This window comes from Thermomonas sp. S9, assembly GCF_024704365.1.
Taxonomy (GTDB): Bacteria; Pseudomonadota; Gammaproteobacteria; order Xanthomonadales; family Xanthomonadaceae; genus Thermomonas.
In genome coordinates, this window is the sequence record NZ_JAJDFY010000001.1 from 2,196,467 (window position 1) to 2,252,089 (window position 55,623).

Below are 55,623 nucleotides of genomic sequence, written 5' to 3' on the forward strand. Positions count from 1 at the left end.
GTGTTTCGCAGCCCCGAAGTGTCCCAAGCCATGCAGGCGCCGCCGCCGGGAGCTCCGCCCTTTGCAGCTTTTATGGCCACCCACTTTCAATGGTTCTTCCTAGCGTTCTTGCTGATCTCTGCCTTCATGCTGGCCAGCTCCATCGGCATGCTTAGGCGCCGCAATTGGGCCCGCCTGAGCTTCATCGGCCTCCTCTCGCTCGCGATTCTTTGGCAGGTTGGAGGCCTCGCCCTTCAGTTCTCCATGTTCTCGTCCATGCGGGAGCAGTTTTCGGCGGCGGGCCAAGGCGGGCCGGATATGGGGCCCTTCTTTATTGCCATGGCAGTGGTTAGCGTTCTTTTCGCAGTCGGCTTCTCGGTGCTGTTCGGGTGGATCATCAAGCGACTCCTGTCGCCGGCAGTGGTCGCGGAGTTCATCCGGTGAGCCCTAACAATTCGTCCAAGCCGACGCCGCTTCGCGGCGCGGCTTAACTCAGGTGTTAGGGCGCACATGAAACATCCCTGGATACTGAGCCTTTTCTTCCTCGCAACGTCGCAAGTTTCTGCGCGGTCCGTTGAGGTCTGCCCGGCGCTCCCTCCGGAATCCGGTCTGGAGTGGACCTACAGCGAGGGCCCTGATTTTGATGTCTGCCGCGCCTCCGCCCTCGGCTCCGAGGACCTGGCCTTTGGCATCTATCTCGGCAACCACCCAAGTTTTCACCCTGAGCGCACCAGTCGCATTGGCAAAGGCACGGTCGCGGGCCGTCGTGTGGCTTGGTATCGCCAAGATCCGGGCGACTCCGGCTCCGCCTTTTCGCGCCAAACCCTTCTGACGCTTGATCGCAAATGGGGTTACGTGGCACACATCTGGGTTGCGGCTGATACCGAGCAAGAGTTGCATGATCGGTTGTCCGTTTTAGAGCGCATCGTGTTCAAGGTTCCATGACTGTGCGCCCTAACAATTCATTCAAGCCGACACCGCTTCGTGGCTAGTCTGGGCCTTTGGCGCTACGCTAAGGCCCATCCTGCGCCACTCCGCGGCGCGGCTTAATTCAGGCGTTAGGGCGCCAGAAAGATGCTTTCGCAGCTGCGCCACGCAGGTTGCAGGGGCAACTCGCCAACCGGCTCATCCGCTCGGCGCCTGGCGTTCGACGCCCATCTCGTTCACCGACTCATGCCGGCCCCAGTCTCGGTGCGCGCCCGCAGTTCCTCGCGGCAGCAGGCACGCAAGCACTCTCGCCGGTTGCAGCGTTTCCTCGCGGCAGCATCGCAAGGCGCGCCAGCGGCTCGGCTTCCGGACCGCACCGGCACTTGCGGGCGGCGGTGTGCAGTGCGCTCGCGCGCCCAACCGCCCTCGCTTTCTGCTACCTTGCGCCCTAACTGTTCGTCAAGCCGACGCCACTTCGTGGCGCGGCTTAACTCAGGTGTTAGGGGGAATTATGAGTACGCGCATCCTTGCAATATTTCTGCTGGCCATAGCTCAGCTATTTCCGGCATCCGCTTCTGCTGGCGAAGAGGTTTGTTCTGTGGTTTCTGGCGCGGCCATCATTGCTCAAGATGACGAGAACACATTTCTCGGTAAGATCACGAACGCATATGACAGCAATTCCATATTTAACGATTACGGAACCCATGGAAGCAAATACAGCAGTAGTTCCATCTGGAATTCTTATGGGGCGTTTGGAAGTGAATACAGCTCATATTCGCCTTTCAACAAATATACCTCCACGCCACCGATGATTATCAAAAACAGGAAAATCATAGGATATCTATCGGCGAATAAGAGCTTAGGTTCTGCAATCTCGCCAAATTTGCTGAAGGCGCTCTGCAAGGATGAGCTTTGAACGCATTCCCCCTAACACGGCATTCGAGAGGGACGCGCCAAAAGCGGCGCGCCCCTCAATTTGAACGTTAGCTGGCAATGAGTAGAACATCGCTCCTGATGGGAGTTGCCGCTTACGCAGTTCTTTGCGTCCCGAGCCTTCTACTTGCGGGCAAGTCTGGCGACTTCGCACTCATGTGGATCTCTTTCATGTTCTGCGCAGTGATCGTGAGCGTAGGATTTTCAGCGGTCGCATTCTCGCTCGCCCGCGAGGATATGAGCACGGGACAGAAGAACTCGCTAAAAGGTCGAGTCCAGCTTGCCGTTCTAGGCTTTCCCGCATTTTCGGTCGGCATAGCCATCATCGCAGCAGTTGTCATCATCGGTGTACGGCTTGCCAGCTAACAATTCATTCAAGCCGACGCCGCTTCGCGGCGCGGCTTAACTCAGGTGTTAGCGCCAAGAAGGTTCGTCGCAAAATGGATTTAGCGCTCTTCGACTTCGATGGCACGATCACAGATCGCGAGACGATGCCCGACTTTATGGTCGCAGCAGTTCGCCCCATGCGTTTGGTCGCAGGGAAAGTCCTTCTTCTTCCATTGATCGTTGGCTATAAGCTCCGCATCGTGCCAGGCACGATGATTAGAGCGGCCATTTGTTGGTTCGGTTTCAAGGGCGTTCCTGTTGCGGAGCTTGAGAGCCACGCTGCAGAGTTTGCCCGCTCGGTGCTTCCTTCTACCGTCAGACCGGAAGCTCTAGAGCGCATCGCTTGGCATAAGGCGAGAGGCGATCGCGTTGTTGTGGTCTCGGGTGGCCTTGACCTGTATCTCAAGCATTGGACAAAGGCGCACGGTTTAGAGCTCATTTGCTCGTCACTTCAGGAGCGCTCGGGCGTCTTTACAGGGTTCTATCTGGGTCGCCAGTGTGTGAGGGCAGAGAAGGTGCGCCGCGTAAAGGCGCTTCATTCCATGCAGCAGTTCGGCAAGGTCTTTGCCTACGGAGACACTCCCGAGGACTATGAGCTCTTGGCGTTTGCCGACGAGGCATACTATCGCGGGGCGCCTTGGGCTCGCGTGTAATGGAGTCGGCGCTAACAACTCACTCAAGCGGACCAATCAATCGCTTCGCGATTGATATGGCCGCTTTCCCGGTGTCTATCGATCGGTATTTTTGAGCCGTCCCTGTTTCTCAGACAGCCGCCACGCCGGAGCTGATGCGCTCCGCCAGGCGGCCGTGGCGCCGCAGCGCGGTGGACAGGGCCTTCGCTACGACATCCGGCATCGCCCACAGTTCGAGTGAGACGCGCGCGCGCGACAGGCCGGTGTAGAGCATCTGGCGCACCAGCAGGGGCGAGCCGGGATCGGGCGGGAGCAGCACGGCCACGCGTCCGTACTCGGAGCCCTGGCTTTTGTGCACGGTCAGCGCGAATGCGTCCTCGTGCGGCGGCAGGGTATTGGGATCGAACAGGCGCACGCCCGCGCCGGTGGTGCCGCCGGCGACAGAGGACACCTCCGGCATACGCTCGAACGCAACCTGCAGCAGCGGCCTGCCGTCGCCGGTTTCCACCAGCACGCACACGCCGACATCGCCGTTGTAGAGCCGCGCGGCGTGGTCGTTGCGGGTCACCATCACGCAGCGACCCGGATACCACGCACCGCCCGGCCATGCGGACAGCGCGTCCCACGCGCGTAGGCGCGCCGCGATCGCGGCGGCGGCCTGGGTCGCGCCGAACGGGCCTTCGCGCAGTGCGCACAGCAGCTGCTGCCGGCGCGGCACTGCGAGCCGTGCCGCCAATGCGATCTGGTCGTGCGCAGCCACCGGCATGGTGATGGCGACCGATTCCAGCGCGGCCTGCAGATCGCGCGTCCAGGCGGACAGGCGGCGGCGCAGGCTGGCCGCGTCGGGGATCGCGTGCACGGTCGCGGCGCCAGTGGCGGCAGCGAGGGCGGCATCGAACGCGGCGGCATCGCCGGCGCGTACGGCTTCGTTGATCGGCACCAGCGCGCCATCGGCGCGGAAGCAATGCGACAGCCGCACCAGGTCGCCGCGCGGATCGGCTTCGAGGGCCTGCACTATGTCCATCATCACCGAGCCGGTACCGACCGAGGTGAGCTGGTCGGCATCGCCCACCAGCACCAGCACCGCGTCCTCGCGCAAAGCGGACAGCAAGGCGCGCAGCAGGCCAAGGTCGAGCATGGAAGCCTCGTCGATCACGACGATGTCGGCCGGCAGTGGTTCATCGGCGTGGAAGGCATAGCCGCCATGACGCCCGCGGCTTCCCAGCAGGCGATGCACGGTGGCGGCATCGGCGGCCAGCACCGCCTCCAGGTGCGGCGACCACTCCGCCCCAATCGGCTGTGCGCCAGCGTGCAGGTGCTCGGTCCCTTGCCGTAGCGATTCGGCCAGCCGCTGCGCGGCCTTGCCGGTGGGCGCGGCGATCCGCAACCGGGGCAGGCCGCCGGTGGTGGCGGCGTGCTCGCGCGACAGCCCCAGCAGCATGCGCAGCACGGTCGTCGTCTTGCCGGTGCCGGGGCCGCCGGTCAGCACCATCAGGCGGCGGCCGATGGCCTGGCGCACGGCGGCGCGCTGGCGCTCCTCGGCGTCCTGCCAGCTGCCGTTGAACAGCGCGCGCAGGTCGTCGTCGTCGATCGGGCAGCGCGGCGCCCGGGCGCCGTCGCGGCGGGTGCGCAGTGCCCGCGCCACCTCCACTTCTGCGCGATGGTTGCGCAGCAGGTAGAAGTGCTCGCCATCCAGCACGAACGGCCGCCCCTCCGCCGCATCACCCGCCCGCACCGCGGCCACCAACGGGCTGCGCGCGAGCGCATCGCACTGCCGGTCATCCAGCACCCGTCGCCCGCTGCCGTCGCAATATGCCAGCGGCAGTGCGCTATGGCCCTGCCCTTCGGCGTGGCTGGCCCAGGCCGCCGCGCAGGCGGTCACTTCGTCGCCACCATGCGCCATCACCCAGCGCCAGACCGCGCGGTCGAGGTCGCGCCACTCGTCGGGACCGTGCGCCATCTTTTGCCTTCGGGCGAAACCGAATGCCTCGCCGGCGGTGTACGCGCTCATGCAGCCTCCTCCAGATCCAGCCCCAGCACACCCTGCACGGCATCCAGCAGATCGTCGGTAAACCGGTGATGCCAGACGCCGCAGGGAGTCCCGTCCGGTAGCCGCAGGCCGACCGCGCGGATGAACAGGTACCAGCAGTCGCCGAGATGCTGGTGGCGTCGGTACACGGCGCCCAGGCGCTCGCGCAGATAGCGCTCGACCGCAACCGTATAAAGCAGCGCCTGCAGGCGGTAGCCGGTGGCCAGCATCGTCGCCTCGAGTGCCGCAGGGGCGTAGTCCTGCAGGCCTCCTTGCGGTCCCGCGGCGAGCTGGTTGCCCTTGTAGTCCAGCACATGGAAGCGGCCGCCGTGGGCGAACACGAGGTCGATCTTGCCGTTCATCAGGCCGGCCAGCGTCTGGTCGCGGAGCGGCACCAGGCCCGGCTCGCCATGGGCCTCGCAGGCCTTGCGCAAGGCGCGCAGCGAGGCGCCATCGAGCAGGTAGTTGAACTCGAGCTCCGCCCGCATGTCGGCAGCCGCAAGGTCGCACAGGCGCGGGCCGCCCTCCCCTGCCAGTGGCGTCTCCAGCACCGCCTGCAGGCGCCGCGCCAACGGCGCCACCAACGCCTCCAGCGTGCCTTCGCGCGGGCGCACGCCATGCGCGCGCAGGGCGGCCAGCACGGCTTCCTGGGAGATCGGCTGGCCGGGGATGCGATGCTCGAACAGCGCGTGCACGGCATTGCCGAAGTCGGCGCCGGCGACGCCCGCCAGTGCATCGAGTTCGGCATGGCGGGTTGCTTCGACGGCAGCCACTCCGACACTTGGCACAGCCTCCACGCTGTTGCCCGCGCTATCGGGGCCACCTCCCACGGCGGCGGCTTCATCCGCCTGCACTTCGTCCTCCGCCGCGCCGTCCTCCAGCCCCAGGCGATGCCCACCGCCGCCACTGAGCGTGGTGAAGCTGTGCCGCATCGGCAACGGCCCAGGCGCCGCCGCGGGCAAGGGGCGGGCGCTGCGCGCACCCGCCGCCTCCCCGCCGCCCCGCCAGGCAAGGCCGCGATGCGGGTTCCAGCCGTCGATGACGCAGATGCAGTCCGCCCCGTCGGCCGGGAACACGGACAGTTCAAGGTCGTTCAATGGCACATCCTTTGCGCTCGCGCGGCGAATGGCATCGGCGGCTCCATCGCCCGTTGGCAGTACGAACACGTGGCAGGCATGGATGGCGCGGGTCAGCGCCACGTACAGGATGCGATGGCGCTCCTCGAGCTCCTGCTGTTTGACGATGTCCTTGGCCGGACCTTCGACGAGGTACTTGCCGCTGCCATCCGGGCCCGCGAGGAAGTGCGGGCTGCGTTCGGCGAGCTTCGATCGCGCGTGCTTCCACATCAGCGGCAGGAACACCACGCCGAACTCCAGCCCCTTGCTGGCGTGCAGGGTCATCAGCTTGACGCGCGCGGCATCCGACTCCAGCCGCAACGCGCGCGTATCGGCGGCATCGCTGCCTTCGCCACCATCAGCCATCTGGTCGGCGAACCATGCCAGCAGCTGCTCGCCACCGCCGCCTTCGTCCCAGGCTTCCTGCAACAGCTCGCCGAGATGGCGCAGGTCGGTGAGGATGCGCTCGCCTTCCACCGCGTCCAGCAGGCGTGCGGCATGCTGCTCCAACAAAGCCACCACCAGCGCCAGCGGACCGCCGCGCTCCAGGATGGCGCGCAGGGCATGTAAGCGGTTGGCGTGACTGTCCCAGTCCGCCCCGTCGTGGCGCAACGCCTGCAAGGCGCCCAGACTTGCGCCGCACAGGCGCGTGGCCAGCGCAGCTCGCAGCGTGCGCGGATCTTCAGGATGCAGCACCGCATGCAGGATCAGCCGCAACTCGCGGGCGGTGGCAGTCTCGAACACGCTCTTCTGCGAACCGGTCACGCAGGGCACGCCGCGCGCCTTGAGCATCACCGCCAGTTTCGCAAGCTGCGCATTGCTGGGCAGCAGCACGGCGATGTCGCCGGGCCGGAGCCGGTCTTCGCCGATGCGGTAGCCGTCTTCCGACAGCGCCCACGCGATCTGCCCCGCGCATACCTGCAGCGCGTGCGCTTCGAGATCGTGGCTGTCGTCGTCTGCCGCAAGCCGGTGCAGCACCAGCGGGCGGCTGACGGGTTTGCTGTCGCGCCCGGCGCACAGCGGCTGGGCGTCGCGGCGGCTGCTCGGCTCAACGCGCTGATAGCGGATGGTGGTCGTCGCCTGCTTCGGCGCCAGCTCGGCGCGCGTGTTCGCGTAGAACTGGTTGACCGCCTCGACATAGCGCCGGCTGGAGCGATGGTTGGTCTCCAGCGTGAGCCGGTCTTCGACGGGGACGGCCTGCTTGGCCCGCTGATAGGTCGCAACGTCGCCGCCGCGGAAGCGGTAGATCGCCTGCTTGGGATCGCCGATCATCACCAGCCGCCCGCGCGGCGCGCCATCGGCAGCGCTATAGATCGCATCGAGGATGCCGAACTGCACCGGGTCGGTGTCCTGGAACTCGTCCACCAGCGCCACCGGCCAGGCGGCAAACAGCGCATCCGCCAGCGTCCGCTGCCCATCGCGGGGGGCCAGCGCGTCGCGCACCGTGACCAGCAGCTGGTCGAAGCTGGACTGGTTGGCGGCGTCCAGGCGTGCCTGCAGGGCGGCGCGGCACCAGCGCTGGGCGGCGGCGAGGAAGCGGCGCAGGGGAACATGGCTGGCGCGATCGAGCTGGATCGGCGAGAGCACGCCGGCGAGCGCGACCGAACTGGCGACCAGCCGCTGCACGCGCGGATCGTCCATCCCCGCCTTGTTCACGCCCTTGGATTCACCGGCCTCCGTCAGCGCCTTCTGATGCGCTAGCAGCACATCCCCCAGATCACCGCCATCGCCGGCAAGTGCGCCCGCCAGCGCCCGCCAGGCTTTCTCCAACCCGCCGCCGGCGCGCAGCAACTTGGGCGTAGCCAGCACCGCCTGCACCTCTGCCCGCCAAGCAGGCACATCGCCGAGGACGCGCGCCACTGCCTTGCGCACCTCCTCGGCCGGCAGCGGCTCCAGTTCGACATCCGCCTGCAGCAACACCGGCGCGTATTTCTTCAACGTGCTGATGGTGATGTCGGCCGCGCGTGCCAGCGCCACCAGCTCGTCCGACTCCCCGCCTTGGGCGATCACCCGCCACAGATCGGCAACCAGCGCGGCTTCCAGCGTCTTGCCATCGACCATCTCGCGGCCGCGGAACAGCGCGCCAGCAGCGAACGGATGGTTGGCCAGGATGCGCGTGCACAGCGCGTGCAGGGTGGAAATCGGCGCGGCATCGAACTCGGCCAATGCGGCCTGCAGGCGCTGCACGTCCTTCCCGAGCGCGGCCGGCTGGGCGCGCCAGCGCCGGCGGATCCAGCCGCAGTCCGACTGCCTGCCCTCGTCGCTGGCGATGCCGTCGCGGTGCTTGGCGGCCTCGGCCAGCGCCCACAGCAGCTTGCCGCGCAGGCGCTCGCGCAGTTCGGCGGCGGCGGCGTTGGTGAAGGTGCTGACGACGATCTGGCGCGGCGAAAGCTGCCGCTCCAGCAGCAGGCGCAGGTAGAGCGCGGCGATGGTCCAGGTCTTGCCGGTGCCGGCGCTGGCCTCCACCAGGCTGCGGCCGCCGTCCTGCAAGGGCAAGGCGGTCCAGTCCATGGGCTGGCTCATGCGGCTTCCTCGCTGGCGGCGGCAGGAGGGGTGTCGCTGTCGCCCAGCATGATCAGGGTGTGGATGGCCTGCGCGTCCTGCAGCAGCGCGCGCAGGGCGCGGCCATCCGGGTCGGTATCGGGATCGCCGAAGACCAGGTCGCCTTCCAGTAGCTGCGCATAGCCGGGGGCGTAATCGCGCTCGCCGACGCTTTGGCCTGGCTCGCTCACCCACTCGCCGCGCACCGCCTTGGCGATCGCGGCCTCACGCGACCGCTGCGCCGCCACGTCCGCCCCCGCGAAAGCTTCGGCGGCGCCACCGGCTTCTTTCCCCATCCCGGCCTCACCCTGTTCGCCCTTGGCTTTTTTCGGCGCGGCTTGCAGCGCCTGCAAGGCGGCCCATCCGGACTTCGGATGGAACCAGGAAAGCCCTCGGTGGCCGTTGCGCAGCAATTCGACCAGGGCGCGCAGACGGCGCCGCAGGTCGGCATCCAGGGCGGCACGCTCTGCCGTGCCGGCAGTGCAGTAGCGCAAGTCCCAGGCATTCACCTGCGCGGCCAGATCCGGTTCCCCGTCTGCCAGCATGGTCAGCCGAACCGGTATCGGCGTGTCGCCGGCCGCGGCGTGCAGGCGCAGCAATGCCCAGTGCAGGAAGGCGGGAACGCGCTCCTTGAAGTTCAGGTTCTTCGGGGCCTTGAGGTGTTTTTTTCATTCTTCGGATCGGGGTACGCAAACACCACCTGCAGCCCGCCCGCCGATCCCGCAAGCGGGAACACATTGCGCAGCAACCCGGCCATGCGCTGCGGCCCATCGTCGCCGGCACCATCGTCGCCGGGCAGTCGCAAAGGCACGTCCACCCGCACCGCTTGTCCACCGCGCTGACCGCGCGCATCGAAACGGCCGCAGGCATCGGCCTGGCTCCACAGGGCGTCCACCGCGGCAGCCTCCTTCGCCCAGGCCGCATCGCCGGCCGCGCCCAGCGGCAGCAGCCCGCCCAGGCCCACCCACGCCGGCGGCTGGCGGTCCCATCCCCACGCAGGATCGCCGCATTTGCGCGGCAGCACCTGCTGCAGGAACACCGTGCGCGCCACCGAGTGGATCCGCGGAATCGCGTCCATCGGCTCGTCTTCCGCCAGCCGCACGTCGTCGTCCAGCGCATCCAGCGACAGCTGCAGATGCTCCTTCAACAGCGCCTTGGCAGGGTCCTTGAAGAAACCCTCCAGCATGGCCAACGGCAGCGGCTCTGGCAGTGATTCCGGCGCGGGGAGATCGCCGTCGCGCAGGCGCGGCAGCATCCCCCTGCCCGCGCCGCGCATGCCCGCGAATGCCGAGGAATAGGAAAACAGCGCCGGATGAGCTGCCATCGAAATAACGCGCGTCGAACGGTTGCAGCGGGTGGCGCACCAGCCACGGCCGTGGCGCCTTTTCGTCGTCGGGCGCGTTGCCGCAGGCGCGGTCGAGCTCGGCCAGCAGCTCCGCCAGCGGTGCGGCAGGATTGCGGTGCTTGCCGTCGCGCACGCCCTGGCCGATGTACGACAGGTGCAGGCGCTGGCGCGCGGACATCACGGTTTCCAGAAACAGATAGCGGTCGTCGCCCGGCACGTCGCGGTCACCGAGGCGGCGCAGGCGCGCCATCAGGTCGATGCCGCCATCGGATGGCTGGCGCGGAAACGCGCCTTCGTCCAGCCCCAGCACGCAGACCATGGCGAACGGGATCGCACGCTGCGGGACCATGCCGCAGAAAGTGATGCCGCCCAGCAGAAAGCGCTGGCGCTCCGGCGCGGCGGCCAGTGCGTCCTGCAGCAGTTCGCGCACCACCGTCAGCCGCAGCATCGGGTCCTCGCCGTTGCGCGCCGGTTCCGCCGCGAGCTGGGCGATCGCGCGATGCACCACCGACAGCGCGGCGCGGGCGTCGGCATCGCTGCGGTCGATGCGCAGCAGCGCATCCACGCGCTCACGCAGCACCGTCGCCCACTGGCTTGCAGGCTGCTCGATCTGGGCCAGGTCGCGCCATGCCTGCAGCTCGCACAGCAGGCGGTCCAGGCTGCCCAGCGCCGCGGCGGACGGGCCTTCGATGCCGGCCAACGGCAGCAATGCGGTGCCATCGGGCAGCGTGACCGGCGGCGGATCGATCCCGCCCGGCACGTCGGCCATCAGGTACCCGGCCAGCAGCCGGTCCATCGCCCAGGCGAAGCTGTGCTCGGCGCGCGCCGGCAGCGCCAGCGCCTGCTTGTGCGCAGCGTCCAGCGCCCAGGCCACGCGGCTGTTGCGCAACCATTCCACCAGGATTTCGGCATCCCCCGCATCCAGCCCCAGGGCCGCCCGCACTTCCGCCACGCCCAGCAGGTCCACCACCTCGGGCGCGGTGATGCGCGATGCGCCCAGCCCGAGCAGGGTGGCGAACACGGCGAACAGCCGATGGCTGCGGGCGACGGGCACGTCGGCGAGGTGGTAGGGCAACAGGCGCTCGCGCGCAGAGCCGGGCTCGCCGAACACCGCCGGGATCAGTGGCAAATAGGCCTGGATGTCGGGCGCCATCACCGCGATGTCGCCGGGACGCACGCCCTCCTTGCCAACGGCATCCAGCAGCGCATCGCGCAGCACCTCCAGCTCGCGCAGGCGGGTGTGGCAGGCGTGGAGGCGCAGGCTGGCATCGGCGGCAGCCACCGGATCGGCCGCGTCCTCCCGCATCAGCTCGGGCTGCAGCCGGCGGATGCTTTCCTGCAGCCGCTCGAGACGGTTGCCCGGCGCGGCATCACCGGCATCACGCCAGTGGCGGATATCCTCGCGCAGCCCATCGTCCACCAGTGCGGCAAAGAAGTGCTGGCCCAGGCGCCCCCAGCGCGCCAGCAGCGGGTGGCCCTGCTCGCGCCAGTCGAGCGCATCGGGATCGTCGAAGCGCGCCTGTTCGTCATCGCGGAAGGCTTCCCAACCGGATACATCGGGCTTGCGCCAGTCGCCCTGCCCAGTGGCCCGCTGCAGGCCGCCCCAGTATTCGCGGCAGGGATCGGGCACGTACAGGAACACCGGCGCGCGGCGCGCATACGCCCGCAGCACCGACAATTCCGCCGGCGGCAGGTGCGACAGCCCGAACACATGCAGCGGCGCGCGCTGGCCGGCCTCTGCCTGCAGCCCGGCGACGAGCGCCTGCACCAGGCGCGCGCGGTGCTCGCCCAGCGCGCCGGCCACGGCCTGCCACAGCGGCGCCAGGCATTCGGCTTCCAGCGCACGCAGCGCAGGATCGGGGCGCTGCGCGGTGGCGAAGACATGCTTGCCCGCTTCCCAGGCCAGCAGCCAGTCGCCGCGGTACACCAGGTATTGCGAGTACACCCGCGCCAGCCGGTCGGCCAGCTGGAAGCGGCGCAATGCGCGCTCATCCTCGCTGGCCGCGCCCGCGAGGTAGTCGCGCACGCGCGGATCGCAGACGCCGTGCCGCGCGGGCGCGCCCAGCAGCGCGTGCAGAGTCCAGCGCAGGTGCCCGCGGCGGTAGTGCGGCAGCGCCACCGCGCGCTCACCGAGCAGCTGCGTCGACAGCCCGTCCAGCCAGCTGCTGGGCAGCTGCACGTCGAGATTGGCGACGATCCGCCCTGCGCCGCGCCTGCGCGCCAGCGCGCCGGACAGCCACTGCTGCATGCCCGGATGCGCGGCGATCACCACCTGCGGGGCCAGCGGGTGCGCCGGGCGCGTCTGTGCCAGCAAGGCTTCCAGCGGCTCCAGCAGCGCCTCCAGGCGGCTCGCACGCAGCAGGATCAGGCCCGTTGACGTTTCGACGTTGTGCACTCGCATCCTCCCTGCGACCGGGGTCCCATTCCAGCGCACCCGCGTCGCATCCGCTGCGACGTCACCCGGTGCGGGCCGCCGGGACGCGGATCAGTCGCCTCCGCGCACCAGCCACAGGGCGATCAGGCCCAGCATCAGCACCATCCCGCCGACCCGGCGCACCTGCTCGTCGGACAGTTCCAGCATGCGCGCGGCGGTACGCTTCCAGGCACCCGGAGCGGCAAACAGGAACAAGCCCTCGATCACCGCCACCAGGCACAGTGCGGCCCACAGGTCGGCCATCGGTCAGCGGTCGCTGCGCAGGTACTGCAGGAAGGGGTCGTTGCGGTCCAGCACGATCACGCTGTCGCCGCCGGAGAAGGCCTTGCGGTAGGCCTCCAGGCTGCGCTGGAAGGCGTAGAAGCCCGGGTCGCGGCTGGCCGCCTCGGCGTAGATGCGCGCCGCCTCGGCATCGCCCTCGCCGCGCAGCTTCTGCGCGTCGCGCTCCGCCTCGGCCAGGATCACCTGCTGGTCGCGGTCGGCGCCGGCGCGGATCTCGTTGGCCTGCTCCTCGCCTTCGGCGCGCAGGCGGCTGGCCACCTGCTGGCGCTGCGCGCGCATACGGTTGTACACGTCCTCGATCACCCGGCTGTCGGTGGGCAGGTCGAGCTGCTTGATGCGCAGGTCGAGGATGCGGATGCCGAGAGTGGCGGCGCCCTTGTTGATCACCGCCAGCTGGCTCTTGACGATCTCGCTGCGATCGCCGGACACCACCTGCTGCAGGGTGCGCGCATTGATTTCGTTGCGCAGCGCATCCTTGATGATCGGCGCCATGCGGTCCACCGCAGCCGATTCGTCACCGCCAGTGGCGCGGTAGAACGCGCGCGGATCCTCGATCTTGCCGATCGCGAAGAAGTCCACGCTGACATCCTTGCGCTCGGAGGTCAGATAGCGCTCGGGCTCGGCTGGCAGCACCTGCAGGCGCTGGTCGAACACCCGCACGCTCTCCACCAGCGGCCACTTGAAGTGCAGGCCGGGACCGATGCCCACGCGCGACACCCGGCCCAGGTTGAGCACGATCGCGGAGTGGCCTTCGTTGACCACGAACACCGACCCCATCAGCAACAGCAGCGCGGCGACCACCGCCGCCATCCATGCCGGGAATTTCATCGCACCACCTCCTCACGGCCGGCCGGGCGGCCAGTGCGCGCCGGGCGCGCCGGGTCGCCGGGACTGGCCTGCACGGTCGGCGACAGCAGCTCCGGCGCCAGCACCGGCGCGGAAGACGCCGCGGGCGCGGGCTTGCCGGCGTCCTGCATCGGCACGTAGATCAGCTGGCGGCTGTCGCCGCCGACCACCTTGCGGTTCTTCGCCAGCACGTCCTGCACGGTTTCCAGCCACAGGCGCTTGCGGGTCACCTCGGGGGCGCCCTTGTACTGCGCCACCAGCAGGCTGAAGCGTTCGGCGTCGCCGGTGGCGCGCGCGATCTCGGCGGTCTTGTAGCCTTCCGCCACGGTGCGCACGCGCGCCGCCTGGCCGCGCGCCTCGGGCACGATCTTGGCCGCGTAGGCGCGCGCTTCGGAGATCAGGCGCTCCTTGTCCTGCTGCGCGCTGTTGACGTCGTCGAAGGCCGGCTTGACCTGCTGCGGCGGGCGCGCATCGGGCAGGTTGAGCTCGGTCACCACCAGCCCGGTGCGGTAGGCGTCCAGCGACTTCTGCAGGCGCTCGCGCGCCGCCACCGCCAGCTGCTCGCGCGCGCCCAGCACGGTGTCGAGGTCGGAGCGGCCGACCTGCTCGCGCACGGTGCTCAGCGCGGCCTGCTTCAGCACCTCGTCGGCGTTGCGGGTGCCGAACAGGTACAGCGTGGGATCGGCCACCCGGTACTGCACGTTGACCGAGACCTCGACGATGTTCTCGTCGCGGGTCAGAACCGGCACCCGGTCTTCGTAGTTCTTGATCTGGGTGGCGTTGACCTTGATCACGCGCTCGACCGGCCACGGCAGCTTGAGGTTGGGGCCGGGCTGCATGATGCGGTCGAAGCGGCCGAAGCGCAGCACCACGCCACGCTGCTGCTCGGCAATCAGGACGAAGCAGTTGAACACCAGCCACAGCGCCAGCAGCAGGGCGACCCAGCGCAGCGGATTGCCGCCGCCCAGGTTGGGCAGGCCGTCGAGGATGCGGCCGATACCGCCTCCGGGCCTGCCGCCACCACCGCCACCGGGCCGGTTCCAGGCCATCCAGAGTGCCTTGGGCCCGCGCGGGCCATCGCGTCGTGTCGTCATGCCGGGGATTCTACGGGATGCTTCGGCGCCGTGGCCGGCAGGAGGGGTTGCAGCGGGGCGCCGTCGGGCTGCGCGGCCAGGCGCGCGGCCTCGACGAGCGGCAGGTCGATCCGCAGCAGCCAGCCGTCGTCTGCGTGCTGCTCACCGCGCACCGCGCCCAGTGCGTGCAGGCGCGCGCGCAGGCGGCCGGCGCTGGTCGGCAGCCGCGCCAGCCCGGCCACCCGGCGCAGCCCCAGGCGCTCGCCCAGCGCCTCGCGCAGCAGGTCCAGGCCGAGTCCGTCACGGGCCGACAGCCACACCGCACCGCACGCCCCGCCGTCGGTATCGCAGCGCGGCTGTGCGCCTTCGATGCGGTCGATCTTGTTGAACACCCGCAGCTGCGGCAGGCCGCCGGCGCCGATCTCGTGCAGTACCGCGTCCACCTGTGCGCTGCGCTCATCGCGCAGCGGATCACTGGCATCGATGACGTGCAGCAGCAGATCGGCCTCGCGCGCCTCACTCAGGGTGGAACGGAACGCGGCCACCAGCGCGTGCGGCAGGTCGCGCACGAAGCCGACGGTGTCGGCCAGCATCACGCCGCCACCCGGCGGCGTCGCATCCGCCTTGGCTGATGCGGCAGGGGAAACGCTGATCCGGCGCACGGTGGGGTCGAGGGTGGCGAACAACTGGTCGGCGGCGTAGGCCTCTGCCCCGGTCAGCGCGTTGAACAGGGTGGACTTGCCGGCGTTGGTATAGCCCACCAGCGCCACCCGCGGCAGCTCGCTGCGCACGCGCGCGCGGCGCATCTGGGTGTGCTGCACCTCCACCTTCTGCAGCCGCTTCTGCAGCATCTCCACGCGCTTCTGCAGCAGGCGGCGGTCGGTTTCCAGCTGGGTTTCGCCGGGGCCGCGCAGGCCGATGGCACCGCCGCGCTGGCGCTCCAGGTGGGTCCAGCCGCGCACCAGCCGGGTGGCCAGGTGGCGCAGCTGGGCCAGTTCCACCTGCAGCTTGCCCTCGTGGCTGCGCGCGCGCTGGGCGAAGATGTCCAGGATCAACCCGGTGCGGTCCACCACCCGACGCTGCAGCGCCTTTTCGAGGTTGCGCTCCTGCACCGGGGTGAGCGCGTGGTTGACCAGCACCAGGTCGGCACCGGTGGCCTCGCAGGCCGCCTTCACCTCGTCCAGCTTGCCGCTGCCGATCAGGATCGAGGGATTGGGCTTGTCGATCCGCGCGGTCAACATGGCGACCACGTCCGCGCCGGCCGAGCGCGCCAGCTCGGCGAATTCCTCCAGCACGCCCTCGGCGGGCGGGCCGCCGGCATGGGGCTGGATCAGCAGGGCGTTCTCGCCGCCGCGCGAACGTTCGAACAATTGGGTGGGCATCGCGCCTTAGGTGGGGCGCCGGGGCCGGGATTGCAAGCCCGCGCCGGGCTCATTCCGCCTCGGCATGCGCCGCCGGGGCCGCGCCCTCGTCCGCCTCCTGCGCGCCGGCCGCCCCCAGGCGCACATTGCGCGCCGGCACCACGGTCGAAATGGCGTGCTTGTAAACCATCTGGCTGACGGTGTTGCGCAGCAGGACCACGAACTGGTCGAACGATTCGATCGTCCCCTGCAACTTGATGCCGTTGACCAGGTAGATCGAGACCGGCACGCGCTCGCGGCGCAACGCGTTCAGGAACGGGTCCTGCAAGGACTGCGACTTCGACATGGATTCCCCGTGGCTGTCGTGTGTTGTTGTTGGTATGCCGTGAGCCGATGCCCGCGATGCCCGTGGGCATTCCCCGACCCCGCGCTCGTCCGCCAGCGGCGGGCCGGCCGATGGTAGCGCAGTCCGCCGCCGCCGCCCACCCGCGGCGCGCTCATCCTGCGCGCGGGCCGAGGAAGGCGTCCACCGCCGTATCCAGCGCTGCGGCCTGGCCCGCGGGATCGAACCAGCGCGCGTCCAGCTCCCCGCGCAGCCAGGTGGTCTGGCGCTTGGCCAGCTGGCGGGTGGCGGCGATGGCGCGCGCGCGGAACTCGGCAGGCGAAGAGGCGCCGTCCAGGTGCTCCCACGCCTGGCGGTAGCCCACCGCGCGCAGCGCCGGCAGCGCCAGCGGATCGGGATGCGCAGCCAGCGCCGGCAGCGCCCGCAGCCGGTGCACTTCGTCGAGGAAGCCGGCAGCCAGCATCGTGTCGAAGCGGGCCTCGATGCGCGCATGCAGGAGTGCCCGCTGCGGCGGCGCCAGCACCAGCTTCAGCACCCGCAGCGGCAGCCGCGCCGTGCGCGCGTTGTGCTGCCAGTCGCTGATCGGGCGGCCGCTCAGCCGATAGACCTCCAGCGCGCGCTGGATGCGCTGCGCGTCGGTGGCGTGGATGCGCGCGGCGGCCTCCGGATCGACCCGCGCCAGCTCCGCATGCAGCACCGCCCAGCCGCGTTCGGCGGCCTCCGCGGCCAATGCGGCACGCACGTCGGGATCGGCCTGCGGCATCTCCGACAGCCCGTCCAGCAGGGCGCGGAAATACAGCCCGGTGCCACCGGCCAGCACTGGCAGCCGCCCGCGCGCGAGGATGCCGTCGATCGCCGCGCGCGCCTGCTGCGCGAATTCCGCCGCCGAGAACGGCTGCCAGGGATCGCATACGTCGATCAAGTGGTGCGGCACCCGGGCGCGTTCCTCAGGCGTGGGTTTCGCCGCCCCGATCTCCAGCCCGCGATAGACCAGCGCGGAATCGACGCTGACGATTTCGCCGCCCAGCCGCTGCGCCAGCGCGATGGCATACGCGCTCTTGCCCGACGCGGTCGGGCCCATCAGCGCGACCGCAGGCGGGCGGCGATCCGCCGGCATGCGCATCTCACTCACGCATCGCGGCCCTGGCGCAGCAGGCTGTGGCGGCGCGCATACAGCAGGTACACCAGCAGGCCGACGCCGTTCCAGGCCAGGCACCACAGCTGGGTGCGCAGCGGCAGGCTGAGGAACAGGTAGCTGCAGCCGAGGATCGCCAGCGGCCCGACCAGCCATGCCCACGGGGTGCGGAACACGCGCGGGCGCGCCGGATCGCGCAGGCGCAGCACCAGCAGGCACACCGCGACCGCAGTGAAGGCGATCAGGGTGCCGGCATTGGCCAGCGCGGCGATCTCGTCCAGCCGCGCCACCCCGGCCAGGGCGGCGGTCAGCAGCGCGGTGAACACGGTGATCGCCACCGGAGTGCCGCGCGGCCCGACCTTCGACAGCCCGCGCGGCAGCAGCCCGTCGCGCGACATCACGAAGAAGATCCGGCTCTGGCCGTAGAAGAACGCCAACAGCACGGTCGGCAGCGCCACGATCGCGACGATCCCGATCGCCAGCGCCGCATTCGGATGGCCCAGCTCGCGCAGGATCAACGCCAGTGGCTCGGCGCTCTTGCCGAACACGGTGAACGACATCGCGCCCACCGCCGCCAGTGCCACCAGCAGGTAGATCAGGGTGCAGCCGACCATCGAGCCGACGATCCCGATCGACAGGTTGCGGCCCGGGTCCTTGGTCTCCTCGGCGGCGGTGGAGATGGCGTCGAAGCCGTAGAAGGCGAAGAAGATGATCGCCGCCGCCGCCATCACCCCGCGCTCGACGCCGTCCGCATCCACCGACTTGGAAAAGCCGTAGGGCATGAACGGATGCAGGTTGGCCGGATCGAACGCCGGCAGCGCCGCCGCCACGAACACCGCCAGCGCCAGCAGCTTGAGCACCACCAGCAGCGCGTTCACGGTGGCGCTCTCGCGGGTGCCAATGATCAGCGCTCCGGCCACGACAAAAACGATTCCGATCGCCGGCAGGTTGATCAGCCCGCCCGCCACGTGCGGGCCTGCGGCCAGTGCCGGTGGCAGCATCACCGCCCAGCCGGTGTGCTGCTGCACCCAGCCGAGGAACCCGACGAAATAGCCGGACCAGCCCACCGCCACCGTGCTCACCACCAGGGTGTATTCCAGCACCAGGCTCCAGCCCACCACCCAGGCGATCAGCTCGCCCAGCACCACGTAGCTGTAGGTGTAGGCGCTGCCCGCAGCCGGCATCAGGGTGGCCAGCTCGGCATAGGCCAGCGCCGCGCAGGCGCACACCAGACCGGCGATGACGAACGACAGCAGCACCGCGGGGCCGGCCTTGTCGGCGCCGACCCCGATCAGGGTGTAGATGCCGGTGCCCACGATCGCGCCGATCCCCAGCGCCACCAGATGCGGCCAGCCCAGGGTCGGCACCAGCCGCCGCCCGGCCTCGTGCACCGTCACCTGGTCGATGTCCTTGCGTCGCAGCCATGCCGCCATGGCGCTCCTCCCGTTCGTGGCAAACGCCGCGCAGTGTGCCGCATCGGCACGGGCTTGGCGATCCGCGTCGGCCGGCATGGCGCTGCGCACGGCGCTAAGATGCGGATGGGCACCGCGCCGTGGAGGCGGCCATGCCGCGCTGGAAACGCTACGGCTTTCTGCTCGTGTTCGGGGTGCCGGCCCTGCTGCCGCTGGCCGCATGAGCGGGCGCGCGCAGCGGGCATCCGGAGCTCATGGCCTGGCTGCCGCTGCTGGTGCTGTTCGTGCTACTGCCGCTGGCCGACTACGCCGTCGGGCACGACCCGCACAACCCGGCGCCGGACGAGGTGCCGACGCTGGCACGCGACCCCTGGTTCCGCGCCCTCACCCTGCTGGCGGTGCCGGTGCAGTACGTCACCCTGGGCGGGTCGCTGCGGCACTGGACCGGTGCCGGCTTCGGGATCGGCGGCCAGCTGGGCTGGCTGCTGTCGCTGGGCATCGTCGGCGGCATCATGGCCATCAACGTCGCCCACGAGCTGATCCACAAGGACACCCGGCTGGAGCGCCTCGCCGGCGGGCTGCTGCTGGCCAGCGTGGGCTATCACGGCTTCAAGGTCGAGCACATCCGCGGCCACCACGTGCATGTCTCCACGCCGCGAGACGCCTCCAGCGCGCGCTTCGGGCAATCGCTATGGCAGTTCCTGCCGCGGGCGCTGGCACGCAACACCGCCAATGCCTGGCGGCTGGAAGCCCAGCGCCTGCGCCGGCAGGGCCTGCCGTGGTGGCACTGGCGCAACGAACTGCTCGGCTGGAGCGCGCTGTGGCTGGTGCTTGGCGCTGCGTGCGGGATGTGGCTGGGCTGGCCCGGGCTGATCGGTTTCCTGCTGCAGGGGCTGATCGCCGCCTCGGCGCTGGAAATCATCAACTACATCGAACACTACGGCCTGGAACGCCGCCGCCTGCCCGATGGCCGCTACGAGCGCACCACCCATCTGCACAGCTGGAACGCGGATTTCGCGCTGACCAATCTGCTGCTGTTCCAGCTGCAGCGGCATTCCGACCACCACGCCCACGCCAGCCGCCGCTATCCGGTGCTGCTGCACCACCCCGACAGCCCGCAGCTGCCGGCCGGCTACGCCACCATGTTCGTGCTCGCGCTGGTGCCGCCGCTGTGGTTCCGGGTGATGCACCCGCGCCTGCAGCGCTGGCAGGCCGGCGAAGGGGCCGCATCGTGAGCCGCGCACCCGCTTGCGTGGCGCCTCTGGCATCCGCAGGATGGCGACCCCACTCGCGCCGACCGACGCCCTTCCGATGACCCTGTTGCGCCGCTGCTGGTGGATCGCCGCGCTGCTGCTGGCCGGCTGTGCGCAGTTGCCGACCCGTCCGGACGTGCCGGAACAGCGCGCGATCGCTGTCGCGGACGGCACCCGTCTCGATGCCGAGGTCGCGCCGGCGGCCGCACGCCACCCCGGCGAATCCGGGTTCCGGCTGGTGGCCGACGGGCTGGAAGCCTTCGCGCTGCGCGGCTACACCAGCCGCGCCGCCGGCCGCAGCCTCGACATCCAGAGTTACATCTGGCACGACGACCTCACCGGCCGCCTGCTCGCCGCCGAGGTGCTGGACGCCGCCGACCGTGGCGTGCGCGTGCGCGTGCTGCTCGACGACCTCGACGCCCGCGCCAAGAGCCAGGTGCTGCTGGCGCTGGACCACCACCCCAACATCAGCATCCGCGTGTACAACCCGTTCGCGACCCGCGACGGCATGCTCGGCACCGCGCTGGAATTCGCCGGCTCGTTCAAGCGGGTCAACCGACGCGCGCACAACAAGTCTTGGATCGTCGATGGCAGGGTCGCGATCACCGGCGGCCGCAACGTCGGCAACGAATACTTCATGGCCAGCCCCGAGGCGAACTTCCAGGACCTTGACCTGCTGGTCGCCGGCCCTGCGGTGGATGCGCTGGAGGCTGCGTTCGACGGCTACTGGAACTCGACCATGGCCTAGCCGATCCGCACGGTCGATCCGGACATGCCCGCCACCCTGACGCTGGATACAGTCCGCGCCAACCTGCGCAAGCCCGCCCGCGACGCCGGCGAGTCCGAGTGGATCGCCGTGCTGGGTGATTCCGATGCGCTCGCCCGCATCCGCAAGGTTACCTCGGCATGCGCTGGACGCGGGAGTGGCGCCTGCTGCATGACGCCCCCGACAAGCTGGCGACGCCGATCCCGGAAGCACGCCCGTCGCCGGTACTCGCCGGCTTGCGCGACGCGATGGAAGCCGGCGCGGGCGACATCGCCATCATCTCGCCCTACTTCGTGCCCGGGGACGGCGGGACCGAGGCGCTGCTCGCCGGCGCGCGCAACGACCGCCCGATCCGCATCCTCACCAACTCGCTGGCCTCCAACGACGTGGCCGCGGTGCACGGCGGCTACGTGCGCGCCCGCGAGCCGCTGGTCCGCGGCGGCGTCCGGCTCTGGGAACTCAAGCCGCGCCAGGACCAGGCTTCCGGCAGCCTGTTCGGCTCCTCCGGCGCGCGCCTGCACGGCAAGGCCGCGATGATCGACCGCCGCACCCTCTTCGTCGGCTCGCTCAACCTCGACCCGCGCTCGATCCAGCTCAACTCCGAACAGGGGCTGCTGGTCACCGACGAGGCACTCGCCGGCCAGCTGCTCGGCCTGTTCGAGACCATGACCAGCCCGGCGCATGCCTGGGCGATCGAATGGGACGCCGCGCGCCAGCGCTTGCTGTGGCGCGATGCCGGCGGCACCCGCGACCGCGAACCCGACGCCAGTTTCGGCCGCCGCGCGGTGGCCCGCCTCGCCTACTGGCTACCGGTCGACCCTCTGCTCTGAGCCCGGCTCAGCGCGCATCGAGGTAGGCCTTCAGCGCCGCGACCTCGGCATCGGTCATGACCGAGAAGCGGTATGCGGCGACCTTGCTCATGCGCCCGGTCTTCGACTTGCCCCCGGCGGCGACTTCGCCGGTGCGCATCAGCCGGCGGAAGGCCTCCGGCGTGTAGGCCTTGGCCACGACCAGCGAGGGCGCGTCGTCTCCCCCGAATCCGTTGAGGTCCCAGCCATGGCACTCGCTGCAGCTGGTGTAGGCGAGGTGCTTGCCCAGCGCCAGCGGTTCGGTGGGCGGCGTCGCCGGCGGCACCACGCCCGCGTCCGGCAGCATGTCGATGGAGTACGGATGGGTGCCGGCGGCGAACTGCTTCGCCGCGTCGGGGGTCAGCGTGGTCTCCGCCAGCCCCGGATGGTCCACCGCCGGGATCGCACGCAGCCAGGCGGTGATGTCGCGCACTTCGCGATCGCTCAGGTGCTGCAGCATCTTGATCGGCATGCCGACCGGCACGTGGCCGTCGTGAGTCTTGCCTTGCCGCAGCAGCAGGGCCAGCGCGCGGTCGTCGTAGTGCGCGCGGCGTTCGGTGAGGTTCGGCGCGACGATGCGGTCGCCCTGGGGCGTCCGGATGTCCATCCCGCCGCCCTTGCCGCCTTCGGCATGGCACCCGTCGCAGCCCACGCGCCTGGCCACGCGCGCGCCCTCGACCGGGTCGCCCGGCGGCACCGAGGCCGCGGCGACGGCCGGGACCGCAGTGTCCTGCGGCGGCGCCTTGGCGCATGCCGCGACCGACAGCAGCACGAACAGGTACAGGTGGCGCATCGCAGCTCCTCCCTCGTCATGGGGAAGAACGCAGCGAGGCGGCCAGGGCGGCCGGCCGGCCTCAGTCCTCCGGCCAGCGGATCTCCGGCTTCGGCGCAGGCGCCCGTGGCGCGGGCACCGCCGCGACCGCCCGCCACACCTTCAGCGCGTCCACGGTGGGCGCCACGTCATGCGTGCGCACCAGCATGGCGCCGTGCTGGGCCGCGATCAGGTGCGCGGCGAGCGAGCCGGCCGTCCGCGCGCGCGGGTCCTCGCGCCCGGTCAGCTCGCCGATGCTGCGCTTGCGCGACAGCCCGGCCAGCACCGGCACGCCGAGCTCGGTGAAGCGCCGCAGCTGCGCCAGCAATTGCAGGTTGTGGGCGGTGGTCTTGCCGAAGCCGAAGCCGGGATCGACCACCAGGTTCCGGCGCGCGATCCCGGCCATCTCGCAGGCGAAGATGCGCTCGGCCAGGAAACGGTGCACCTCGCCCACCACGTCGTCGTAATGCGGGGCGTCCTGCATGTCGCGCGGCTGCCCCTGCATGTGCATCAGCACCACCGGCACGCCCAGTTCCGCGGCCGCCTCCAGCGCGCCCTCGCCGCGCAGGGCCTGCACGTCGTTGATCATCCCGGCCCCGGCCGCCACCGCCGCGCGCATCACCTCGGCATGCCGGGTATCGATGCTGATCGGCACGTCCACCCGCGCCGCGAGCCCCGCGATCACCGGCAGCACCCGCCGCAGCTCCTCCTCCACCGGAACTGGCGCGGCGCCGGGCCGGGTGGATTCGCCGCCGACATCCAGAATGTCCGCGCCCTCCTCCACCAGGCGCAGGCCGTGCGCGATCGCTGCCTCCGGGTCGGCATGCGCGCCGCCGTCGGAGAACGAATCCGGGGTGACGTTGACGATGCCCATCACCCGCGGGCGATCGAGCGTGAGCAGGCGTCCGTGGCAATCGAGCTGCGGGCTGGTATCGAACATGGGAGGCGGAAAACGCGAAAGGCCAGAGTGGACTCTGGCCTTTCCGCGGCGCGCCGGCAAGCGGTGTCTTCAGACCTGCGGCGCAGGCTCCACGGCCACCGGGCGACCGGTGGCGGAATCGTCGTTGCCACCACCATGGCCGGGACGCGGCCCGGTCCAGCCGGCAGGCGGGTTCGGCTTGCGCCCTTCCATGATCGCCTTGACCTGCTCGGCGTCGATCGTCTCCCATTCCAGCAGGGCGGCGGTCATCGCCTCCACGATGTCGCGCTTGCTCTCCAGGATCGCGCGCGCGACCGCGTACTGCTCGTCGAGGATGCGCCGGATCTCGGCGTCCACCTTCTGCTGGGTGGCCTCGGAGATGGTCTTGTTGTGCAGGCCGTAGCCGCCCTCGTCGTCGGCGTACACCATGATGCCGAGCGCGTCCGACATGCCGTAGCGGGTCACCATGTCGCGCACCATCCTGGTCGCGCGCTCGAAGTCGTTGGAGGCGCCGGTGGACACCTGGCCCACGAACAGCTCCTCCGCGACGCGGCCGCCGAACAGGATGGCGATTTCCTCCAGCATGCGGTCCTTGTACTTGCTCAGCGCGTCGTGCTCGGGCAGCTGCCAGGTGACGCCCAGCGCCCAGCCGCGCGGCATGATCGTGACCTTGTGCACCGGATCGGCCTTGGGCAGCGACATCGCCACCACCGCGTGGCCGGACTCGTGGTACGCGGTGGCGCGGCGCTCCTCCTCGCGCATCACCATGCTGCGGCGCTCGGGCCCCATGTAGATCTTGTCCTTGGCGTCCTCGAAGTCGCGCATGTCCACCTGCTGCTTGCTGCGGCGGGCGGCGAACAGCGCGGCCTCGTTGACCAGGTTGGCGAGGTCGGCGCCGGAGAAGCCCGGGGTGCCGCGCGCCAGCACGTCGGCGCGCACGTCGTCGGCCAGCGGCACGCGGCGCATGTGCACCTTGAGGATCTGCTCGCGGCCCTTGATGTCGGGCAGGCCCACCATCACCTGGCGGTCGAAGCGGCCGGGGCGCAGCAGGGCCTTGTCGAGCACGTCGGGGCGGTTGGTGGCGGCAATGACAATGACGCCCTCCCCGCCCTCGAAGCCGTCCATCTCCACCAGCATCTGGTTGAGGGTCTGCTCGCGCTCGTCGTGGCCGCCGCCCATGCCGGAGCCGCGATGGCGGCCGACCGCGTCGATCTCATCGATGAAGATGATGCACGGGGCGTGCTTCTTGGCCTGCTCGAACATATCGCGCACGCGGCTGGCGCCGACACCGACGAACATCTCGACAAAGTCGGAACCGGAGATGCTGAAGAACGGCACCTTGGCCTCGCCGGCGATCGCCTTGGCCAGCAGGGTCTTGCCGGTGCCGGGCGGGCCGACCATCAGTACGCCGCGCGGGATCTTGCCGCCCAGCTTGGTGAAGCGCGAGGGATCGCGCAGGAACTCGACCAGCTCGCCCACCTCCTCCTTGGCCTCGTCGCAGCCAGCGACGTCGGCGAAGGTCACCTTCACCTGGTCATCGGACAGCAGCTTGGCGCGCGAACGGCCGAATGACATCGCGCCCTTGCCGCCACCGCCGCCCTGCATCTGCCGCATCATGAACAGCCAGAAGCCGATGATCAGCAGCACCGGCAGGAAGTTCAGCACCAGCGACCAGAACGAGACGCCGGACTCCGGCGGCGCCTGGTTGATCTCGACCTTGTGCTGGATGAGATCGTTGATGAGGTCCTTGTCGCGCACCGGGGCGGTGGTGGTGCCCTTCTCGCCATTGCTGCGGGTGAAGGTGATGGTGCGCTCGTTGCTGGCGATATCGACCTTGGTGATGCGGTCGTTCTCGACATCCTGCACGAACTGCGAATACATCACCTCATGCGTGCCGGCGAGCTTGGGCGAAAAGCTCTGGAACACCACCATCAGCACGGCGGCCACCACTACCCAGAGCAGCAGGTTCTTCGCGAGATCGTTCATGGTGTTTCTGGCCTTCCTTCCGTTTTCCCATCACTTCATCTGCGCAAGCTTGCCGGTGGCCAGCGCGTACACCTCGGGCGAGCGCCTGCGCGACGCCGCCGGTTTGCGGATGGCCACCCTGGCATAGCGCCGCCGCAGCTCCCGCAGGTAATCGTCCGAGCCCGCTCCCTGGAACAGCTTGATCAGAAACGTACCACCGGTGCGGAGCTGGCCGTCGGCGAACTCCATGGCCAACTCGGCCAGGTGCATCGCGCGCGGCTGGTCCACCGCCTCTACCCCGCTTTTATTGGGGGCCATGTCGGATAACACAAGGTCCACCGCATCGCCACCCAGCAGGGCCAGCAACTGCGATAGGACGGCATCGTCCCTGAAGTCACCGTGAAGGAACTCGACCCCGGCCAGCGCCGGCATCTCCAGGATGTCGCTGGCGATCACCCGGCCGCGGCGGGCGCCGGGCGGCAGCGCCTGCTCCATGCGGTCCAGTTCCTGGCGCACCCACTGCGACCAGCCGCCGGGCGCGGCGCCCAGATCCACCACCACCATCCCGGGCCTGAGCAGGCGGTCGCGCTCGGCCAGTTCCTCCAGCTTGTAGGCCGCCCGCGAGCGCATGCCCTCGGCCTGCGCCTTCTTCACGAAGGGATCGGAGAAATGCTCCTTGAGCCAGCGCTGGCTGGATTTGCTGCGGGTCGCCATGGCCGCCGACGGCGCGGGGGGAAGATGCCGCATGATACCCTGCACGCCCCTGATTATCCGCCCGCGTGCCGCATGCCGATCGCCCTGACCAATGCCCAGATCCGTTTCCTGCGCGGGCAGGCGCACGACCTGAAGGCGATGCTGCAGGTCGGCGGCAAGGGCATCAGCGAGGCGCTGGTGGCGGAGGTGTCGCAGGCACTGGAGCATCACGAGCTGATCAAGGTGAAGGTGGCGGGCGAGGACCGCGAGGCGCGCGACGCCATGATCGCCGACCTGGCCGCGTGCACCGACGCGGTGCTGGTGCAGCGGATCGGACACACCGCGGTGCTGTACCGGCCAAGCAAGGACAAGCGGCAGATCGTGCTGCCGCGCGCCTGAGCCATGCAGCTGAACCTGGAACGCCCGGACTACCAGTATTTCCTGCGCGGTGCCGACGGCACCGGCGCGCTGGTCGACCAGCGGCGGCTGAGCGCAAGTTTCATCATTGCGCCGGAGGCGTTGATTGAGGACTGGCCGGTGCGCGACGCCCGCGCGCTGGCGCCGGCCGACCTCGACCCGATCCTCGCCCTGGCCCCGGAGCTGGTGGTGCTGGGCACCGGCGCCACCCAAGTGTTCCCGCCCCCGGCGGTGCTGGCCGCCTGCCTGCAGCGCGGGGTCGGCCTCGAAGTCATGTCCAACGCCGCCGCCGCGCGCACCTATTCGGTGCTGGCCGGGGAAGGCCGGCGGGTGGTGGCTGGCTTTCTGTTCCCCTGAAAGTTGCCAGGCCGTTGGAGCGCGGCTAATGTTCACTCGATTACGGGATATCCGCGGGCGACGCGCCAGCCGCGCCGCCCGCATTGCTTTGCTGGAGCCACTCACGCCATGAGCACCACCGACCAACGCCCTGCCCTGCTGCTGTCTCGCATCGACGTGGAGCGCATCGAGGAACTGCTGGATCAACCACGGTACCGCAGCCTGGACACCGCGCCACTGCGCGAGGAGCTGGAGCGCGCCGAACTGGTCGAACCCGGCGACATGCCCAACGACGTCATTACGATGAATTCCACCGCGCTGGTGCAGGTGATCGACGACCAGCAGCATGTGCGCGAATACGAGCTGACCCTGGTTTATCCACGCGATGCCGACGGCAACGGCGAGAAGGTCTCGATCCTTGCTCCGGTGGGCAGCGCGCTGCTGGGCCTGCGGGTGGGCGACAGCATCGACTGGCCGCTGCCGGGCGGCCGCAGCGCGCGCCTGCACGTGCTTTCGATCCGCTACCAGCCGGAAGCGGCCGGCGAACTGCACCGCTGAGCCGGTGCGCTCAGGTGACCCCCACCTTCGACGCGCCCAGCCGCCCCAGCTCGCCGAGCATGTCCCACGACTTCAGCCCGCGTCCGCCGAGGTGGTGCAGCAGCACCGCGCGCAGCGGCAGGCGCAGGCTGGCCAGGTCCTCCGCTTCGGGCAAGGCATCGGCGGCCAGCGCCAGCAGCGCCCGCCCAGTGGCGGTGTCGCGGCGCTCGCCGGCGCGCTCGCTACGCAATCGGCGCGGCCCCTCCTCGGGATCGAGGCGGTAGCGCGCGGCAGGATCGACCCGGGCACCCTCGGCCTCCAGCGCGAACGCCAGGCCCACGCCCAGCGCCTCCAGCAGGTCGCGCTCGAACCGGCGCAGGGTCCACGCCAGCCCCTCGCCCGCACGCAGGCGTTCCCGCACCTGCGCATAGGCCGCATGCAGCTCCGGCTGCGGCACGTGGCGCGGGGCCAGGCGCAGGCACAGCTCGTTGACGTAGAACGCCGCCAGTGCCGCATCCCCGTGCAGCAGCGGCGCCGCATCCATCGCCTCCGCCGCAGAGAGCTGCGCCAGTTCGCCCTTTTGCACGGCATCGAAGCGGATCGCCTGTAGCGGCTGCAGCGCCGCCCGTAGCACGTGCCGCTTCGGCCCCTGCACCCCGCGCGCGACCAGCCCGATCCGGCCGTGGTCGGCGCTCAGCACCTCGACCAGCAGGCTGGTCTCGCGCCACGGGCGGGCGTGCAGGACGAAGGCGGGTTCGGCGGCGTAGCGCATCGCGCAATTGTAGGAGCGCCAGACGCCTCCCCGGCGGAGGGCGTGGCGCGGCGCCCTGCAGCCCCGCCTGGATCAGTCGTGGTAGCCCAGCGCGCGCAGCGCCGCTTCGTCGTCGCTCCAGCCCTCGCGCACGCGCACCCAGGTCTGCAGGAAGACCTTGGCGCCGAACAGGCGCTCCATCTGCTCGCGCGCGCGGGTGCCGATGGCCCGCAGGCGCTCGCCGCCCTTGCCGATCACGATCGCCTTCTGGCCTTCGCGCTCGACCCAGATCACCGCATCGATACGGTACATCACCCCGGCCTGCGGCGAGGGTTCCTCCTCGAACTTCTCGACTTCCACGGTGGTGGCATAAGGCAGTTCGGCGCCGAGCTGGCGCATCAGCTGCTCGCGCACCAGCTCGCCGGCGAGGAAGCGCTGGCTCTTGTCGGTGATCGCGTCCTCACCGAAGGCGGGCTCACCCTCGGGCATCAGCGCCAGCAGGCTGGCGACCAGCGGCTCCAGCCCGCTGCGCTTGAGCGCGGACAGCGGGTGCACGGCGGCGAACGCGCGCCCATCCGCCACCTTGGCGATGAACGGCAGCAGCGCAGTCTTGTCCTTGAACTTGTCCACCTGGTTGACCACCAGCACCACCGGCAGGCCGGCATCGCGCAGGGCCTCGAAGGCAAGGCTGTCCTCGTGCTCCCAGCGCCCGGCCTCGACCACCAGCAGCGCGGCATCCACGCCCTCCAGCGCGCCGCGTGCGGCGCGGTTCAGCATCCGGTGCATGGCCTTGCCGGAGCGCTTGCCCTGCTCGGCGTGGATGCCGGGGGTGTCCACCAGCTGCAGCTGGCCACCGGGGAAGGTGGCGATGCCCAGCAGGCGGTGGCGGGTGGTCTGCGGACGGTTGGAGGTGATGCTGACCTTGGCCCCGACCAGGGCGTTGACCAGGGTGGATTTGCCGACGTTGGGGCGGCCGATCACGGCGACGGCACCGCTGCGGGAGGGGGGTCTTCATGCCTGTTCGATGCCCTTGAGCGCGGCCTCGGCCGCCTGCTGTTCCGCCGCGCGCCGCGAGCTGCCCTCGCCCTCGGTGCGCAGCGCGGGCACGGCCAGGGTGCAGCTGACCCGGAACACCCGCGCGTGGTCCTCGCCACCCTCGTGCAGCAGCGCATAGGCCGGCAGCGGGTGCTGACGCGCCTGCAGCCATTCCTGCAGGCGGGTTTTGGCGTCCTTGCCGACTTTGTTCGGCGGCGGCAGGGCGGCGATCAGCGGCGCGAACCACGGCAGTACCACCGCGCGGCAGGCCTCGAAGCCGGCGTCCAGGTAGATCGCCGCCACCAGCGCCTCCAGCGCATCCGCGAGGATGGAATCGCGGCGATGGCCGCCGGTCTTCATCTCGCCTGGCCCGAGCCGCAGCCGCGAACCAATCTCCAGGCCGCGGGCGATGCCGGCCAGCGCGGATTCGCGCACCAGCTCGGCGCGGGCGCGGGTCAGCGCGCCCTCATCGGCCTTCGGCCAGTGCCGGTACAGCGCCTCGGCGATGATCTGGTTGACCAGCGCATCGCCCAGAAATTCGAGCCGCTCGTTGTTGGGGTTGCCCACGCTGCGGTGGGTCAACGCCTGCGCCAGCAGCTCCGGAGCCGCGAAGGCATGCCCCGCGAACACCCGCGCTGGTTCAGTTGGCACCTGCGCCACGCGGCAGCACCTGCTCGGCGTGGAACTTGGCGACCACGTCGAGGTTGGCCATCAGCGGCTCGCGCCGCTCGTAGTCCACGACCATTTTCAACCCGCCGTCGGTCGAGTCGAACTTCAGCGCGTCCATTTTCTTGACGTGGTCGGCGTAGCTCATCTCCAGCCGGCGCTGGTACATCTGCCGGATCTTGTCCTTGGGCGCGTCGGCCAGCGTGCTGTCGTTGGCCAGCCCTTTGAGCGCCTGCTTCACCGAGTAGAACTCGATGTACATGGGCACGATGGTCATTGCGATGTAGGCGAAGAAGATCACCACACACAGGGTGATCAGGAAGCCCAACATGGTCATACCGCGCTGCGACTGCTTCATCCCACTCTCCCCTTTCGGTTGAACTGCCTGGTCGGTTGCCTGGTGAACGTCTGCCATTTTCAGGGAATACGGCGCCCGATGCGGGAAACGTCCACCCAGTGTTCGGCGCTGGTATCGAAGTTCATCCACACCAGCATGGCCTTGCCGCGCAGGTTGGACTCCGGCAGGAACCCCCAGAACCGGCTGTCCTCGCTGTTGCCGCGGTTGTCGCCCATGACGAAATAATGCCCCGCCGGCACCGTCCAGTCACCTTCCGCGACGCTGAACTCGCGCTCCAGCACCTGGTGCGGGCGCCCGGGCAGCTCTTCGGTCAGCAGGGTGTCGCCGGTCTCGCCGATGCCCTGGCCGACGCCGGTATAGATCCCGTCCACCCGGTACGGCAGCACCCGGCCGTTGATGCTCACCTTGTGGTCGTGGTAGCCGATGGTGTCGCCGGGCAGGCCGATCACCCGCTTGATCCAGTCCTCGCGCGGGTGGTGCGGCGGGCGGAACACCACCACGTCGCCGCGCTGCGGCTCGCCGATGGCGAGGAACTTGTGATTGGTGATCGGCCAGCGCAGGCCGTAAGAGAACTTGTTGACCAGGATGAAATCACCGATCAGCAGGGTCGGCATCATCGAGCTGGACGGGATCCGGAACGGCTCGGCCACGAAGCTGCGCAGGCCCAGCACCAGCGCCAGGATCGGGAAGAACGACTTGGCGTAATCGACCAGCAGCGGGTCCTTGGGCTCGTCCAGCGCACCAGACGCGGCGGCCGCGCGGCGCCTGGCGAAGAACAGCCGGTCGAGCAGCCAGATCAGGCCGCTGAGCAGGGTCAGGACCACCAGGATCGTCTCGAACCACACCATCATGCGATGTTCTCCATCGGTTTCAGCCCCGCCCCCGGAAGAGGGATTGGAAGCGAGGGTTCGGCGCAGGAGTGGGGCCGCGCAGCGGCCCGCACCCTCATCCGCCCTTCGGGCACCTTCTCCCCCGAGGGAGAAGAAAAACGATTACTTGTTGTCCACCTGCAACACGGCGAGGAAGGCCTCCTGCGGGATCTCCACCCGCCCGACCTGCTTCATCCGCTTCTTGCCTTCCTTCTGCTTCTCCAGCAGCTTCTTCTTGCGGGTGGCGTCGCCGCCGTAGCACTTGGCCAGCACGTTCTTGCGCAGCGCCTTGACCGTGGTGCGGGCGATGATCTGGCCGCCGATCGCGGCCTGGATGGCCACGTCGAACATCTGCCGCGGGATCAGGTCCTTCATCTTCTCGCACAGCTCGCGCCCGCGGCGGTCGGCATGGCTGCGGTGCACGATGATGGACAGCGCGTCCACCCGGTCGCCGTTGATCAGGGTGTCCACCCGCACGAACGGGCCGGCCTGGAAGCGCAGGAAGTGATAGTCCAGCGAGGCATAGCCGCGGCTCACCGACTTCAGCTTGTCGAAGAAATCCAGCACCACCTCGGCCATCGGCAGCTCGTAGCTCACCTGCACCTGGCTGGCCATGTAGGTGATGCCCAGCTGCACGCCGCGCTTGTCCTCGCACAGCTTGATGATGTTGCCGATGTAGTCCGGCGGGGTGAGGATGTTGGCGCGGATGATCGGTTCGCGGATCTCCTCGATCTGGTTCACCGGCGGCAGCTTGGCCGGGTTGTCGATCGGGATCACGGCGCCGTCGGTCTTGAGCACCTCGTACACCACCGTCGGCGCAGTGGTGATGAGATTGAGGTCGTACTCGCGCTCCAGGCGCTCCTGCACGATCTCCATGTGCAGCATGCCGAGGAAGCCGCAGCGGAAGCCGAAGCCCATCGCCTCCGAGCTTTCCGGCTCGAAGCGCAGCGCGGCGTCGTTCAGGCGCAGCTTCTCCAGCGCCTCGCGCAGCGCCGGGTAGTCCTCGGCATCCACCGGGAACAGGCCGGCGAACACCCGCGGCTGCATCTCCTGGAAGCCTGGCAGCGGCGCCGGCGCCGGGTCGCCCGCCAGGGTGAGCGTGTCGCCCACCGGCGCGCCGTGCACGTCCTTGATCGAGGCGGTGATCCAGCCCACCTCGCCGGCCTTCAGGCTCGGCAGCACCTTGCGCTTGGGGGTGAACACGCCGACCGCGTCGACCTGGTGGGTGCGGCCGGTGCTCATCACCAGCATCTTGTCGCCGGGCTTCAGTTCGCCCTGCATCACCCGCACCAGCGAGACCACGCCGAGGTAGTTGTCGAACCAGGAATCGATGATCAGCGCCTGCAGCTTGTCGGTGTCGCGCGGCTTCGGCGGCGGGATGCGCTGGACGATGGCTTCCAGCACGTCGCCGACGTTGAGGCCGGTCTTGGCGCTGATGGCCACCGCATCGGCGGCGTCGATGCCGATCACGGCCTCGATCTCCTCCTTCACCTTGTCGATGTCGGCGGTGGGCAGGTCGATCTTGTTCAGCACCGGCACCACTTCCAGCCCCTGCTCCACCGCGGTGTAGCAGTTGGCCACCGACTGCGCCTCCACGCCCTGCGCCGCGTCCACCACCAGCAGCGCGCCCTCGCAGGCGGCCAGCGAGCGGCTGACCTCGTAGCTGAAGTCCACGTGGCCGGGGGTGTCGATGAAGTTCAGGAAGTAGGTGTTGCCGTCCTTCGCGGTGTACGGCAGCGACACCGACTGCGCCTTGATGGTGATCCCGCGCTCGCGTTCGATCGGATTGTTGTCGAGCACCTGTGCCTCCATCTCGCGCTCGCTCAGCCCACCGCACAGCTGGATGATGCGGTCGGCCAGGGTCGACTTGCCGTGATCGACATGGGCGATGATGGAGAAGTTGCGGATGAACCGCATCGGGTCGTGCTGCATGGAAGCTCTGCGGTGGCGGCGACGGACGCGGGGTGCGGCCGCTCGTGTGACAAGCCGCGCATTATCGCACAGGCCATCCCGCCTCCCGGCGGGAGGCGGGGGTGCCAGCCGGCCCAAGCAGGCGCGTCACTCCGGCTTCGGGTTGACCGCCACGTAGCGGGTGCCGCCGCCGCGACGCACCAGCAGCATCACCGGCTTGTCGGTGCCGGCCGCGCGCAGCTGGGCATCCAGCGCGGCCGCGCTGCCAACGTCATTACGGCCGACCGCCAGCACCACGTCGCCCGGCTGCAGGCCGGCATCGCGCGCAGCATCGCTGGTGATCCGCGCGATCAGCACGCCTTCCTTGCTTTGCAGGCCCAGCCGCTGGCGCTGCTCGGCGGTCAGATCCTGGCCGACGATGCCCAGCGCATTGCCTTCCGCGCGCGCCGGGGCCTGGCCCGCACCGCCCGGCATTCCGCCGACCGCGGCGGTGGCCTCGTCCAGCGCGTTCAAGGTCGCCACCAGCGTGCGCGGCTTGCCGTCGCGCACCACCTCCAGCGTCACCCGGGTGCCGGGCGCCATCGCGCCGATGATCGGCGGCAGGTCGCTGGAGTCGTAGATCGGCTGGCCATTTACGCTGCGGATCACGTCCTGCCGCAGCAGCCCGGCGCGCGCGGCCGGGCTGCCGGGCTCCACCGCGGCCACCAACGCGCCGCTGGGCTCGCCCAGACCCAGCGCTTTGGCGGTATCGCGATCCAACCCCTGCACCTGCACGCCGAGCTGGCCGCGCACCACCTTGCCGGTGGCCTTGAGCTGCTGCACCGCATTCATCGCCACGTCGATCGGGATGGCGAAGCTCACGCCCATGTAGCCGCCGGAGTTGCTGAAGATCTGCGAGTTGATCCCCACCACCTGGCCGCGGGTGTCCAGCAGCGGGCCGCCGGAATTGCCGCGGTTGATCGCCACGTCGGTCTGGATGAAGGGGACGTAGCGCTGGTCGGCGCCGGGATTGGCGCGGCCCACGGCGCTGACGATGCCCGCCGTGACCGAATGATCCAGCCCGAACGGCGAGCCGATCGCCACCACCCACTGCCCGGGCTTGAGCGTGCGCGAATCGCCGATCCGCATCACCGGCAGGTTCCTGGCGTCGATCTTGAGCAGGGCCACGTCCGACTGCGGGTCGCTGCCTACGACCTTCGCGGTGAACTCGCGGCGGTCGGACAGCTTCACCGTCACCTTGTCGGCGCCGTCGATCACGTGGTGGTTGGTCAGCACGTAGCCATCGCTGGAGATGATGAAGCCGGTGCCCAGCGACACCCCGCGCGGGCGCATGCCGGGCATGCCGGGCATCCCTGGCATGCCCGGCATCGGGGTCAGGCCGGGCCCGAAGAAGCGGCGGAAGAACTCCGGGATCTGGTCGTCGCCGCCGTCGTCCTCGCCATCCTGTGGCATCTGCTGCAGGCGCCGCGCCTGCGGCTTGCTGCCGATCTCGGCCTGCACGCTCACCACCGCCGGGCCGGTTTGCTCCACCAGGCGGGTGAAATCCGGCAGGTTGCCGACCAGGTCCGGAGCCGGCGCGGACGGCGCAGTGGCGGTCGGCGTTTGCGCGCTGGCGGTGTTCTGGCCGCTGCAGGCGCCGACACCGGCCACGGCGAGGGCGGCCACCAGCAGCACGGGGCGCAGGCGGATCAATCGATTTGCAGACATGGACGGGGAACTCCTCGTTCGCGTGGATCGGGACAGTGGGAAAGAAAGGGCCACGGGCCTGCGCGGCGGCGCACCGGCCAGCCGGGGCGCGGCTCAAGGCTGCGCCGGTTCGGCCTGCGGTGGCGTCTGCGCCGGCTGCAGGAAGCTCGGGGCGGCAGCGCCGGGAACGGGTTGAACGGTGCCGGGGCGGCCTGCATGTGCTCGCCGAAGCCCACCGTCAGGCCGCTGTCACCGCCGTACTGCGGCAGGATCCGGCGCGGCCAGGGGCGGCTGCCGGCGGCATCGGCCGGGGCGGCCGGCAGCGCCTGCGCCAGTTCGATCACCGGTGGCGCGCTGGCCGGCGCGGCGACCTGCAGCGGATGCGCGCGCTCGCGGCGCGCGGCCTGGGTGCCGGCCGCCGCCGCGAGGGCCAGGCCGGCGGCAGCCACGGCTGGCGCCCGGGGAGTGGCCTGCTCGACGGCGGGCGTGACGGACGCCATCGTGGGCGCGACCGCAGCCGGTGCGCGCGGCACCGGCGCGCTTGGTACCGGCGCGGCCGCCGCCAGCGACGGCGCCGCTGCAGGCGCGGAACTCTCCGGGGTATCCACCGGCTGCGGCCAGCGCACCACCGCCAGCAGTGCGAGCGCCGCGGCCAGCGCCGCACCGCCGCCCCAGTACCAGCGCCGGGCGCGTGCGGGCGCCGCATCCAGGGCCAGCCCCGGGCCCTGCAGCGCCGCCGCTACCCGCAGCGCGAAATCCGCCGGCAGGTGGCGGGCCGGGGCAAGGCCGCGCATCACGTCGCTGGCGATGCGCCAGCGCTCCCAGCTGCCGGCCAGCTCGGCATCGTGCTGCAGGCGGCGCAGCAGGAAGCGGGTCTGGTCCTCCGGCAGCATGCCGTCCATCAGCGCGGACAGCTGCTCGCGGCTGGACAGCTGGGTCAGGCCGATGCAGTGGCGGTCGGTGTCGGGGGTGGTCTCCATGGGTGTATCCGGGGATGTCATGACGCTTTGGAGCGCTTCGAGGTTTGGTCGTGGTCCAGCAGCGGGCGCATGCGCGCGTCAATCGCCTCGCGCGCCCGGAAGATGCGCGAGCGCACCGTGCCGATCGGGCAGCCCATGCGGTCGGCGATCTCGTCGTAGCTCATGCCCTCCACTTCGCGCAGGGTGATCGCCTCGCGCAGGTCGGATGGCAGCGCTTCGACCGCATCCAGCACGGTTTGTTCCAGCTGCTGGCGCATCAGCTCGCGTTCGGGGGTGTCGTTATCACGCAAGCGCAGGCCGGATTCGAACTGCTCGGCATCCCCGGCATCGATGTCCTCGCCGGGCGGCCGCCGGCCATGCGCGGCCAGGTGGTTCATCGCGGTGTTCACCGCGATCCGGTGCAGCCAGGTGGAGAACTGGGCATCGCCGCGGAACCGGCCGATGGCACGGTAGGCGCGGATGAAGGTGTCCTGGGCCACGTCCTGCACCTCGGCCCAGTCGCGCACGTAGCGCGCAATCACCGCTGCGACGCGGTGCTGGTACTTGCGCACCAGCAGGTCGAAGGCGGCCGTATCGCCGCGCTGCACGCGCGCCACCAGGTCCTGATCCAGCGCTTGCGACACCCGATCCTCCGTCATTTGCGCCGCGGCCTCGCTGTTGGCCCGGTGCTTCCGGGCGGTGTGACAGGGGATGGCCGGAAAAGTTCCGCGGCCCCGCCCGGGGATGAAGGCGATTAGACACGTATTCAAGTTCGCACCGGCTACGATACCGCCTTCCCTCCCGATACGGATGGCATGCGCATGGCCGACTCCTCCGCACACGGTTTCGACGGGCTGCACCTGTCGCACTGGCGCCCGCAGCGCCGCGACGACGGCGTGCTGGTACTGTATTTCGACCGCACCGATGCCGCGGTCAACGCGTTCTCGCAGGATGCGCTGATCGAGCTGGGCAGCGCGCTGGAACGGATCGCGCTGGACCCGCCGAAGGCACTGGTGATCGCCTCCGGCAAGGCCAGTGGCTTCATCGCCGGGGCCGACCTCAAGGAGTTCCAGGAATACGACCGCCGCGGCACCGTCAACGACGCCATCCGCCGCGGCCAGGACACCTTCCAGCAGCTGGCCGGCCTGCCCTGCCCCAGCGCCGCCGCGATCCACGGCTTCTGCATGGGCGGCGGCACCGAGCTGGCGCTGGCCTGCCGCTACCGCGTCGCCAGCAGCGACGCCTCCACCCGCATCGGCCTGCCGGAAGTGCAGCTGGGCATCTTCCCCGGCTGGGGCGGCAGCGCCCGCCTGCCGCGTCTGGCCGGCGCCCCGGCGGCGATGGACATGATGCTCACCGGCCGCGCGCTCTCGGCCCAGGCCGCGCGCGTGATCGGACTGGTGGACGCCATCGCCGAGCCGGCGGTGCTGGTGGATGCCGCCGCTGCGCTGGCGCTGAAAGGCACGACGCGCCCGCTCAAGCAGCGCGCGCTGGGCTGGCTGACCAATACCTGGCCTGCGCGCAAGCTGCTGGCGCCGCAGATGCGCAAGCAGGTCGCGCGCAAGGCACCCAAGGCGTTCTACCCGGCCCCTTATGCGCTGATTTCCACCTGGGAACGCAGCGGCGGCAAGCCGATCCAGGCGCGCCTGGACGCCGAACGCCGTGCGGTGGTGAAGCTGGCCGGCACCCCGACCGCGCGCAACCTGATCCGCATCTTCTTCCTCACCGAACGGCTGAAGGCGCTGGGCAAGGGCGAATCCGGCATCACGCGCGTGCACGTGGTGGGCGCCGGCGTGATGGGTGGCGATATCGCCGCGTTCGCCGCCTACAAGGGCTTTACGGTGACGCTGCAGGACCGCGAGCAGCGCTTCATCGACGGCGCGCTGCAACGCGCGCAGGCGCTCTTTGAAAAGAAAGTGAAGGACGCAAGCCAGCGCCCGCAGGTGGCGGCGCGGCTCAAATCCGATCTCGACGGCGCGGGCGTGCCCGAGGCCGACCTCGTCATCGAAGCCATCATCGAAAACCCCGAGGCCAAGCGCGACCTGTACCAGTCGGTCGAACCGCGCATGAAGGGCGACGCGCTGCTGGCCACCAACACCTCGTCGATCCCGCTGGACGCACTGCGCCCGCATATCGCGCGCCCGGCGCAGTTCGCCGGCCTGCACTACTTCAACCCGGTGGCGCAGATGCCGCTGGTGGAGATCATCCGCCACGCCGGCATGGCGGCCGAGACCGAGCGCCGGCTGGCCGCGTTCTGCAAGGCGCTGGGCAAGTTCCCGGTGCCGGTGGCCGGCACGCCGGGCTTCCTGGTCAACCGCGTGCTGTTCCCGTACATGCTGGAAGCCGCCACCGCCTACGCCGAAGGCATCCCCGGCCCGGCCATCGACAGAGCGGCGACGCGCTTCGGCATGCCGATGGGGCCGATCGAACTGCTCGACACCGTGGGGTTGGACGTGGCCGCGAGCGTCGGCAAGGAACTGGCGCCCTTCCTCGGCTATCGAGGTGCCGGCGGCGCTGACGACGGTGGAGGCCGGCAAGCGCGGCAAGAAGGACGGCCAGGGCATCTACAAATGGGAGAACGGCAAGGCCATCAAACCCGAACTGCCGGCCGGCTTCGTTGCGCCGGACGACCTGGAAGACCGCCTCATCCTGCCGCTGCTCAATGAAGCCGTGGCCTGCCTGCACGATGGCGTGGTGGAAGATGCCGACCTGCTGGACGCCGGCGTGATCTTCGGCACCGGCTTCGCGCCGTTCCGCGGCGGCCCGATCCAACACATCCGCGCCACCGGCGCCGACGCCCTGCTGGCGCGGCTGGAAGCGCTGCGCGCGAAGTACGGTGAGCGCTTCGCGCCGCGCCCAGGCTGGGACGACCCGGTGCTGCGCGCGCCGGTGGCATGAGCGTCACACTGGCACCTGCAGGCGTATCGATGGAACCACCATGCACCCCGACACCCGCACCTACAACGCTGTGCAATCGCCGGGCGACAAGGCGATCTGCGACCGGCTGGCCGACGCGATCGAGCGCGCGTTGCCGGATGCCGAAAACAAGGTCTGGCATGGACATCCGGTCTGGTTCCTCGCCGGCAATCCGGTGGTCGGCTACAGCAAGCTGAAATCCTGCATCCGCCTACTGTTCTGGAGCGGGCAATCCTTCGAGGAGGCCGGACTTCGCCCCGAGGGCAAGTTCAAGGCGGCAGAAGTCCGCTATGCCACGGCGGACGACCTCGATGCCGCTACCTTGCACCGCTGGCTGGGCAAGGCTCGCGCCATCCAGTGGGACTACAAGAACCTGGTCACACGCAAAGGACGTCTGGAGCGACTGAAGTAGCCCGCTAGCGTGCAGGCTGCTTCGCCAGTGCCCCGAACTCCGGCCCGGCCAGCCTCAGGTTCCCGCGCAGATAAGCGCGCAGGCGCGGCTCCGGCGGTGCAGGCACCGGACCGCCCAGGTGTTTCTGCAAGATCGTTTCCATCGCGAACAGGTAGGCCTCACGCGGAATGGAATCGCGCGGCGAATGCCCACCGTTGGGCTCCACCAGCAGCGTGACCGGATTGCCCAGCGTTTTCAGCGTGGCGACGTAATCGATCACGCTGCGAATCGCCACCGTGCGGTCGGCGCCACCAGCCATCACCAGCAGCGGGCGCCGCATCTTCGATGCATTCACCAGCGGCGACTGCGCATGCAGGCGCGCGAAGACCGCGGGATCGGTCGCATCCAGCGACAGCGCGTGCAGCGTCTGTTTCAGCGAGCGATCGGGAAGATCACCCTGCTCGCCGGCGTCGACCAGCCAGCGCATTCCCCAGCCCAGATCCGGCGGCGGCGAACCGGCCACGCCAACCTTGAACAGTTGGGGCTGGAAGGTCAGGCCCAGCAGCGCGGAGTAACCACCGAAGGAATGGCCGACGATACCGACGCGCGCCGCATCGCCAATGCCCTGCGCCAGCAACCAGCGCACCCCTCCACGATGTCCTGCTGCACGCGGCCGTTGCCGTAGTCACCGTTCGAGGCGAAGGTGTAGGCACGGCCGTGGCCGGTGGAACCGCGGAAGTTCGACTGGAACACCACGTAGCCGCGATTGGCGAGGAACTGCGCGATGCCATCGTAGCCGGCGCGGAAGTGGTTGATCGGCCCGCCGTGCACCTGGGCGATGAGCGGGGCGTGCGCTGGATCCACGCCAGGCGGCAGCAGCAGGAACCCGTGCACGCGCAGACCGTCGGAGGCGCGATAGGACACCGCGATCTTCCGCGCAAACTGCGCTTCCGGCGGTGCCTGCGCGGCAACCAGCCGATCGTGGAGGATGCGCCGCAGGCCGCCACTGCGCGGATCGAACAGATACCAGCGCGGATCGCGCAACGTCGGCGCACGTTCCGCCACCAGCCACGGCGACATCGCGGCGCTGCCGACCTGCACTGCGATATCGCGGCCTGGCAGGCGCCGCTTGATGGCCGCCACGATCGGAGCCGCGACACCGATGCCATAGGTCGCGGCCACGGTACTGCGATAGCTTGCCGCCAATGGCTGCGCGGTGCGTGGATCAAGTACGACTTCGTCGAGGTCCGCCTCGTGGCGCGGGTCCTCGTGCAGGGTGTGCAGACGATCGCCGGCATCCATCCGCAGGACGCGGCGGAAGTTCCCATCCAACCCATCACTGGCGGGATTCCCCGCCAACAGCAGGCTTCCGTCCGGCAACGCGGCCAGCAGGTCGACGCGCTCCATCGGCTGCAGGCGCAGCGCCGCGCGCAGCGTGCCGTCAGGCCGCACGCGGTACAGAGCGTCGTGATCGCCCTCGAAGCGCGTCAACGCAACGATACGGCCACGCGCATCCAGCGCGACATCATGGACCCAGCGCGTATCCTCGTGCAGCAGGACACGCTTGCCATGTGTGTCCAGGCGGACGATGCGCCAGCGCTCGCCCCTGCCCGCCGCGACCCGCTCACGCAGCAGGACCGCTGCGGGTTGCGAGGGATCCCGCTTCATCACCCCGCGCCGCTCGGTACCGCCCAGCGGCATGCGCATGCCGGCGCGGCCATCGGTGCCGACGGCGGCGATGACACGCGGCCCGGCCAGGAACAGCCAGCGCCCGTCGCGCGACCACAGGATCCGGTCGGCCCGGGTGCTGCCAACGAGCATCCGGGCCGTGCCACCGGCGGTGGGCAACATCCACAACGCGTTCGCATCCTTCTGTTCGCGCAGGTAGGCGACGTAGTCGCCTGCGGGCGACAATCGCGCGTCCACCAGGATGCGATTTTCGAGGAAGGCACTCCGCGGCAGTACCGGTGCGCGCGGCAACCTGCGTTGGCCGGCTTCGAGCGCACGCAGATTGTTGGCGTCCTGTGCCAGCAGAATGCGCGGCGCGAAGGGGATCGCACACAGAGCGAGCGCGGCGCAGATGTGGCGGAACGGGGTGGCCATCGTCGATCCTCCATCCGCGCTCATGCCGACACCGGCTGCAGGGCCGGCGCGACGGACTCGCGGCGCGGATACAGCAACCACAGACTGGCGAGTGCGGGCAGGCCGACCACGCCGCACAGCAGTACCCACGCCCAGCGGCCGCGCGGCGAATGCGGCTGCCTGCCGCTCAACCAGGCCGCACCCAGCAGGGACAGCAGGCAGCAAAAGCCGGCAAGCCACCGCACCGGTGCCGGCATCGGCTCGGGTCTGGCGCGCAGCGGGTCTTTCGCCGCAAACAGGTTCTGTGCGCCGAGGCATAGCGCCCGCAGCATGGGCGATAGCCAGGTGTTGCGATTGGTGTAGATGGATGGCAGGTCGATGGACAGCGCGCGGCGTGCGATTTCACGCGCATGACCGCTACCATCCACGCGCAGCACCTGCTGGTACGGATGCTGCAGTTCGCCGCTCCACACGCCCCAGGTGTAGGCGTAGGACACCAGGTAACCGTCCAGCAGCTCGACCACGTCCATCCGGCCGAGATTGCCGACCGGCCCCGGCAGCGCCACCCGCATCAGCGGCCGCAGCAGATCCAGCCCGTTCATCGCCTCGCGGCCTGGATAGAAGTACGCCGCGCGGTCGCTGAGGACCAGGATGTTGTCGCCGGCCGGCATGGGCGGACCGGCCATCACCTCGTCCCGTGGCAAGCGCACGCGTTCGTAGATGCGCTGCTGCGCGCCGTCGAACTGGTAGGCGGCATGGGCGTTGAACAGATAGCCGCCGGCGTATTCCATGGCCGGCGCCGGGAACACCGCCTGCGTCTCGCCTGCGCCAAGCTCCCCGCGCGGGCGCTTGTCCAGGGTGCCGTAGCCCTGGTAGCGCATGCGGTCATGAGCTGAATACCCAGCGGACGTTGTGCTCGCCGTCCTCCAGCTCGAGCGGCGACAGGTTGGTCAGGCTGCCGCGCACCGGCAGGCTGCGCAACGGATAGACCGTATAGACGTCGGACAAGGCGACCTGCTCGCGCCACTGCGCGGCCTCGGGGTCGCGGCTCCCGGCGATGCCGAGCAGCAGCATGTCCTTGCCTTCGGCGCGGTCCGCTTCGATGGACCCGCCCTTCGGCGGCGTGGGCATATTGAGCGGATGGGTGCCACTGGCGGTCCAGGCCAGCTCGACGCCGAAGCCCAGCACCCAGGCCAGGAAATACGCCCCCACCTGCACCGGCAATGCCACGGCCAGTACGGCCAGCGGATTGTGGGGCGGGGCGGCGGGATCCGGCTTGAACGCGATCGCCAGCAGCATCGCTAGGAACGCGATGGCCACGGCCTGCACGCCCAGCATGGCGACCCCCGAGGCCTGCGAATACAGGAACAGGTTCGGCACCAGAAACGCCGCGAACGAATAGCGTCGGTTGGCAACCATCGCGTACGCGCCGGCGAGGTAGCCGGACACCGCGATCAACCACGCCGCCACCGGCAGCGGCCAGTGGCGCGTATCGACCACCCGCGCGGTCAGGCTGTCCTGGTAGGCGGCGACCAGCAGGATCGGCACCGCCACCGCCAGCAACAGCAGCAGCGTGGCGGCGCCGGTCAACGCGCCCGCCACCTGCAGCCGATGCATCGGCCGGTGCAGCAGATTGAGCCACTGGTTGGGCTTGCGGTAGCTGCCCATCTGGTACATCCCCAGCAGGGCGCCCGCCGCGGCATACACCGCGCCGAACACCTGGTAGACGACGATGGGCTGCTGCGCGAGGTCGACCATGCGGCTGAGGAAGCCCAGCACGGCCAAATTCGCAAAACAGGCTGCGGCGGCCCAAAGCCGGAAGCGCAGCAGTTCGCCCTTGAAGAGATCGATCATGTTGGTGTCCTCATGCCCTTGCCGGGCGTCTTGCGCGTCAGGCGTTGGCCGGCGCGGCGTGGTTCTTGGCCAGGAAGGCGTTGACGGCGCGGTCCAGGCCCACCGGCATCGACTGCACGTTGCGCGCCGTTGGTGCGAAGGAATTGCTCGAACCCGGCGCCCTGGTCCAGCACCAGGTAGTGATGCAGCCCATCCAGCCGCTGCACCTCCAGCAGGCCCGGCACGGTGCGCGGATCGGGCCCCTTGAACGGCACGTCGGCCACCCAGTGACTGACCCGTGCGGTGAAGTCCTCCGGCGCCGACATGTGCACCAGCCGGCCGCGTTCGAGGATGATCAGGTTGTCGGCGACGCGCTCGATCTCCTCCATCTGGTGCGAGCAATAGACCACCGTGCAGGCGTCGGCGGCATTGCTGTAGAGCAGCGATTCGAGGAAGGCGCGCTTGGCGACCACGTCCAGGCCCAGCGTCGGCTCGTCCAGCACCAACAGTTCAGGCGTCTGCGCCAGCGCCAGCGCGAGGTTGAAACCGGCGCGCTCGCCGCGCGAAAGCTGGCCGACCCTCTGCTCCGGCAGCACGTGGTAATGGCCGATCACGCCATCGAACGCCTGCTGGTTCCAGCGTCCGTACTGGTGCTTCTGCATCGCCATCACCTGCGATACACGCATCCAGGTCGGCAGCGTGTGTTCCTCGTTGACGAAGCCGATCCGGGCACGGTCCTGCGGGGCCAGCGCCTGGCTGTCCTTGCCGAGGATGCGCGCCTCGCCCGCGCTGGGCGGCATGAAGCCGAGCAGGATGCGGAACAGTGTGGATTTGCCGGCGCCGTTGGCGCCGACGATGGCATGGATGCGGCCGCGCGGGATGGCAAGGTCCAGTCGGTCCAGCGCCAGCTTGCGGCCGTAGCGCTTGCTCAGCGCGCGGGTCTCGATCACGTGGTCAGGAAGGGGCATGGCAAGGGTCTCGTTGCTGCCGCCGCAGGCGTTGGGCGGCTGTGGCGGGGTGGACGGCAGGCATCGCGTGGTCGCGGCGCCCGGGATGAAGGGGAGGGGCGCGGCGCTCAGGCCGTCTTGCGCGGGGCGAGCTGGTCGAACGCCAGGCCGACGCTGGCTTGCACCTCGTCGGGTGGGAGGCCCAACGGCACGACGTCGTTGACGAAACGACCGACGGCGTCGTCCAGCCGACGCCGGCGCTCGGCGTCGGACAGGCGCTGGCGCGGTGCGGCCACGAACAGGCCGGTGCCCTGCCGGGCGTCCAGCCAGCCTTCGGTGGTCAGTTCGGCATAGGCCTTGGCCACGGTGTTCGGGTTGACCATCAGCTGCTGGGCCAGCCCGCGCACGCTGGGCAATTGGTCTCCATGGGCGAGCTCGCCGGTGGCGATCTTGAGGCGTACGCCATCGACGATCTGGCGGCCGATCGGGCGCGGGTCGCCGGTAGCGACCTGGAGCATCAGGGGACGGGGATGTGCCATCGGTGCCTGCCTCGGCTGTACTAGTTGCGCTAGTACGGTGCGGACGGCAGGCCAGCGTCAACGCGGCGGCGACGAAGCAGGGGTTCGGTGCGACGAAACCCGGGGACCGGGGATCAAAACCGGAGGCGGCATCCGATGGACGCGGCCCGGTGCGCAGGAGGCGGGGCGTGCCCGCCGGGGTTACATCGTCTGGGTCGGCTGGTCCGCGTTGAGCGTGCCGGCCAGGGTGGTCTCGATCTTGCTGCGCACCGCCTCGCCTTCGGCGGAGTCGGCGAACTGCACGCCGATCCCGGCCGTGCGGTTGCCCTGCGCGCCGGTCGGCGTCACCCACACCACCCGGCCAGCCACCGGCAGGCGCTCGGAGGAATCCGGCAGGGTCAGCAGCAGGAAGACCTCGTCGCCGATGAAGTAGCGGCGGGTGGTCGGCACGAAGATGGCACCGTGGCGGATGAAAGGCATGTAGGCGTTGTACAGGCCCGCCTTGTCCTTGATCGCCAGCGACAGGATGCCCTGCCGTGCCCCGCCCATTGGATTGCTCATCCCGACTCCCCGTGTGTTTGCCGTGTGCGTCCTGCCGTGTGCGTGGACCGGCCCGCACCGGCCGTCGCCATTCTCAACCGTCCGGGCCGTCCGCCACAACCAGGGTGGCCCGGCCGCGCGTGGATCATCCGCCGGCGGCGCGCGCCGGCAACCACGGCAGCAGCGCCTCCAGCACCGCCAGGTCGGCGCGCACGGTCGTGCGCAGCAGGCCGCGCGCGCGGTTGGCGGCTTCGAAGCAGAGCGCCAGCCCGCGCACCGTGGATGCCTGCGGCTGCTCCGTCGCCGCGTGCAGGGCGTGCTCGGCCAGATGCCGCAGGCGCTCCTCCGCGCGCCCATCGGCCACCCAGCGCTGGGCGATGTCGGACGGCACCGCGCGCCCGCGGCCGAGCGCGGCAACCGCCTCCACGACTTCACGGCGCAGGGCCAGCCCGTCGCCCGCGGCCCAGGCGTCGGCCAACCCCGGATGCCCGCGCGCGGCGTCCAGCGCCTCCTCCGCCAGTTCCGCGGCATGCCCGCGCGCGCGCAGCCAGGCCAGCGTCTCGGCGCGCGGCGGCAGACGCAGCTCCAGCCGCTGGCAGCGGCTGCGGATGGTGGCCGGCAGCTGCGCCGGGCTGGAGGCCAGCAGCCACAGGTAGCGCCCCGGCTGCGGCTCTTCCAGGGTCTTCAGGATCGCGTTCCAGGCGCTCCAGTTCACCGCATCGGCAGGATCGACGATCACCACCTGCGCGCCGCCCAGCTGCGCGGTCAGCCCCATCGCCGTGGTCAGCGCGCGGATCTGGTCGATCACGATCTCCGTGCGCGGCTTGCCGGTCTTCTGGTTGATCTCGTAGCCGAGGAACAGCAGGTCCGGATGCGCGCTGTGGCCCCAGGGATGCGCCAGGCTGCCGTCCGGCCGCAGCTCCGCCACCTCCATCTGCGAGCGCGCGAAAAACAGCGCGCAGCTGCGGCAGCTGCCGCAGGGCTCGCCGCCCGCGCGCGGCGCCAGGCACAGCACGCGCCGGGCCAGGTGCTCGGCCAGCAGGCGCTTGCCGATCAGGGCCGGGCCGGTGATCAGGGTGGCGTGCCCGAAATGCCCGGCCGTCAGCGCCTCGGCGGCCTGGCCGTAGGCGCGCTGCTGCCACGGCGCCAGCGCAGGCAGTGCGCTCATGACCCCAACCCCCGCCGGTACGCTTCCAGGGCTTTCCGCGCACGTGCCGCGACCGTGGCCGGGTCGGCACTGGCATCGATCACCCGGATCCGCTGCGGCTGCTGGGCGGCACGCCGCAGGAACCCGGCGCGCACCCGCTCGAAAAACTCGTCGCGCTCGCGTTCGATCCGGTCCGGGGAGGCGCCGCCCAGCAGGTCGCGGCCGCGGGTGCGCTCGCGCGCATCCGCCACGCCGAGATCCAGCAGCAGGGTCAGGCCGGGCTCGATCCCGACCGCGCGCTGCTCCAGTTCGGCGATGAACCCGACCTCGATGCCGCGCGCCACGCCCTGGTAGGCATAGCTGGAATCGGTGAAGCGGTCGCTGACCACCCACGCGCCGCGTGCCAGCGCCGGCAGCACCACCTGCTGCACGTGCTGCGCGCGCGCGGCGAACATCAGCAGCAGTTCGGTGTGCGCGTGCACCGGCTCGTCGCCGTGCGCGAGCAGCAACTCGCGGATGCGCTCGGCCAGCGGCGTGCCGCCCGGCTCGCGGGTGCTGATTACCTCGAAACCATCGGCCAGCAGCGCCTCACGCAGGGCGCGCAGCACCGTGCTCTTGCCGGCGCCCTCGCCGCCCTCGATGGTCACCAGCCGCGGTTCGCGTCGCAGGCCCGTGCTCACCGCCGCACCGCCTCCTGCGCCGTGGCCTGGCGCTGCGCACGCAGGCGCTGCAGGTAGGCGGCCACCGCGGCATTGTGTTCGTCCAGGCTGCGGCTGAACACGTGGCGCCCGCTGCCGTCGCCGACCGCCACGAAGTACAGCGCATCGCCTGGCTCCGGATGGGTGGCCGCATGCAGCGCGGCCTTGCCGGGCATGGCGATCGGCGTGGGCGGCAGGCCATCGCGGATATAGGTGTTGTAGGGCGTGTCGGCGGCTAGGTCCGCGCGGCGGATGTTGCCGGCGTAGCGCTCGCCCAGGCCGTAGATCACGGTGGGGTCGGTCTGCAGGCGCATCCCCGCCTGCAGGCGGCGCACGAACACGCCGGCGATGCGCGGGCGCTCGTCGGCCACGCCGGTTTCCTTCTCCACGATCGAGGCCAGCACCAGCGCCTCGTCCGCACTGCGCAGCGGCAGGCCGGATGCGCGCGCCTGCCAGGCCGCCTCCAGCGCCTTGTCCATCGCCGCATGCGCACGCCGCAGCAGGTCGAGATCGGAATCGCCGCGCACCCAGGCATAGGTCTCGGGCAGGAAGCGCCCTTCCGGGTGCTGTCCGGGGTACCCGAGCTCTGCCATCAGCGCGGCAGCGTCCATCCCGGCCGTCTTTTGCTGCAGCTGCGGGACTTTGGCGAGCGCGGCGCGCAGATCGCGGAAGGTCCAGCCTTCCACGATGGTGAACCGCCGCTGCAGCACCTTGCCGTCGCGCATCGCCAGCAGCAGTTGCCGCGGAGTGATGCCGGCCGGCAGCGCGTACTCGCCAGCCCGGATACGCCCGGCGGCACCGGTCTGGCGCGCCAGCAGCCGCCAGTACAGCGCTGGCCCGGTCGTGATTCCTGCGCGCGCAGGGCGCGCAGGATCGCCGGCAGCGCATCGCCGCGCGCGACCACCACGCTGGCCTGCGCGCCAACCCCGGCCAGCGGGGTGTCGGCGAAGCGTTGGTAGCGCGGCCATTGCCAGGCCAGCGCGGCCAGCGCCAGCAGCACGAGCAGCAACAGGCCGCGGCGGATGCTCATGGCCGGGCCTCGCCGGGCTCGCCGGCCTCGCTGGAAAGGGAAAACATCGGATACGCCATCGCCAGTCGTGCCTGCAGTTCGGTGGTGGCCGGGTGCGCGTGCCAGCGGTGCGCGCCCAGCGCCGCGACCGGCAGGATACCGCGCACCGCGTTGCACAGGGCCAGTGTCTCGGCGGAGGCCACCTCCTCCATCGCCAGCTCTGCCTCCTCCAGCAGGCCCTGCGCCAGCGTTTCAGCCGCGCAGCACGCCGGCCACGCCGCAGCGCGCCACCGAAGGGTGCGCCAGCGGCGGCCGTCGAACGCCAGCAGGTTGGCGGCGGTGGCGCACACCGGGCGCCCGTCGGTATCGCGCATCAGGCCTTCCTCGCAGCCGGCGCGCTCCACCTCGGCGCGCGCCAGCACCTGCTCCAGCCGATTGCAGTGCTTGATCCCGGCCAGCGCCGGCTGGATCGCCAGGCGGGTCTCGCAGGGATGCAGGCGCAGCGCCGCGGGCGTCGCCGGCAGCGGGTGCAGCGCCAGCATCCATGTCGGCGGCGCCTCCACCGGGGGCGCATAGCCGCGCCCGCCCTCGCCGCGGGTCAGCAGCAGCTTGAGCACGCCGGCCTCGACGCCCGCGATCAGCCCGGCGATGCGCGCCTCGATGAACGCCGGCGCCGGCACCGCAATCCCAAGCCGGGCCGCGCCCGCGCGTAGCCGCGCCAAATGCCGCGGCCACAGCGGCACGCCGCCACGATGGATCCGCATGGTCTCGAACACGCCGTCGCCGTAGTTGAGACCGCGGTTGGCGAGGGGAGGGCTTCTACCCGCTCGCGACCGATGTATGCAGCGGACGTCATGGGATTCGACTCACCAAGCGAGTATCGGGGAGCGACTGAGTCGAATCCCGTGACGTCCGCGCGCGCCTGGTCTCCATCGCGATCACTCCACCCCCAGCGCGCGCAGCATGCCACGCGCCTTCGCCCGGGTTTCGTCCAGCTCGCGCTGCGGGTCGGAGTCGATCACGATGCCGGCGCCGGTGCGGAAGCGCAGCGTGCCGCCTTCAACCTCCGCGCTGCGGATCAGGATGTTGAGGTCGAGATCGCCCTCATGGCCCAGCCAGCCCATCGCACCGGTATAGGCACCGCGGCCGCTGCCCTCCAGCTCGGCGATGATCTGCATGCAGCGCACCTTGGGGCAGCCCGTGATCGTGCCGCCGGGGAACACCGCGGCGATCGCCTGCCCCGGGGTCACCCCGGCGCGCAGCATGCCGCGCACATTGCTGACGATGTGATGCACGTGGGCGTAGCTTTCCACCGTCATCAGCTCGTCCACCCGCACGCTGCCGGGCGCGCACACGCGGCCGAGGTCGTTGCGTTCGAGGTCCAGCAGCATCACGTGTTCGGCGCGCTCCTTCGGATGCCCGACCAGCTCGCGGATGCGCGCCGCGTCGTCGTCGCCCGTAAAGCGCGCGCGGGTGCCGGCGATCGGCCGCGTCTGGGCCACGCCAGCACGCAGCGACAGCAGCCGCTCCGGCGAGGCGCTGACCACGCTGCCCCACGGGCTGCGGAAGATGCCGGCGAACGGCGCCGGATTGTGCCTGCGCAGGCGGGCGAACAGCGCGGCCGGATCCAGCGCGCGGTCGAACGCCACCCGCCAGCCGCGCGACAGGTTGGCCTGGAACACGTCGCCGGCGGCCAGATAGTCCAGCACCCGCGCCACGCCGTCGAGATAGCGCGGCGGCGGGTCTTCCTCGATGGCGATGGGCGGCATCCATGCCGCCAGCGGCGGCAGCGCGCCGGCGCGTCCCGCGTCATCGACGATGCGTTGCGCCAGGCCTGCTCACCGGCTTCCGCAACGGCCACGCAGTCGCCCGTGGTACGGTCGCGCAGCAGTGCCGCCGGGCAGCGCAGCGCGACCGCGACCGGCAGACTGCCCGCAGCCGCCGGCAGCCGCAGGACAGGCTCCACCTGCGCGGCCAGCTCGTAGCCCAGCAGCAGCGCCCAGCCACCGCGGAACGGCCGCGCGGGGCCTGTTGAATCGCCGCCTGCCGCAGCGCGCGCGTCCTGCCAGTGCGCATCCAGCACGCCGAGGAATGTGCCGGCGAGCGGCGCGCCGGCGAGCGTGCGCACGCACCCGTCGCGGTGCAGGACGAAGCCTTCACCGGCGTGCGCCAGCAGCAGGTCATGCCGGCCCAGCGCGCCGCCGCTGCTGGACTCCAGCAGCACCGGGTAGCGTGCCGGATCGAGCCGGTGCAGTGCGAGTAGATCAGTATCGGCGGGCAGGGCGCGCGCAGTCATCGTGGGGAAGGCACCCACCCAAACCCTCCCGTCAATGAGGGAGGGAATGGAGATCAGATCCGCTTGAACACCAGCGTGCTGTTGGTGCCGCCAAAACCAAAGCCATTCGACACCACCACATTCACCCGCGCCTGACGCGCCGTATTCGGCACGTAATCCAGATCACACCCCTCACCCGGGTTCTCCAGATTGATGGTCGGGGGAATGATGCCGGTCTCCAGCGCCTTGATCGTGTAGATCGCCTCCACGCCGCCGGCCGCGCCCAGCAGGTGGCCGGTCATCGACTTGGTGGAGCTCACCAGCGTCCGGTAAGCGTGATCGCCCAGCGCGCGCTTGATCGCCTGCGTCTCGGCCACGTCGCCCAGCGGGGTACTGGTGCCGTGCGCGTTGATGTAGCCCACGTCCTCCGGATTCACCCCGGCATCGCGCAGCGCCATCGTCATGCAGCGCGCCGGGCCTTCGCCGTTCTCGCTGGGCGCGGTCATGTGGAAGGCGTCGGAGGTCGCGCCGAAACCGGCCAGCTCGCAGTAGATGCGCGCGCCGCGGGCCCTGGCATGCTCGTATTCCTCCAGCACCAGGATGCCGGCGCCGTCACCCAGCACGAAGCCGTCGCGGCCGGCGTCCCACGGCCGCGAGGCGCGGGTGGGATCGTCGTTGCGGGTGCTCATCGCCTTCATCGCGCAAAAACCGCCCATCGAAGTCGGCGAACTGCCGCGCTCGGCACCACCGGCAAACATCACGTCGGCATCGCCGTACTGGATCATGCGCATCGCCACGCCGATGCTGTGGTTGGAGGTGGCACAGGCGGAAACCGCGGAGAAGGTCGGGCCCTTGATCCCGGTGATCAGCGACAGCTGGCCCGGGAGCATGTTGATGATGGTGCTGGGGATGTAGAACGGGCTGATCTTGCGCACCCCGCCCTCGTGCAGCTTGACCGCGGTTTCCTCGATCCCCCAGATACCGCCGATGCCGGCGCCGATCAGCGCGCCGATGCGCTCGGCATTGGCCTCGGTGACCTCCAGCCCGGCATCGTCCTTCGCCATCAGCGCGGCGGCGATGCCGTAGTGGATGAAGTGGTCCATCTTCTTCGCGTCCTTCGGGTTCACCCAGCGGGTGACGTCGAAGTCGCGGATCTCGCCGGCGATGCGGGTGGGAAAGGCGCTGGCGTCGAAGCCCTCCACCATGCCGATCCCGGAGCGGCCATGGGTGATCCCGTCCCAGTTGCTGGCCAGGTCATGGCCTAGCGGCGAGACGATGCCCATGCCTGTCACTACCACGCGGCGCTTGCCCATCATCCTGTCCTCCACACGCTCGTTACGTTCGATGCAAACACAGGGGCCGCATGCGCGGCCCCGTGGGTCCCACGGCCACGCGCCGGCAGGCGGCGCGTCCGCGGGCGTGCCGGGTGGGCGCCGGCACGCGGCCGGGCGTCCGCCCAGGAAAGACCATCACGCCTTGACGTGAGCCTTGATGTAGTCGATCGCCTGCTGCACCGAGGTGATCTTCTCGGCGTCCTCGTCCGGGATCTCGCACTCGAACTCTTCCTCGAGCCGCCATCACCAGCTCCACGGTATCCAGCGAGTCTGCGCCCAGGTCGTCCACGAACGACGCGCTGTTGGTGACGTCCTCTTCCTTGACGCCCAGTTGTTCGACGACGATCTTCTTGACGCGTTCTTCGATGGTGCTCATGTTGCGTTGCTCCTCATGGGGCTGTTCGGGCCGTAATGGCTTAGTTTAAGGGAAAAACCGGGCGCTGCATGACCGTGCCGGGGCGCCCGCGGGGGATGCGTGGAAAGCCGCCCGGGCGGCGCTCACGGCATGTACATGCCGCCGTTGACGTGCAGGGTCTCGCCGGTGATGTAGCTGGCGTCGGGCCCGGCGAGGAAGGCCACCGCGCGTGCGATGTCGGCCGGCTCGCCGAGGCGGCCCAGCGCGATCTGCGCCAGCATCGCCTCCTTCGCCGCCTCCGGCAGGTTGGCGGTCATGTCGGTGGCGATGAAGCCCGGCGCAACCACGTTCACGGTGATCCCGCGGGAACCGATTTCCTTGGCCAGCGACTTGCTGAACGCGATGATGCCGGCCTTGGCCGCGGCGTAGTTGGCCTGCCCGGCGTTGCCGGTGACGCCGATCACCGAGGCGATATTGACGATGCGGCCCTTGCGCGCCTTCATCATCCCGCGCATCACCGCCTTGCTGGCGCGGTAGACGCTGGTGAGATTGGTGTCGAGGATGGCCTGCCAGTCCTCGTCCTTCATCCGCATCAACAGGTTGTCGCGGGTGATGCCGGCGTTGTTGACCAGGATCGAGAGGCCACCGAACTCCGACGACACCGCATCGACCAGCGCCTCGATCGCGCCTGCTTCGTTGACGTTGAGCCGGCGGCCGTGGCCACCGGCGGCGGCCAGCCGCTCGCCGATCGCCTGCGCGCCGGCGTCCGAGGTGGCGGTGCCGATCACGGTCGCGCCCCGCGCGGCCAGCTCGTCGGCGATCGCGGCCCCGATGCCGCGCGATGCGCCGGTCACCAGCGCGATTTCACCCTTCAACGGCAACCCACTCATGCGTTCCACTCCTCGATGGCGCCGGCGAACTCCGCCGGGGTGCCCAACGCGCGCGCGTCGAGCGACTTGTCGATGCGCTTGACCAGGCCAGCCAGCACCTTGCCCGGGCCGCATTCGCCGATCCGGGTGACGCCGCGCGCGGCCAACGCCTGCACGCAGTCGGTCCACTGCACCGGTAGATACAGCTGGCGCACCAGCGCGTCGCGGATGCCATCCAGGGTGGCGTGCGCCTGGGCATCCACGTTCTGCACGACGGGCAGCGCCGGCAGCATCCACTGCAGGCCCGCCATCGTTTCGGCCAGCCGGTTCGCGGCCTCGCGCATCAGCGGGGTGTGCGACGGCACGCTCACGGCCAGCTTGACCGCCTTGCGCACGCCCTTTTCCTGCAGCAGCGCCAGCGCGCGGTCCACCGCCGCGGCGTCGCCGCCGATCACGATCTGGCCCGGCGAGTTGTAGTTGGCCGGCACCACCACCTGCGCGCCGGAGGCCTCCGCGCACACGGCCTCGACCAGCGCGTCCTCGGCGCCGAGCACCGCGGCCATCGCGCCGCTGCCGGCGGGCGCGGCGTCCTGCATCAGCCGGCCGCGAATGCGCACCAGGTGCGCGCCGTCGCGCAGCGACAGCGCACCGGCGGCGACCAGCGCGGTGTATTCGCCCAGGCTATGCCCGGCCAGCACGGCCGGCGGCGCGCCGTTTTGGGCCTGCCACAGGCGCCACACCGCGATACCCGCCGCCAGCAGCGCCGGCTGGGTAAACTCGGTGCGGTTGAGCATCTCCTCCGGGCCGCCCTGCGAGAGCGCCCACAGATCGACGCCCGCGCCCTCGGAGGCTTCCTCGAACGTGGCCTTCACCGACGGATGCAGCTCGGACAGCTCGGCCAGCATGCCGATGGATTGCGAGCCTTGGCCGGGGAATACCAGAGCAAGCGGCGATATGGACATGGGCGACTCGTTCACGCGGTGGATTCAGGCCGGACGCGAACGGCGCCGGCGGCGGGCCGGGCATGATACGGGCAATCGCTCCGGCCCGTCTGTACCGGGGCGTATGCATGTGCACGAAAGCACATCCACGGAATCGTGCGCGGCGCGACCGCAATCGCGCCGTCACCCGCACGCCGGATCGCGGCCTCAGTAGCGCAGCAGGGCCGAGCCCCAGGTGAAGCCGCCGCCGAAGGCTTCCAGCAGCAGCAGCTGGCCGCGCTGCACGCGGCCCGAGCGCACCGCCTCGTCCAGCGCCAGCGGCACCGACCCCGAGGAGGTGTTGCCGTGGCGATCCACGGTGACCACCACGCGGTCCATCGGCATCTCCAGCCGCTTGGCGGTGGCCTCGATGATGCGCAGATTGGCCTGGTGCGGCACCAGCCAGTCGATCGCGGTGCGCTCCAGCCCGTTGGATTCCAGCGCCTCCTCGACCACCGCATCCAGCGCCTTCACCGCGTGCTTGAACACTTCGTTGCCGGTCATCATCACGCGCACCCCGGCGTTGTCCTCGCCGGGCTTGAATCCGGCGGACACGCCCACCGGGCTCCACAGCAGCTCCTTCTTGCTGCCGTCGGCGTGCATGTGGGTGCTGAGGATGCCGGTCTCGGCATCGGCCTTGAGCACCGCCGCGCCGGCGCCGTCGCCGAACAGCACGCAGGTGCCGCGGTCACTCCAGTCCAGCATGCGGGTGAGGGTCTCGGCGCCGATCACCAGCGCCGTCTTCGCCGCGCCAGAGCGGATGAACTTGTCGGCGATGGTCAGCGCGTAGATGAAGCCGGAGCACGCCGCGTTGACGTCGAATGCCGGGCAGCCGGCGATGCCCAGCCTGTGCTGGATCAGGCAGGCGGTGGACGGGAAGATGAGGTCGGGCGTGGTGGTGCCGACCACGAGCAGGTCGATCTCGTCGGCGCCGACGCCGGCGGCCTCCAGCGCGCGCAGCGCCGCCTGGTAGCCGAGGTCGGAGGTGGTCTCGCCCTCCGCCGCGACGTGGCGTTCGCGGATGCCGGTACGCGCGGCGATCCACTCGTCGCTGGTGTCCACCATCTTCGCCAGGTCGTCGTTGGTCAGCACTTTCTCCGGCAGGTAGCTGCCGGTGCCGGCGATACGGGCGAAAATGCGGTGTTCGGTCTGGCTCATGCGCTGGAGTTCTCCCTGGCGATTGGACAAGGGTAGCCGATCGCCGGATGTGGGCGGCGCGCGCAAAACGCGACGGCAAAAAACGCCAACGGCCGCACCATCGGGTGCGGCCGGGCGGCGTCAGCGCCGGCGGCCTTGCGGCCGGCGATCACTCTTCGTCGACGACCTTGGTCTTCGGGGCCACGACCTGTTTGCCGCGGTAGTAGCCGTCGGCGGTGACGTGGTGGCGCAGGTGGGTCTCGCCGCTGGTCGGATCGGTGGCCAGCTGCTTGGCGGACAGGGCGTCGTGCGCGCGGCGCATGCCGCGGCGGGACGGGGAAACGCGGGACTTCTGAACGGCCATGGGACAACTCCAAAAAACGATACGTGATGCTGGATGCGACGATCGGCGGTGAACCGCGGATTATCGCACTATTCCTTCTTCCACCCCGACAGCGCCGCGAACGGACTGGCCTGGGCCACCTCTTCGGCGGTCGGCGCGAACTCGCGCTCCACCGCCTCGGCATCGGGCGACACCGGCACCACCGGCAACGCCAGAATCAACTCGTCCTCGACCAGGTCGGCCGGCCGCAGCAGGCCATCCGGCGCCACCAGCAGCGCCTCGTAGCCGGCCGGCAGGGCCGCTTCGTCGGCCTCGTCACGGATCAGGCCCAGCCGCTGCTGCAGGCGCACCGGCAGCAGGAAGCGCTGCAGACTGCGCTGGCATTCCAGCGGCAGGGCGGCCTCGATCCGCAGCTCGGCGTATGGCAGCTGCATCGGGTCGGTGCCGAACGCCAGCACGAAGCGGGCCTCGCCATCGCCGTCGAGCAGGCTGCCGCGCAGGCGCGACATCGCCGCCAGCGGCACCCGGCCTTCGAACTCGCGCCGGGCCGCCACCATGCGCCAGGCATCCAGAACCTCGGGAATGCGGCTGGCGGATGGCTCGGACATAAGACGCGGCATCCTACGGATTCGGGGCTTTTCTGTCAAATCAACACGATAGCCGGAGCCTGCCGCGCAGCGCCGGGTTTGCGCCCT

The 55,623-nt window shown here is 70.1% G+C and carries 49 protein-coding genes and 6 pseudogenes (1 of these 55 running past the window's edge); 13 read left to right on the top strand and 42 right to left on the bottom strand.

The genetic code is table 11. The features are described from left to right. The 5 genes from LJB71_RS10910 to LJB71_RS10930 form a co-directional block, all read left to right on the top strand. A protein-coding gene (locus tag LJB71_RS10910) for a hypothetical protein (protein WP_259304194.1) crosses the window boundary here: on the top strand, positions 1-423 show its 3' portion. Its footprint begins 114 nt before the window's first position; the window shows 423 of its 537 coding nt (coding positions 115-537); its start codon lies beyond the left edge, outside the window; it ends in the stop codon at positions 421-423. Positions 424-489: 66 nt separating this feature from the next. Then, on the top strand, positions 490-924 hold the full coding sequence (locus LJB71_RS10915; protein WP_259304200.1) for a hypothetical protein: 435 nt from the start codon (positions 490-492) through the stop codon (positions 922-924). Positions 925-1,417: 493 nt separating this feature from the next. Next, entirely contained in the window at positions 1,418-1,822 is a 405-nt protein-coding gene (locus LJB71_RS10920; protein ID WP_259304201.1) for a hypothetical protein, read from the top strand. Positions 1,823-2,010: 188 nt separating this feature from the next. Then, entirely contained in the window at positions 2,011-2,205 is a 195-nt protein-coding gene (locus LJB71_RS10925; RefSeq protein ID WP_259304202.1) for a hypothetical protein, read from the top strand. A gap of 74 nt (positions 2,206-2,279) precedes the next feature. Continuing rightward, positions 2,280-2,879, top strand: coding sequence for an HAD family hydrolase (locus LJB71_RS10930; RefSeq protein ID WP_259304203.1), 600 nt, complete (start codon positions 2,280-2,282; stop codon positions 2,877-2,879). Positions 2,880-2,988: 109 nt separating this feature from the next. Here LJB71_RS10930 and recD read toward each other — a convergent pair whose 3' ends face one another. The 11 genes from recD to LJB71_RS10985 all read right to left on the bottom strand — a co-directional run bounded on the left by recD (position 2,989) and on the right by LJB71_RS10985 (position 18,795). Next, on the bottom strand, positions 2,989-4,869 hold the full coding sequence (recD, locus tag LJB71_RS10935) for an exodeoxyribonuclease V subunit alpha (protein ID WP_259304204.1): 1,881 nt from the start codon (positions 4,867-4,869) through the stop codon (positions 2,989-2,991). Continuing rightward, positions 4,866-8,525: a UvrD-helicase domain-containing protein gene (locus LJB71_RS10940; protein ID WP_259304205.1), complete on the bottom strand. Its 3,660-nt coding sequence runs from the start codon at positions 8,523-8,525 to the stop codon at positions 4,866-4,868. Before LJB71_RS10940 ends, recD begins: the two co-directional genes overlap by 4 nt. Continuing rightward, complete coding sequence (locus tag LJB71_RS10945) at positions 8,522-9,088, bottom strand: hypothetical protein (RefSeq protein ID WP_259304206.1); 567 nt, start codon at positions 9,086-9,088, stop codon at positions 8,522-8,524. Before LJB71_RS10945 ends, LJB71_RS10940 begins: the two co-directional genes overlap by 4 nt. Positions 9,089-9,211: 123 nt before the next feature. Next, a complete protein-coding gene (recC, locus tag LJB71_RS10950) occupies positions 9,212-12,283 on the bottom strand; it encodes an exodeoxyribonuclease V subunit gamma (RefSeq protein WP_259304207.1) in 3,072 nt (1,023 codons plus the stop codon). Positions 12,284-12,373: 90 nt separating this feature from the next. After that, entirely contained in the window at positions 12,374-12,565 is a 192-nt protein-coding gene (locus tag LJB71_RS10955; RefSeq protein ID WP_259304208.1) for a DUF2065 family protein, read from the bottom strand. Positions 12,566-12,568: 3 nt separating this feature from the next. Further along, positions 12,569-13,432: a protease modulator HflC gene (gene hflC, locus LJB71_RS10960; protein WP_259304209.1), complete on the bottom strand. Its 864-nt coding sequence runs from the start codon at positions 13,430-13,432 to the stop codon at positions 12,569-12,571. Further along, positions 13,429-14,499, bottom strand: a complete 1,071-nt coding sequence (gene hflK / locus LJB71_RS10965; RefSeq protein WP_259304800.1) for an FtsH protease activity modulator HflK — start codon at positions 14,497-14,499, stop codon at positions 13,429-13,431. The genes hflC and hflK overlap by 4 nt, the downstream gene beginning before the upstream one ends. A 41-nt stretch (positions 14,500-14,540) precedes the next feature. Then, on the bottom strand, positions 14,541-15,893 hold the full coding sequence (gene hflX / locus LJB71_RS10970; protein ID WP_259304210.1) for a ribosome rescue GTPase HflX: 1,353 nt from the start codon (positions 15,891-15,893) through the stop codon (positions 14,541-14,543). A 61-nt stretch (positions 15,894-15,954) separates the two neighbouring features. Further along, the gene (gene hfq, locus LJB71_RS10975) at positions 15,955-16,230 is read right to left on the bottom strand and encodes an RNA chaperone Hfq (protein ID WP_259304211.1); all 276 of its coding nucleotides are present in this window, start codon (positions 16,228-16,230) and stop codon (positions 15,955-15,957) included. Positions 16,231-16,381: 151 nt separating this feature from the next. Next, complete coding sequence (gene miaA / locus LJB71_RS10980; RefSeq protein ID WP_259304801.1) at positions 16,382-17,344, bottom strand: tRNA (adenosine(37)-N6)-dimethylallyltransferase MiaA; 963 nt, start codon at positions 17,342-17,344, stop codon at positions 16,382-16,384. Positions 17,345-17,355: 11 nt separating this feature from the next. Next, the gene (locus LJB71_RS10985; protein ID WP_259304212.1) at positions 17,356-18,795 is read right to left on the bottom strand and encodes an amino acid permease; all 1,440 of its coding nucleotides are present in this window, start codon (positions 18,793-18,795) and stop codon (positions 17,356-17,358) included. A gap of 233 nt (positions 18,796-19,028) precedes the next feature. Here LJB71_RS10985 and LJB71_RS10990 point away from each other — a divergent pair, with 233 nt between their 5' ends. The 3 genes from LJB71_RS10990 (at position 19,029) to LJB71_RS11000 (ending at position 21,623) form a co-directional block, all read left to right on the top strand. Further along, positions 19,029-20,009 carry an alkane 1-monooxygenase gene (locus tag LJB71_RS10990; RefSeq protein ID WP_259304213.1) on the top strand — a complete coding sequence of 327 codons (981 nt, stop codon included), beginning with the start codon at positions 19,029-19,031 and terminating at the stop codon, positions 20,007-20,009. A 40-nt stretch (positions 20,010-20,049) separates the two neighbouring features. Next, a complete protein-coding gene (locus tag LJB71_RS10995; RefSeq protein ID WP_259304214.1) occupies positions 20,050-20,775 on the top strand; it encodes a phospholipase D-like domain-containing protein in 726 nt (241 codons plus the stop codon). A 158-nt stretch (positions 20,776-20,933) separates the two neighbouring features. Next, on the top strand, positions 20,934-21,623 hold the full coding sequence (locus LJB71_RS11000) for a phospholipase D-like domain-containing protein (protein ID WP_259304215.1): 690 nt from the start codon (positions 20,934-20,936) through the stop codon (positions 21,621-21,623). A gap of 7 nt (positions 21,624-21,630) precedes the next feature. Here LJB71_RS11000 and LJB71_RS11005 read toward each other — a convergent pair whose 3' ends face one another. The 4 genes from LJB71_RS11005 to rlmE form a co-directional block, all read right to left on the bottom strand. Then, positions 21,631-22,434 (bottom strand): cytochrome c, encoded by an 804-nt coding sequence (locus LJB71_RS11005; RefSeq protein WP_259304216.1) that lies wholly within the window; start codon positions 22,432-22,434, stop codon positions 21,631-21,633. A gap of 61 nt (positions 22,435-22,495) precedes the next feature. After that, the gene (folP, locus tag LJB71_RS11010; protein WP_259304217.1) at positions 22,496-23,392 is read right to left on the bottom strand and encodes a dihydropteroate synthase; all 897 of its coding nucleotides are present in this window, start codon (positions 23,390-23,392) and stop codon (positions 22,496-22,498) included. 69 nt (positions 23,393-23,461) lie between these two features. After that, positions 23,462-25,357 (bottom strand): ATP-dependent zinc metalloprotease FtsH, encoded by a 1,896-nt coding sequence (ftsH, locus tag LJB71_RS11015; protein WP_259304218.1) that lies wholly within the window; start codon positions 25,355-25,357, stop codon positions 23,462-23,464. Between the two features lie 30 nt (positions 25,358-25,387). Beyond that, on the bottom strand, positions 25,388-26,050 hold the full coding sequence (gene rlmE, locus LJB71_RS11020) for a 23S rRNA (uridine(2552)-2'-O)-methyltransferase RlmE (protein ID WP_259304219.1): 663 nt from the start codon (positions 26,048-26,050) through the stop codon (positions 25,388-25,390). Between the two features lie 72 nt (positions 26,051-26,122). On the opposite strand from rlmE, the gene yhbY reads away from it, so the two are divergent. From yhbY to rnk, 3 genes are all read left to right on the top strand, one after another. Further along, on the top strand, positions 26,123-26,428 hold the full coding sequence (yhbY, locus tag LJB71_RS11025) for a ribosome assembly RNA-binding protein YhbY (RefSeq protein WP_259304220.1): 306 nt from the start codon (positions 26,123-26,125) through the stop codon (positions 26,426-26,428). Between the two features lie 3 nt (positions 26,429-26,431). Then, the gene (locus LJB71_RS11030; protein WP_259304221.1) at positions 26,432-26,803 is read left to right on the top strand and encodes an Mth938-like domain-containing protein; all 372 of its coding nucleotides are present in this window, start codon (positions 26,432-26,434) and stop codon (positions 26,801-26,803) included. Positions 26,804-26,911: 108 nt separating this feature from the next. Further along, positions 26,912-27,340: a nucleoside diphosphate kinase regulator gene (gene rnk / locus LJB71_RS11035; protein ID WP_259304222.1), complete on the top strand. Its 429-nt coding sequence runs from the start codon at positions 26,912-26,914 to the stop codon at positions 27,338-27,340. A 10-nt stretch (positions 27,341-27,350) separates the two neighbouring features. Here the strand turns inward: rnk and recO are convergent, their stop codons facing one another. The 9 genes and pseudogenes from recO to rpoE all read right to left on the bottom strand — a co-directional run bounded on the left by recO (position 27,351) and on the right by rpoE (position 36,198). Continuing rightward, positions 27,351-28,091, bottom strand: coding sequence for a DNA repair protein RecO (gene recO, locus LJB71_RS11040; RefSeq protein ID WP_259304223.1), 741 nt, complete (start codon positions 28,089-28,091; stop codon positions 27,351-27,353). A gap of 72 nt (positions 28,092-28,163) precedes the next feature. Next, a pseudogene (gene era / locus LJB71_RS11045) lies at positions 28,164-29,069 on the bottom strand (GTPase Era); the annotation flags it as partial. A 12-nt stretch (positions 29,070-29,081) separates the two neighbouring features. After that, on the bottom strand, positions 29,082-29,756 hold the full coding sequence (rnc, locus tag LJB71_RS11050) for a ribonuclease III (protein ID WP_259304802.1): 675 nt from the start codon (positions 29,754-29,756) through the stop codon (positions 29,082-29,084). Continuing rightward, a complete protein-coding gene (locus tag LJB71_RS11055) occupies positions 29,746-30,129 on the bottom strand; it encodes a DUF4845 domain-containing protein (RefSeq protein WP_259304224.1) in 384 nt (127 codons plus the stop codon). The genes rnc and LJB71_RS11055 overlap by 11 nt, the downstream gene beginning before the upstream one ends. 59 nt (positions 30,130-30,188) lie before the next feature. Beyond that, positions 30,189-30,977 (bottom strand): signal peptidase I, encoded by a 789-nt coding sequence (gene lepB / locus LJB71_RS11060; protein ID WP_259304803.1) that lies wholly within the window; start codon positions 30,975-30,977, stop codon positions 30,189-30,191. Positions 30,978-31,121: 144 nt separating this feature from the next. Then, a complete protein-coding gene (gene lepA / locus LJB71_RS11065) occupies positions 31,122-32,915 on the bottom strand; it encodes a translation elongation factor 4 (protein ID WP_259304225.1) in 1,794 nt (597 codons plus the stop codon). A 141-nt stretch (positions 32,916-33,056) separates the two neighbouring features. Beyond that, positions 33,057-34,616: a DegQ family serine endoprotease gene (locus LJB71_RS11070; RefSeq protein WP_259304226.1), complete on the bottom strand. Its 1,560-nt coding sequence runs from the start codon at positions 34,614-34,616 to the stop codon at positions 33,057-33,059. Next, complete coding sequence (locus tag LJB71_RS11075; protein WP_259304227.1) at positions 34,598-35,575, bottom strand: sigma-E factor negative regulatory protein; 978 nt, start codon at positions 35,573-35,575, stop codon at positions 34,598-34,600. The genes LJB71_RS11070 and LJB71_RS11075 overlap by 19 nt, the downstream gene beginning before the upstream one ends. 17 nt (positions 35,576-35,592) lie before the next feature. Continuing rightward, the gene (gene rpoE / locus LJB71_RS11080; protein WP_259304228.1) at positions 35,593-36,198 is read right to left on the bottom strand and encodes an RNA polymerase sigma factor RpoE; all 606 of its coding nucleotides are present in this window, start codon (positions 36,196-36,198) and stop codon (positions 35,593-35,595) included. Between the two features lie 177 nt (positions 36,199-36,375). On the opposite strand from rpoE, the pseudogene LJB71_RS11085 reads away from it, so the two are divergent. Beyond that, positions 36,376-38,452 (top strand): annotated as a pseudogene (locus LJB71_RS11085) (3-hydroxyacyl-CoA dehydrogenase NAD-binding domain-containing protein). A gap of 40 nt (positions 38,453-38,492) precedes the next feature. Next, positions 38,493-38,882 (top strand): DUF1801 domain-containing protein, encoded by a 390-nt coding sequence (locus tag LJB71_RS11090; RefSeq protein WP_259304229.1) that lies wholly within the window; start codon positions 38,493-38,495, stop codon positions 38,880-38,882. A gap of 4 nt (positions 38,883-38,886) precedes the next feature. Here LJB71_RS11090 and LJB71_RS14595 read toward each other — a convergent pair. The 18 genes and pseudogenes from LJB71_RS14595 to LJB71_RS11180 form a co-directional block, all read right to left on the bottom strand. Beyond that, positions 38,887-40,988: pseudogene (locus tag LJB71_RS14595) on the bottom strand (prolyl oligopeptidase family serine peptidase). Beyond that, positions 40,985-41,824: a hypothetical protein gene (locus LJB71_RS11100; protein WP_259304230.1), complete on the bottom strand. Its 840-nt coding sequence runs from the start codon at positions 41,822-41,824 to the stop codon at positions 40,985-40,987. The pseudogene LJB71_RS14595 and the gene LJB71_RS11100 overlap by 4 nt, the downstream one beginning before the upstream one ends. A gap of 4 nt (positions 41,825-41,828) precedes the next feature. Continuing rightward, the gene (locus tag LJB71_RS11105; RefSeq protein WP_259304231.1) at positions 41,829-42,797 is read right to left on the bottom strand and encodes a hypothetical protein; all 969 of its coding nucleotides are present in this window, start codon (positions 42,795-42,797) and stop codon (positions 41,829-41,831) included. Next, positions 42,794-43,744: an ATP-binding cassette domain-containing protein gene (locus tag LJB71_RS11110; protein WP_259304232.1), complete on the bottom strand. Its 951-nt coding sequence runs from the start codon at positions 43,742-43,744 to the stop codon at positions 42,794-42,796. Before LJB71_RS11110 ends, LJB71_RS11105 begins: the two co-directional genes overlap by 4 nt. Positions 43,745-43,851: 107 nt before the next feature. Then, positions 43,852-44,241, bottom strand: coding sequence for a GntR family transcriptional regulator (locus LJB71_RS11115; RefSeq protein WP_259304233.1), 390 nt, complete (start codon positions 44,239-44,241; stop codon positions 43,852-43,854). 201 nt (positions 44,242-44,442) lie between these two features. Further along, positions 44,443-44,790, bottom strand: coding sequence for a PilZ domain-containing protein (locus tag LJB71_RS11120; RefSeq protein WP_259304804.1), 348 nt, complete (start codon positions 44,788-44,790; stop codon positions 44,443-44,445). 136 nt (positions 44,791-44,926) lie between these two features. After that, complete coding sequence (locus LJB71_RS11125) at positions 44,927-45,949, bottom strand: DNA polymerase III subunit delta' (protein ID WP_259304234.1); 1,023 nt, start codon at positions 45,947-45,949, stop codon at positions 44,927-44,929. Then, positions 45,946-46,608, bottom strand: a complete 663-nt coding sequence (gene tmk, locus LJB71_RS11130) for a dTMP kinase (protein WP_259304235.1) — start codon at positions 46,606-46,608, stop codon at positions 45,946-45,948. The genes LJB71_RS11125 and tmk overlap by 4 nt, the downstream gene beginning before the upstream one ends. Continuing rightward, positions 46,605-47,656 (bottom strand): annotated as a pseudogene (gene mltG / locus LJB71_RS11135) (endolytic transglycosylase MltG). Before mltG ends, tmk begins: the two are co-directional and overlap by 4 nt. Then, the gene (gene pabC / locus LJB71_RS11140) at positions 47,653-48,477 is read right to left on the bottom strand and encodes an aminodeoxychorismate lyase (protein WP_259304805.1); all 825 of its coding nucleotides are present in this window, start codon (positions 48,475-48,477) and stop codon (positions 47,653-47,655) included. Before pabC ends, mltG begins: the two are co-directional and overlap by 4 nt. A gap of 96 nt (positions 48,478-48,573) precedes the next feature. Further along, positions 48,574-49,931 (bottom strand): annotated as a pseudogene (locus LJB71_RS11145) (aminodeoxychorismate synthase component I). A 53-nt stretch (positions 49,932-49,984) separates the two neighbouring features. Then, on the bottom strand, positions 49,985-51,223 hold the full coding sequence (gene fabF, locus LJB71_RS11150) for a beta-ketoacyl-ACP synthase II (RefSeq protein WP_259304236.1): 1,239 nt from the start codon (positions 51,221-51,223) through the stop codon (positions 49,985-49,987). Between the two features lie 156 nt (positions 51,224-51,379). After that, a pseudogene (gene acpP / locus LJB71_RS11155) lies at positions 51,380-51,620 on the bottom strand (acyl carrier protein). A 122-nt stretch (positions 51,621-51,742) separates the two neighbouring features. Then, entirely contained in the window at positions 51,743-52,489 is a 747-nt protein-coding gene (gene fabG, locus LJB71_RS11160; RefSeq protein WP_259304237.1) for a 3-oxoacyl-ACP reductase FabG, read from the bottom strand. Continuing rightward, positions 52,486-53,430 carry an ACP S-malonyltransferase gene (fabD, locus tag LJB71_RS11165; protein ID WP_259304238.1) on the bottom strand — a complete coding sequence of 315 codons (945 nt, stop codon included), beginning with the start codon at positions 53,428-53,430 and terminating at the stop codon, positions 52,486-52,488. The genes fabG and fabD overlap by 4 nt, the downstream gene beginning before the upstream one ends. Positions 53,431-53,616: 186 nt before the next feature. Then, positions 53,617-54,606, bottom strand: coding sequence for a beta-ketoacyl-ACP synthase III (locus tag LJB71_RS11170; protein ID WP_259304239.1), 990 nt, complete (start codon positions 54,604-54,606; stop codon positions 53,617-53,619). Between the two features lie 148 nt (positions 54,607-54,754). Then, positions 54,755-54,949, bottom strand: a complete 195-nt coding sequence (gene rpmF, locus LJB71_RS11175) for a 50S ribosomal protein L32 (RefSeq protein ID WP_114960846.1) — start codon at positions 54,947-54,949, stop codon at positions 54,755-54,757. 68 nt (positions 54,950-55,017) lie between these two features. Then, positions 55,018-55,536: a YceD family protein gene (locus LJB71_RS11180; RefSeq protein ID WP_259304240.1), complete on the bottom strand. Its 519-nt coding sequence runs from the start codon at positions 55,534-55,536 to the stop codon at positions 55,018-55,020. Positions 55,537-55,623: the final 87 nt, after the last annotated feature.

What these genes read in the sequence shown, in the direction of transcription:
- lepA (WP_259304225.1), bottom strand. Translation starts at nt 32,915, where the DNA reads ATGCGGTTCATCCGCAACTTCTCCATCATCGCCCATGTCGATCACGGC.
- recO (WP_259304223.1), bottom strand. Translation starts at nt 28,091, where the DNA reads ATGCGCTACGCCGCCGAACCCGCCTTCGTCCTGCACGCCCGCCCGTGG.
- hflC (WP_259304209.1), bottom strand. Translation starts at nt 13,432, where the DNA reads ATGAAATTCCCGGCATGGATGGCGGCGGTGGTCGCCGCGCTGCTGTTG.
- fabF (WP_259304236.1), bottom strand. Translation starts at nt 51,223, where the DNA reads ATGGGCAAGCGCCGCGTGGTAGTGACAGGCATGGGCATCGTCTCGCCG.
- LJB71_RS10985 (WP_259304212.1), bottom strand. Translation starts at nt 18,795, where the DNA reads ATGGCGGCATGGCTGCGACGCAAGGACATCGACCAGGTGACGGTGCAC.
- LJB71_RS10940 (WP_259304205.1), bottom strand. Translation starts at nt 8,525, where the DNA reads ATGAGCCAGCCCATGGACTGGACCGCCTTGCCCTTGCAGGACGGCGGC.
- LJB71_RS11105 (WP_259304231.1), bottom strand. Translation starts at nt 42,797, where the DNA reads ATGATCGATCTCTTCAAGGGCGAACTGCTGCGCTTCCGGCTTTGGGCC.
- LJB71_RS10930 (WP_259304203.1), top strand. Translation starts at nt 2,280, where the DNA reads ATGGATTTAGCGCTCTTCGACTTCGATGGCACGATCACAGATCGCGAG.
- LJB71_RS11000 (WP_259304215.1), top strand. Translation starts at nt 20,934, where the DNA reads ATGCGCTGGACGCGGGAGTGGCGCCTGCTGCATGACGCCCCCGACAAG.
- LJB71_RS11170 (WP_259304239.1), bottom strand. Translation starts at nt 54,606, where the DNA reads ATGAGCCAGACCGAACACCGCATTTTCGCCCGTATCGCCGGCACCGGC.
- LJB71_RS10990 (WP_259304213.1), top strand. Translation starts at nt 19,029, where the DNA reads ATGGCCTGGCTGCCGCTGCTGGTGCTGTTCGTGCTACTGCCGCTGGCC.
- LJB71_RS10925 (WP_259304202.1), top strand. Translation starts at nt 2,011, where the DNA reads ATGTTCTGCGCAGTGATCGTGAGCGTAGGATTTTCAGCGGTCGCATTC.
- yhbY (WP_259304220.1), top strand. Translation starts at nt 26,123, where the DNA reads ATGCCGATCGCCCTGACCAATGCCCAGATCCGTTTCCTGCGCGGGCAG.
- LJB71_RS10915 (WP_259304200.1), top strand. Translation starts at nt 490, where the DNA reads ATGAAACATCCCTGGATACTGAGCCTTTTCTTCCTCGCAACGTCGCAA.
- LJB71_RS11030 (WP_259304221.1), top strand. Translation starts at nt 26,432, where the DNA reads ATGCAGCTGAACCTGGAACGCCCGGACTACCAGTATTTCCTGCGCGGT.
- recD (WP_259304204.1), bottom strand. Translation starts at nt 4,869, where the DNA reads ATGAGCGCGTACACCGCCGGCGAGGCATTCGGTTTCGCCCGAAGGCAA.
- LJB71_RS11125 (WP_259304234.1), bottom strand. Translation starts at nt 45,949, where the DNA reads ATGAGCGCACTGCCTGCGCTGGCGCCGTGGCAGCAGCGCGCCTACGGC.
- LJB71_RS11110 (WP_259304232.1), bottom strand. Translation starts at nt 43,744, where the DNA reads ATGCCCCTTCCTGACCACGTGATCGAGACCCGCGCGCTGAGCAAGCGC.
- folP (WP_259304217.1), bottom strand. Translation starts at nt 23,392, where the DNA reads ATGTTCGATACCAGCCCGCAGCTCGATTGCCACGGACGCCTGCTCACG.
- lepB (WP_259304803.1), bottom strand. Translation starts at nt 30,977, where the DNA reads ATGGTGTGGTTCGAGACGATCCTGGTGGTCCTGACCCTGCTCAGCGGC.
- LJB71_RS11055 (WP_259304224.1), bottom strand. Translation starts at nt 30,129, where the DNA reads ATGAAGCAGTCGCAGCGCGGTATGACCATGTTGGGCTTCCTGATCACC.
- rnk (WP_259304222.1), top strand. Translation starts at nt 26,912, where the DNA reads ATGAGCACCACCGACCAACGCCCTGCCCTGCTGCTGTCTCGCATCGAC.
- rpmF (WP_114960846.1), bottom strand. Translation starts at nt 54,949, where the DNA reads ATGGCCGTTCAGAAGTCCCGCGTTTCCCCGTCCCGCCGCGGCATGCGC.
- fabD (WP_259304238.1), bottom strand. Translation starts at nt 53,430, where the DNA reads ATGTCCATATCGCCGCTTGCTCTGGTATTCCCCGGCCAAGGCTCGCAA.
- LJB71_RS11075 (WP_259304227.1), bottom strand. Translation starts at nt 35,575, where the DNA reads ATGGAGACCACCCCCGACACCGACCGCCACTGCATCGGCCTGACCCAG.
- LJB71_RS10920 (WP_259304201.1), top strand. Translation starts at nt 1,418, where the DNA reads ATGAGTACGCGCATCCTTGCAATATTTCTGCTGGCCATAGCTCAGCTA.
- LJB71_RS11120 (WP_259304804.1), bottom strand. Translation starts at nt 44,790, where the DNA reads ATGGGCGGGGCACGGCAGGGCATCCTGTCGCTGGCGATCAAGGACAAG.
- hfq (WP_259304211.1), bottom strand. Translation starts at nt 16,230, where the DNA reads ATGTCGAAGTCGCAGTCCTTGCAGGACCCGTTCCTGAACGCGTTGCGC.
- LJB71_RS11180 (WP_259304240.1), bottom strand. Translation starts at nt 55,536, where the DNA reads ATGTCCGAGCCATCCGCCAGCCGCATTCCCGAGGTTCTGGATGCCTGG.
- miaA (WP_259304801.1), bottom strand. Translation starts at nt 17,344, where the DNA reads ATGCCGGCGGATCGCCGCCCGCCTGCGGTCGCGCTGATGGGCCCGACC.
- LJB71_RS11070 (WP_259304226.1), bottom strand. Translation starts at nt 34,616, where the DNA reads ATGTCTGCAAATCGATTGATCCGCCTGCGCCCCGTGCTGCTGGTGGCC.
- LJB71_RS11005 (WP_259304216.1), bottom strand. Translation starts at nt 22,434, where the DNA reads ATGCGCCACCTGTACCTGTTCGTGCTGCTGTCGGTCGCGGCATGCGCC.
- LJB71_RS10945 (WP_259304206.1), bottom strand. Translation starts at nt 9,088, where the DNA reads ATGCTGGCAGACGGGGAACCGGATCTGGCCGCGCAGGTGAATGCCTGG.
- LJB71_RS10955 (WP_259304208.1), bottom strand. Translation starts at nt 12,565, where the DNA reads ATGGCCGACCTGTGGGCCGCACTGTGCCTGGTGGCGGTGATCGAGGGC.
- rlmE (WP_259304219.1), bottom strand. Translation starts at nt 26,050, where the DNA reads ATGGCGACCCGCAGCAAATCCAGCCAGCGCTGGCTCAAGGAGCATTTC.
- LJB71_RS11090 (WP_259304229.1), top strand. Translation starts at nt 38,493, where the DNA reads ATGCACCCCGACACCCGCACCTACAACGCTGTGCAATCGCCGGGCGAC.
- LJB71_RS11100 (WP_259304230.1), bottom strand. Translation starts at nt 41,824, where the DNA reads ATGCGCTACCAGGGCTACGGCACCCTGGACAAGCGCCCGCGCGGGGAG.
- ftsH (WP_259304218.1), bottom strand. Translation starts at nt 25,357, where the DNA reads ATGAACGATCTCGCGAAGAACCTGCTGCTCTGGGTAGTGGTGGCCGCC.
- LJB71_RS11115 (WP_259304233.1), bottom strand. Translation starts at nt 44,241, where the DNA reads ATGCTCCAGGTCGCTACCGGCGACCCGCGCCCGATCGGCCGCCAGATC.
- fabG (WP_259304237.1), bottom strand. Translation starts at nt 52,489, where the DNA reads ATGAGTGGGTTGCCGTTGAAGGGTGAAATCGCGCTGGTGACCGGCGCA.
- LJB71_RS10995 (WP_259304214.1), top strand. Translation starts at nt 20,050, where the DNA reads ATGGCGACCCCACTCGCGCCGACCGACGCCCTTCCGATGACCCTGTTG.
- hflK (WP_259304800.1), bottom strand. Translation starts at nt 14,499, where the DNA reads ATGGCCTGGAACCGGCCCGGTGGCGGTGGTGGCGGCAGGCCCGGAGGC.